Raw genomic sequence first — 45799 nt, forward strand, 5'->3', positions numbered from 1 at the left:
GGGGGGTTTCACCCCCGCGCGACTGCATTCACCCCGCCCGACGCTGAAGCGTTGGGCGCTGGCCGTAGGGGCGACGCGTGCGTCGCCCCTACGCGCATCAGATCACCCTCCCATCACGCTGGACAGGCCATTACCCTCGCAGCACGTTCATCTCGTCCACGTCCGTGGTGGGACGTTTGCGGTACAGCGCGACCAAGATCGCCAGCCCCACCACCACCTCGGCAGCGGCGATGGCCATCACGAACAACACCAGCAACTGCCCATCGGGTGCGTTCAGGTAGCGCGCGAAGGCGATCAGCGACAGGTTCACCGCGTTGAGCATCATCTCCACGCACATGAAGATGACGAAGACGTTGCGGCGCACCAGCACGCCGATGCCGCCGATAGCAAACAGAATCGCGCTAAGGATAAAGTAGTGAAGCGAAGAAAGCGACATCTCTTTCTCCTGTCCAAGTCCGATTCGCCCGCGCCTGCGTGCGGCGCTGCTAAGCCTCCCGCCGGCGTCTAGCCAGCATGACGACGGCGATCATCCCGATGAGAAACAGTACCCCCGCCATCCACAACGGCAGCAGATACTGCGAAAACAGCATCAGGCCCAATATCTGAACGTTGTCCTGCGGCGTGGCGGGCAGCGGCGCGCGCGGCATGGCCGCGTTCAGCCCCACGTACAGCAGGCCCACCGCGAGAAGCACGGCCAGCGCGATGCCCCCGTACCGCTGGACGAGCCGCCTGTCTTCGCCTTCGCCCCGCGCCACCATCAGGAACATGATGACGAACAGGAACATCACCACGATGGCGCCCGCGTACACGATGAACTGAATCAGCGCCACGAACGGGGCGTTCAGCATAATGTACAGCGCGCCCAGCGCGCAGAAGTTCACCAGCAGCCCCAACGCGCTCCACGTGGCGTTCTTGCCCAGTATCACCCAGATGGCTCCGGCGATGGCCGCAAGCGCGAAGCACGCGAAAAGGATGATCTCCAGCATGCTGTTCAATCCTCCAGTATGATCGCATGGGGTGTCGCGGGCTGAAGCAGCGTCTCCTTGCCCATAACCAGGTCGCCGCGCGACGCCCTCGCCAGTGCGAACTCGTGCCCCAGTTTCAGCGCGCCTGTGGGGCAGGCCTCCTCGCAGAACCCGCAGAAGATGCAGCGCGTGTAGTTGATCTCGTACAGCCGCGCGTAGCGTTCGGTGGCCGAGTAGCGAGCGTCGTCGGTGTTTTCGGCCGCCTCCACGTAGATGGCCCTGGCCGGACAGATGGCCGCGCACAACCCGCAGCCCACGCACAACTCCAGCCCGTCGGGGCGACGCTGCAATTCATGACGCCCGCGAAAGCGCGGGTACAGGCGGATCTTCTCTTTCGGGTACTGAACCGTGAGCGGCTTGGTGAAGAAATACTTCAGCGTAACCGCCATCGCCTTCAGGATCTCGTAGAACCCCTTGAGCACATTGACTATGGACATGCCCCACCTCTGTCAACGCAGGGCGGATTCGCCCCGCCCTTCAATCAGCGAAGGATGAGCACGACGACCGCCGTAACCAGCAGGTTGAGCGCGGCCAGCGGCGTCAGGAACTTCCAGCAGAAGTGCATGAGTTTGTCGTAACGGGCACGGGGCAGGCTCGCGCGCACCCAGATGAACACGAACAGCATGACCGCCGTCTTGATAAAGAACCAGAGCCACCCTGGGAGAATCGGCCCCTGCCAGCCGCCCAGGAACAGCGTCGCGACAAGGGCGCTCACCACGATCATGTTGATGTACTCGGCCATGAAGAACAGCGCGAACTTGATGCCCCCGTACTCGGTGTTGTAGCCGGAGATGAGTTCGTTCTCCGTCTCCGGAAAGTCAAACGGCGAGCGGTTGGTCTCGGCCAGGCCGCAGATGAAATAGATGAGGAAGCCGATGGGCTGCAGCACGATGAGGGGCAGCGCCGCCTGGTATTCCACGATGCCGCTCATCCGCAGCGTGCCGGTAACGACGACCAGCGACACCAGCGACAGGGCCATGGGGAGTTCGTAACTGATGATTTGCGCCGTGGTGCGCAGCGCGCCCAGCAGAGAGTAGTTGTTGTTGGACGACCACCCGCCCAGCACGATGCCGTAGGCGCCCAGGCCGGCCACGGCCATGGGGTACAGCAGCCCCACGTTGATGTCCGCCAGTTGCAGCGTGATGGTGCGGCCGGCGATGACGATGGGCCGCCCGACGGGAATCACCGCAAAGGCCAGGATGGCGGGCGCCATGGCCAGCACGGGGCACAGGACGTAGAGCCACTTGTCCACATGCTCCGGAATGATCTCTTCCTTGAAGATGGCCTTCAGGGCGTCGGCAATCGGCTGGAAGATGCCGAATGGCCCCGCCTGATTGGGGCCGTAGCGCAGTTGGAACCGCGCGCAAATCTTGCGCTCGGCCAGCGTCATGTAGGCGAAGCCGACCAGCAATCCCAACGTTACCACGATGGCCTTGATAGCCGGAATCAGCAGCGTGTCTATCCAGTCCATGTGCACTCCCCGAGTTCTTGCGATTCTACGAACGCGACAGTTTCACGAACGTGGCCCTGTCGGGCGTTTCCAGGACGGCCGCGACCGAATCCTGGCAGGCCCACACGCAACCTGGCACGACATCGGGCGACACCTGGGCCTTCAGTACCACGGCCCCCCTGGCCGAGGCAACGCGAACGGCATCGCCCGTCTTCACGCCGCGCGCCTCGGCATCCTGCGGGTGGATCAGCAGCGCATCGCCCCACTGGACAGGCGCGAGGGTCGCCGAGTGGCGGGCAGGCACGGCGTTCGGGAAAAGCGCCCGCCCGGCCGCCAGCCCCAACGGATAGCCTTCGGGCGCGACGGGGTACTCCACCGCGAAGGACGCGGGCTTGACCTTCTCCGCCGCCGATTCGGGTTGCCAGCCCGCGGCCCCGATGGTTTCATACGTGCACTCACGGCACACGGCGACGCCCCGCGTGATCTCGCGCCAGATTTCGGGCGCCGCCTCGTAGTCCCAGTGCGACTCAGCGCCGCGCTTCTTTTCGCGGCCCGGGGTCGCATTCGCCAGGTCGGCCACGATTTTCCACGCCGGGCGCACGCCCTTGGGCGGGTACACCGCCTGGGCCGCCCGCTGGAGCCGTCGCGTCAGGTTCAGGAATGTCCCGTCCGTTTCCGATGGCGCGGCGGACGGGAAGACCACGTCGGCCAGTTCCGCCGTGGCGGTGAGGAAGTGATCCACAACGACCAGGAACCGCAGCGTGCGCAGCGCCTCGGCCGCGCCCGGATGCTCATGCACCAGGTCGGTCTCCACCACGAGCATGGCCTGGACGGTGCCCTCGCGGCAGCCGGCCAGCATCTCGCGCAGGGCCAGCCCCTTGCGCGGCGAGAGTTTCGCATCCCAACGCTTGCCGAAACTGTCGCGGGCCTTGGCGTCTTCCACCGACGCGCCGCCCGGGTAGCGATCCGGAACGGCGCCCATGAGCAGCGCGCCCCAGGCGTTGGGCTGCGGCGCGAGGTAGCCGGCCTCGCCGCCCAAAAGCGCCACCAGATTCCGAACGGGCGGCAGGTCTGCCCCGCTACCGTACAGCACCAGCGGCGCGCCCTTTTCGGCGAGCCAGTTGGCGGCCTGTTTCATATCCTGCGCGCTCACGCCGGTGGCTTCGGCCACGCGGTCGGGCGCGTAGTCCTTCGTCCACGCGGCGATGTCGGCGTGGCTGGCGCTCTGCACGCGCTCGTCGCGGGCCAGCAGGTGCAACAGCGCGGCGAGGACTGCCGATTCGGTGCCCGGCCGGCACCCCAGCCAGATGCCGTAGCGGCTGACGACGGGGCGCTTGGGGCCGATGGCGATGACGCGGGTGCCTTTCGTGAGCGCAGCGCGGCGAATCCAGAGGTCCACCATTGGCGCGTCGCCCAGCGGGTCCACGCCCAGGAGCACGACCACGCCGGCGCGGAGGGGCGCCGTTACCGCCGACAGAGGCGCGGCCCCATCGGCAGGCCGCCCCGCGAAGTCCACGTTGTTGGTGCCCACGACGGCGCGGGCCCACTTCTGGAGCACGTAGTTGGCCTCATTGCTGGCGCGCGCCGAACCGATGGCCGCGACAACGTCCGGGTTGGCCGTCTGGGCAATCTCCTGGAGGCGACGCGCAGCAAAGGCCAGCGCCTCGTCCCATGTCGCGGGCTGGAGTTTGCCGTCCTTGCGGATCATGGGCGTCTTCAGGCGCTGGTCGCTGCGCACGTAGTCCTGCCCAAAGCGCCCGCGGTCGCACAGCCACTCGTCGTTCACATCCGGGTTCTCGCGGCCCACGGCCCGCAGAAGGCGGTTGGCCTTAGCGTGCAGCGTGAGATTGCACCCCGCGCCGCACAGCGTGCAGATGCTGGGGGTGCGCTGGAGTTCCCAACTGCGCGCCTTGAATCGGAAGGGGATGCTGGTCAGCGCACCCACCGGGCAGAGGTCAACGATGTTGCCCGAGAACGGCGACGTGAGCGGGCGGCCGTAGAACGTGTCCACGACGGTGTTGCGCCCGCGCTCAAAGGCGTCCAGTTCCACATCGCCCGGCCACTCCTCCAGGAAGCGGATGCAACGGCGGCACAGGACACACCGCTCCTCGTCCTTCATCACGAAAGGCCCCAGCGGCTTTGCCTTCGCCTTGTGGCGTTTCTCCTCCACGTAGCGGCTGACGGTTCCGCCGAACCGGAAGACCTGATCCTGCAAATCGCATTCGCCGCCCTTGTCGCAGATGGGGCAATCCAGCGGGTGGTTGGTGAGGAGGAACTCCAGCACGCCCTGGCGCGTCTTGATGACCTCCGGCGTGTTGGTGCGGACTACCATGCCCTCCTGCACTTTGGTCGTGCAGGCTGTCTGGAGGCCGCGCATTTTCTCCACTTCCACCAGGCACATGCGGCACGCGCCGATGCCCACCAGTTTGGCGTAGTAGCAGAAGGTCGGGATGGTGATGCCGAGTTGCTTCGCGGCATCCAGCACGGTTGTGCCGGCGCGGACGCTCGTCTGTTGACCGTCTATCGTTACATTCACCAGAACTTCCATGCAGCGCCTACCTCATTGGTGTAGAAACGCAGGTACTCTTGCTAATCCTGGTATGGGCAACGCTTGTCGCGAATGTGTTGCAGGTACTCGTCGCGGAAATGGGCGATGCTAGAGCGCACCGGCCCCAGAGCCGCATCGCCCAGCGGGCAGAAACTCTTGCCGCCGATGTTGCTGCAGATGTCCAGCAGGAGCGGCAAATCCTCCTCGCGGCCCGCGCCGTGCTCAATGCGGTGCAGGATTTTGTACAGCCAGTCGGTGCCCTCGCGGCAGGGGATGCACTTGCCGCAGGACTCGTGGCGGTAGAACTCGGCCAGGCGCTCCACCGTCCGCACGATGCACGTGCCCTCGCCGATGACGATGACCGCGCCCGACCCCAGCATGGTGCCGATGGCCGCCAGCGACTCGTAGTCCAGCGGCACGTCCAGGTTTTCCGGCGTGATCATCGGCGTGGACGACCCGCCCGGGATGATGGCCTTGATGGGCTTGCCCTCCAGCGGCCCGCCCGCGTAGTCGTAGATGAGGGTACGCAACGGCGTGGCCAGAGGCAGTTCGTACACGCCCGGCTTGTTCACGTGCCCGCTGATGCAGAACAGTTTGAGGCCGGGGCTTTTCTCGGTGCCCATGCTGGTGTACCATTCGGCGCCCCGCTCCACGATGAAGGGCACGTTGAACAGGGTCTCCACGTTGTTGATGACGGTGGGCTTGCGGTAGAGGCCCTCGCTGGCGGGGAAAGGCGGCTTCAGTTTGGGATGGCCCCGGTCGCCCTCCAGCGAGGTGAGGAGGCCCGTCTCCTCGCCGCAGATGTAGGCCCCGGCGCCGCGGTGCACGATGAGGTCCAGGTTGAAGCCGCTGCCCAAGATGTTCTTGCCCAAGAACCCGTGTGCGTAGGCTTCCTGGACGGCCTGCTCCAGCCGCCGCGCGCCGAATTCGTATTCCCCGCGGATGTAGATGAACGCGGTGTTGACTTCGCAGGCGTAGCATGAAATGATGATGCCCTCAATCAGGCCGTGCGGGTCGTGTTCAATGAGGACGCGGTCTTTGAACGTCCCCGGTTCGCCTTCGTCGGCGTTGCAGACGAGATAGCGCGGGTACACGCCCTTGGGGAGGAAACTCCACTTGACGCCCGCCGGGAAGCCCGCGCCGCCCCGGCCGCGCAAGCCCGAACGCTTCACCAGGTCCACCAGCGCGGCGGGCTCGTACTCCTTCAGGGCCTTGGGCAGGGCCTGATACCCCCCGCGCTGCATGTACACCTCTATCGTGTGAGAGTCCGGCACTCCCACGTTGCGCAATAGGATTGGTTCTGCCATGTGCGTCTCCTGGCTATTCAGGTACAACTATCGGCTGCGCAGTTCCGCCAGAATCTGGTCCACCTTCTCCGCCGTCAGGTTCTCGTAGTAGGTGTCGTTGATTTGCATGACCGGCGCGGTGCCGCACGACCCCAAGCATTCCACCTCCAACAGCGTGAAGCGCCCGTCGGGTGTGGTCTCGCCCACGCCGATGCCCAGTTTCTGCTTGAGGTGCTCCACAAGATGCTCGGCCCCCAGGAGGGAGCACGCCACGTTGGTGCATACCTGGATCAGGTACTTGCCAACCGGGCGGCGGTTGAACATGGTGTAGAAACTGGCGACGGACCCCACTTGCGCCGGCGATAGTTCCATGACCTCGGCTACCTCTTCCAACACCTCGGGACTGAGCCAGCCGTGCTCTTTCTGCGCCAGCGCGAGCGCGGGCAGGAGCGCCGAATTGGGGTGTGGGTAGCGCGCCTTGAGTTGCTGGATTTCCGATTTGACCTTGTCAGACAGCACGTGAACCTCCCGCCTCAATCGCTAGCGATCCACCTCGCCCAGGGTGATGTCTATGGAGCCGATGATGGCCACCATATCGGAGAACATGTGCCCTTTCGCCATCAAACTGGCGGCCTGCAGATTGGAGAACGACGGCCCGCGAATCTTCAGCCGGTAGGGCTTGGGCCCGCCGTCCGACACGATGTAGTAGCCGATCTCGCCCTTGGGGGCCTCCACGCAGGCATAGACCTCGCCTTCGGGCGGGTGGAATCCCTCGGTAACCAGTTTGAAGTGGTGGATGAGGGCCTCCATGCTGGAATCCAGTTCCTCGCGCGGTGGGAAGACGATCTTGCGGTCGTCGCACTGCACGGGGCCTTCGGGCAACTTGGCGATGGCCTGCTGGATGATGCGCACGCTCTGCCGCATCTCCTCCATGCGCACCAGGTATCGGTCGTAGCAGTCGCCGTTGGTGCCGGTGGGGATGTCAAACTCAAACTGATCGTAGGACGAGTACGGCGCGTACTTGCGCACGTCGTAGGCCACGCCCGTGGAGCGCAGCACGGGGCCGGTTACACCCAGCCCGATGGCCTGCTCGGCGGTCAGCGCGCCGATGCCCTTGACGCGCGACAGCCAGATGGGGTTCTCGTCCAGCATGCGCGCGATGTCGCGATGCCACTTGGGGAAAGTGTCCAGGAATCGCTTGACGGCGGGCACAAACCCCGGCGGCACGTCCCGCGCCACGCCGCCGATGCGGATGTAACTGGGAGTGAGGCGCGCGCCCGAGACCATCTCAAAGATGTTCAGGATGTCCTCGCGGGTGGCGAAGGCGTATTGGAGCAGGGCGTTGATGGTACCCGCCAGGTCCAGACAGTGGGTGCCCACCCACACCAGGTGCGCGGCCAGGCGCTGGAGTTCGCACATGATGACCCGCAGGTACTGGGCGCGCGGCGGAATCTCCACGCCCAGGAGTTTCTCCACGGCGATCACGTACCCCATGTTGTTAGTCATGGCCGCGACGTAGTCCATGCGGTCGGTGTAGGGGAGCACCTGCGCGTAGGTCTTGTACTCGGCGGTTTTCTCAATGCCCGAGTGCAGGTGGCCGATGTCGGGCCAGGCGTTGAGCATGGTCTCGCCGTCCAGTTCCACCACCACGCGCAGCACGCCGTGGGTGCTGGGGTGCTGGGGGCCCATGTTCAGGACCAGGGTGTGGGGCTGGGCCTCGGGCGGGCGCACCGGCGGCACCGAGACGGGGTCCAACACCTGCGTTCCCAGGCCCTCCAGCGCGGGGTCGTCCAGCGTGGGGGTAAAAGCCACCGGCTCGCCGCCCAGCGGATAGTCCTTCCGCAGCGGATGGCCCACCCAGTCGTCGGGCAGCATGATGCGGCGCAGGTCGGGATGACCCTTGAAGCGGACTCCCATGAGGTCATAGGCCTCGCGCTCGTGCCAGTTGGCGCCCGGCCAGATGTCCACAACGCTGGGAGCGGTGGGGTTGTCCCCCGCCAGCGGCACTTTGAGGCGCAGCACGCGCCGATGGGGGAGCGAGTACAACTGGTACACGGCGGCAAAGCGCGGCTCCCGCCCCAAGGCCGAATAGTCCACCGCGGTAACAAACGCCAGATGGTTGAACTGCGCGTCGGGGTCATCGCGGAGGAAGCGACAAACGGGCAGGAGATGATCTGCGCCGACCGTGAGGGTGGTCTCGTCCCGGAACTCGTAAACACCCTGGATCGCGTCGGGGAACTGCGCCTTGAGCCTCTCCAAGAGCACGTTGTTATCGGTCATAGCCATGCCTACCATCCACGTTCAGGAAATGGGGCTACGCAAAGTCCTTGAACCGCTGGGTCATGATCTTCTGCTGCAGTTGGGTCAGGGCATAGAACAGGGCTTCGGGGCGCGGCGGGCACCCGGGGATGTAGATGTCCACCGGGATGATCTTGTCCACGCCCTGGAGGATGGCGTAGTTGTGGAACATGCCGCCGGAAGACGCGCAGGCCCCCATGGCGATGACCCACTTGGGTTCGGCCATCTGGTCGTACAGGCGCTTGACCACCGGGGCCATCTTGTTGGACACGCGGCCGGCCACGATCATCAGGTCGGGCTGGCGCGGGGTGGCGCGGAAGACCTCGGCGCCGAACCGGGCAATGTCATACCGCGACATGCCGGCGGTCATCATCTCTATCGCGCAACACGCCAGACCGAATAGCAGCGGCCACACCGAATACTTGCGGCACCAGTTGACCGCAGACTCCAGCGTTGTGAGGACAACGCCATCGGGCAGTTTGGTCTCTAGTCCCATTCCAACGCTCCCTTCCGCCAGACGTAGATGTAGCCCACGAAGGCCATGAGGAGGAAAAGGAGAATCCCCAACAAGCCCGGCCATCCCAAATCCCGAACCCTGGCGGCCCACAGGTACAGGAAGACCACGACCATGTCCAGCAGGGCGAACAGCATGGCGAAGCGGTAATACCTCACCGAGAATGGGCGTTCGCGCGGGCTCTGGAACGGAATCTTGCCGGACTCATAGGGAAGGAGTTTGACGGGATTCTTGCGTTTGGGGCCTAGGACTGCGGGAACCCCAAGGGCTAATACGGACAGGATGCCTGCCACCGCAAGCAAGATGAGGATGGGGACAAAATCGCTTGGCATAACCTGAGGATTCCTCCATACATAGAGTTAGGATACCACGCTGTATCGGGAATTCTTCAATCCCCGCCAGATCCCCAGGAACGCTGTACAGTTTATCACAAATGCTGGGCGCTGTCAAACCGACGGGACGATTCGGTTTCACGCCATGTCGGCGACGCCACAGCATCCGATGTCATTCCACGTTTCGGCAGCGAAGTCATCCCGTAGGGACTTCATCACGAGCGACACGAATCTACCGAATGGAACAGAGATCCCAGGGGGCATCGGAGGCTTTCAGAGATTGTGCTTTTTTTGACAATCTCCGAGAACGGGTGTATACTTGTGCCAAGTTACACAATCACCGTTGTGGGCTACCCAGACGCTCAGCCAGGGCTTCTGGTTGCCTCCTTTGCTGATCCCCCTCTCGGAAGGTGCCGCCGAGAGGGGGCCCCCTTTTTGTGGGCCTACGACTCTTCGGCGTCTACCACTTCGCCTTCCAGGGCAGGCGGCTCGGTCTTCGCCTCGGGGGCCTTGAGCAGCGGCGGCTCCTCGGCGCCGGCCATGAGGCTTTGGCCTCGGAAGAACCCGCCCTCCTCTATGAGGAATGAGGCCACGGCGATGTCGCCCCAGACCTTGCCCGTGGACAGGATTTCCAGCCGGCCCGATGCGACGATCTTGCCCTTGACCGCGCCCGAGACCGAGACGTTGCTGGCCTTGATGTCGGCCAGGACGCGCCCCTGCTCGCCGACGATCACATTGCCCGCCGCCTGGATGGAACCTTCGCACAGGCCGTCAATGCGCAGGCCGCCGTCGGTCTCCAGTTTTCCGGAAAAGCGCGCGTTGGGGCCGATCACGGTTTCTATGCGGTCAGAACCGCGCTGCCTATCTTTGCCTAGACTCAACGTCATATCTCCTTGCGGTCCGATTTGTATGCGAAACCTTCGGGGGCGGCTGCGCGTGCGTCGGCCGAAGCGAGTACAGGAGCGCCGCGACCCGAAGGGGGTTATGGCTTGGTGTCCAGCCCGATGTATTTCATCGGATCCACCGGCTTGCCGTTGAGGAGAATCTCGTAGTGCACGTGCGGGCCGGTGCTGCGGCCGGTGGAACCGGAACGGGCGATCACATCCCCCGCCTTGACCTGCGCGCCCTTCTTCACCAGCAGGCGGGAGTTGTGGCCGTAGATGGTTACGAAGCCTTCTTCGTGTTTGATCTCCACGGTCCAACCCAGCCCGCCACGCCAGCCGGCAAACGTAACCGTCCCGTCTTTGGTTGCCTTCACGGGCGTGCCATACCAGGCGTTCAGGTCCACGCCCTCGTGGAATTCGCGCACGCCCTGCAAGACCCTGTACCCGAATTCCGAGGTAATCTCCACCTTGCCGTCCAGCGGCCACCCGTGCGGCGCTGCGGCCAGGAGGCGCAGTTCGCGCTCCAGTTGCTCTTTCGTCGTCCGCTTCTCGGGGTCAATGCGCTCCAGTCGCTTGTTGGCCTCGGCGATGAGTTCGTTGAGGTGCGCGATGCGAAGGGGCAACGAGGCCTCTAGCGTGGCGATCTCGGCCATGTTGGCATCCACAAGCCCCATGGTCGGGCGCGTGCCGCGGCTGCTGAGGGTGCGCGGCGCGGGGGTCGGGACGGGTGGCGCTGCAGCCTGCCCGCCCACCGCCCCCTGGCTTTCGGCCGGCGCGCTTTCGGACGCAGGCTCAGCCGTGGGCGTGGGCGTCGGCGTGGAAAGCCCCATCATTTGCTCCACCTGCTGCGCCAGGCGGTCCACCTCGCTCAGGCTTTCCTGGAACTCGGCGACCTGGGCGGCGAGGGATTTGGTCTCTTCCTGCTGGGCCAGAATCGTGTCGCGCATCTCCCGCTGACGCGAACTCTCCAGTTCCACCATGCGACGGTAGTGGGCCAGTTCGCGCTCCAGGTTGGCGCGGGAATCCACGAAGTAGCCCAGGGCCAGGAAAAACGCAAGCCCCAAGATGAGGAACAGGGGAAGAGTCCACCGTGGAAAGCGCAGACTGACCGGCGCGCGCTCAGGCTGCGGCGGGACGATGAGCAAAGTAATCGGTTGTTTATCTCGCTTTCGCGCCAACTCTCTGGCCTCTCCCCACAAGGTCAAAGAAGCCCGCCATGAGCGGGGTGGGACTAGCCTCTCAGACGCAGCCGGAACCATGGATATCATACCACGACTCTCGCCGGCTGTCAACTGTTTTGCGGGCCAGATCCGCTCCTTTTTCGTTGGCGAAAAAGGTGCGATGCACCCGCCCGACGCTGAAGCATCGGGCTGAACGGGCGAAGCCCTGCGGGCTGGCGTCATCCACGAATAACACGAATCTACACGAATGGGAATTGGACCCAAAGACCTTGGAAACCCTTGGGGTCTTCGGGAGGGTCAGTTTTGACGAATTCGCCGCTCTGGCATATAATACAGGTGCAACGTTGCGGGGTGGAGCAGTGGCAGCTCGTCGGGCTCATAACCCGAAGGTCGTTGGTTCAAATCCAACCCCCGCTACCTGAGACACGGCAGGTATCCCACCTGCCGTGTGTTGTGGCGGCGTAGCTCAGCAGGTAGAGCAGGGGACTCATAAGCCCTGTGTCGGGGGTTCAAAGCCCTCCGCCGCCACCACCCGGAAGCGCGCTCCCTCGCGGGGAACGCGCTTTTTGGTTTCCCCCATCGTCGCCCGCTAGAACAACGGAATCTGCGCCTCGCCCTTTTCCATGATGGGATCCAGCCCCACGGCCTGCTTCAGCGAATGGATGTCCACGCTGGGCAGTTTGAGCAGCGCCTGGATGAAGGGCTGGCGGATGAGCGTCCAGTCGCCCTGTTGAAGGATGCGCCCGTAGATGGGCGAACGGCGCAGTTTCAGCCGCAGCAGGGCAACGCGGGATTCCGGTATCACCAGATAGCGGGCCGCGTTCGCGTCGGGCGGGCCGAGCGCCGCCAGCGTGTGGATGAGAGCCGTCGGCGAGAACACGAACGCATGGGCCGCCCCGTTGGCGACCCACACCACATGGTACGGCGGCCTGTCGGCAGCCACCTGAAGCCCCATCCGCCGTCCCAATGTCTCCATGTCGGCGACGAACGCCGCCAGGGCCAGGCGGACGCGCTCGGGCTGATCCTCGTCGCGAAGCCGAACCCAGCCAGGGGATGTCTCCTGCGCGTAGGATTCCAGGCACGCCTGGACCAAATCCTGCTCGGGCGTTTGCAGGCCCGGGAATCGGCGATAGAGGGCCTCCTCGCAATCCTCGCGGCGGAGGACCAGCGTCTCCCGCAGAATCTCGGCCACGGCGGTCTCCACGCGGTCGGCCAGCGGCGGGGCAACCTCCGACGCCTCCCGCGGCCACAGCATGGGGAACAGAGCATCCGGGACGAAGCGCGCCTCCCACTCCATGGGCACCAGGGGTTCGCGGGCATCCTTGCCGAGCGCCTCTTCCACCGCCTTGTGGATGACCTCGTAGCCGGAATGGCCCTCGTCTCTGGGCAGCAGGGCGCGCTGGAGAAGGCCTCGCTGGGCCAGGCGGGCAAAGGCTCCGTGGCGCAGCCAGCCGGTCGGCAGGGGTTCGCCCCGCTGGGCGAGGGCCTCACGCGCGCCGTGCTCCGCCTCGTCTCGGATCTCGTTGCGCAGGAGGCCCGCGTCAGGCGGGCGCGCTACCCCCTCCAAAATCTCCGCGCCTTTGGCCAGGATGATGCGATAGTCGCCCCCGCCCTGCACGGCCTCGGCGACGGACCGAGGCCCGTACACGTGGGCGGCGGGGCGGAACCCGGCCAGCGCCCCCGCCATCAGGGCCGCCTCCGCCTGAGTGCTCCGCCGCGGCGACAGTAGCAGTGCGAGATGGCCGTGCAGGTGCAGTTTGGGGCGGAGCGCCTGGAACGCCGCGCCCATCGTCCGCACGTACCAGGCCCAGTCGGGTACGGGCTGACGGAGCAGGGGCTTCAGGTACGCCGCGCTCTCCTTCCCGAACAGCCAGCCCGCCCACAGAAAGCAAAGCCGCCAGTAGCGCTGGCCGATGTTGGACAGCCCTGTTACGACGAGCCGCACGCTTTGGACGGGCAGCGCCCGGGCGAGTTCGCGCACCGCGCAGTGGAGCACGGCGGCGCTGGTTTCCCTTCCGCCGGCCAGCACCCCGGCCACACCATCCGCGCCGGTCAGGGAACTCAGGCCGGCGATGGTGGGAGGGCGCGGGGTTTCTCGCCATTCTTTCCACGCCTCCTCAAAGGCAAGCCACACGTTGCGCTCCAGGCCGAGGCCGCTTGTGCGCATGGCGGGCGTGTCCGGGGTTACGGGTGGGCGATTGAACAGGCCGCACCGCACCATGCACCCCAGCAGCAGATACTTCAGCGCCTTCTCCTCGGGCGTGTTGGCGAATTCCGCTTCAGTCTTGATGACCATCTGCGTCAGGGCGTAGCGGGCGCGCGTGGTGTAGAACTTCAGGAGCGCCTCCCCTTCCTGGCGGGCCAGGTCTCCGGGCGGCGACAATCGGTCCAGGACGAAGAAGTAGGTCAGCCCCTTGCCCTCAACTTGCTCCAGCACGGCCATGTCGTCATCCTGAACCGTAGCGGAACCCTGGAACCCGCACGCGGGGCAGCGCACGTACTTCTCAACGGGCGCATTGCGCTCCAAGTCCCAGATGAAGTAATCGGCGAAGGTCTGGCGGCGGCACGAAGGGCACGCGCACCGGTACAGGCGGAGGATGTGCTCGCGCAGCAGGGTCGTGCCGCGCAGGGTCTGGCCCAGGGCCGTCGCGGCGGCGTTGAGTTGCTTCTCGGGAGGGGGCGCAAGGGTCTGCTGGACGGCGAAGGCGTCTATGGGGTTGGCGCTGCTGGCGATGATGCGCCGCCCCAGCGATGCCGCGGCCAGGACCACGGCCGGCGACTGGCAGAATGGGTCCAGCACCACGTCGCCCGGGGCGGTGAGGGCCTCTATGCAGGCGGCCACGACGTTCTCTGCCAGGGGCGGCAGATACGACTCCAGGAAACCCGCCCCCATGCGGGTTCGCGCAGGGATGAAGTGATCCATCCGTGCGGACATGCGGCCCCCTTCTGTGTCGGGAGGCACAGGGTGCGCAGCCCGAAACGTGCCCGTCTCCTACCCGCACTCATTATACCATGAGGCGGGGCAGGGCGGCAAGGGGTCTGGCAGCAACCTCGTGCAGGCCGGCTTGCAAAGCGAGCGTAGGGCAGGTTTCCGTACCTGCCCCCTGCCCACGGCGACTATGGAAAGCCGCCCTACATGTCTTCCATCCTCCATTCGTGTGGATTCGTGTTATTCGTGGATAGCGGTTACCGAGCGTAGGGCAGGTTCCCATACCTGCCCCTGCATCCGGCGGCTATGGAAAGCCGCCCTACGTGCTTACTGTGACCGCGAATGCACGCGAATCACGCGAATGGGAAACCGTAGGGCAGGTTTCCACGCCTGCCCCGGCCTACGGCGGCTATGGAAAGCCGCCCCACGTGTCTCCCGAAGGTGGGCGGCGTCAAGCGGATTGCGCCAACTTGCGCGGCTCCACCAGGCGCGCCGTCAGCCACAGCGCGGGCAGAAGTCCCAGTGCGGTGAGGGCGAACAGCGGCTCATACGACACGGCGCTCGCCAGCGCGCCCCCGAGGAGCGGGAAAGCAATGATGACGCTGGTGAGGGTGTTGCTCAACCCGACGTAGATGGGCCGCTTGCTTTCGGGCGAAATCTCCAGCAGGTAGTTCATGTGGCCCAACATGAACGAACTGTTGAGCGCGCCGAGCGAGGCGAACAGCAGGAGATAGACACCCGCGAACCACGGCGAATGGCCGGGCAGGAACACGCCCGCGATCGTGGCCAGCGCCGGCGCGAACAGGGCGATAAACGCCTCCACGCGGGTGGTCAGCCGCCCCCCGAACCGCTCCAGAAGGTACCCGCCCAGGATGGAGTACAGGAAGCCGCCCACGATCTGCGCCGACAGGAAAAGCCCGATGGTCCCTGTGGGCACCCCTTTCTGGTTGATGGCGTACACCGCGTAGAACGGCGATGAAAGCGAAGTCAGCCCCAGCAGCAGCCGAATGGCGGAGATGGTGCGAAAATTCGCGTCGCCGCGCCAGATGGCGCCGAGTTCGCGCGCGTAGTCTCGGAGAGTCAGCGCGGCGTCGTCCACCGGGCAGGGGGTCTCGCGGATGTTGGCGCAGAACAGAAGCGAAAGGGCAAGAAAGCCCGCCGCCGCAAGAAACAGCGAGGCATAATTGGCCGGATAGGCGAGCGGGCTGCCGTCGCCCAGGATGTACCCGACGAGGCCGCCCACCCCCGTGGTCAACAGGGCGCTCACGACCTGCGTTATCCCGATGAACCGCCCCCGGCGCGTGGGGGGAATGGCTCTGCTGAACAGGTCAAACCACGCGACGCTGGCGATGCCATCGCACACGTTGAAGATGCCGAACCCCGCGAGGATGATGGCCGCCACCAGCGCGGGCCGCGACTCGGCGAGCCAGAACAGGGCCAGCGCGCCGAGGATGAACATAGGCCGCCCGAAGAGGGACGGGACGATGATCGCCGGCTTCTTGCACGGCAGGCGGCTGACGTGGCCCGCGGCGAATAACTGCGGCAGCAGCCACCCGCCCGAGGCCAGCGTGCTGACCAGGCCCACGGCGATGGGCGACCCGGACAGGCGGTCCACCAGCGTGGGGAGAACCGTGCTGGCGCTGACGAACGTCATGGCCAGGCCGAAACTGATCCAGTCGCCCATCAAGGCGACGGCGTTCCATCGGTAGTTTGTGGGCAAGATTGTCGTCGTGTCGTGTGTGTTGTTCGCCATCGTGTCCTTCTCCACGGCGATTATATGCCCGCTGCCCCGGCTCTCCAAACGTTCACGGGGGCCGAGGCGTCCCCCGAGGGTGGCGAATTGCCGTGCGCGGGCACGCAGCGCGCGAAGGCCGCGCCGGCGCCACACCTCACTCCCGGCCTTCGGCTGCCCCCTCGCCGTGGGCAGAGATGTGGAGCAAATTGACAATTTGCTCCACGCGAGTAGGGGGTGAATCGCCGCATCGTCGCGCGGGGCCAAACCCTCGCGCTAGGGGCGTTTGGAGCGCGAAGGACGCGAAAGGGCGCGAAAGCCGCGTCCGGCTGGCGCGCGGGGCTAAACCCCCGCGCTGAAAGAACAAAGCCCCTTCGGGGCTTCGCCCGTTCAGCCCGATGCTTTAGCGTCGGGCGGGTTGCAGATGCACCTCACCCCCGGCCTTCGGCTGCCCCCTCGCCGTGGGCGGAGATGTGGAGCAAATTGCCAATCTGATCCACGCGAGTAGGGGGTGAATCGCCGCATGCCCGCGCGAGGCCAAAGAGGCCAAACCCTCGCGCTAGGGGCGAAGGTTGCGTATCGCGTAGGGGCGACCGGCCGGTCGCCCCTGCAGCCAGCCCGATGCTTTAGCGTCGGGCGGGTTGCAGATGCACCTCAGCCCCATGCTTCCGCGCCGGGCAACCCTCGCGACAACAGGTACCCAACAGACGCGGGAACCCAAGGAAAGCGAAACGCCGAAGGCCATGGGGCCCTCGGCGTCTCCGAAAGTGGCGATGCGAAATCGTTACGGGACGATGAGCGTGCCTGTCTCGCCGCGCAGCGCGCGCTCAATGTTCTCGGGGTTGGTGATGATGGCCTGCTTCCCGCCCGCCTCCAGGAACCAGATGATGGCCTGAATCTTGGGGAGCATGGAGCCTTTGGCGAAGTGCCCCTCGGCCATGTACTGCTTGGCCTCGGCGACGGTCATGCGGTCTATGGCCTTCTGGTTGGGTTTGCCGTAGTTCAGGTACACCTTCTCCACAGCGGTGGAGATGAGGAATAGGTCGGCCTTGATACTGCGGGCCAGCAGCGACGAAGCGTAGTCCTTGTCAATCACGGCGGCCACGCCTTCCAGTTCGCCCTTCTCGTTCTCCACCACGGGGATGCCGCCGCCGCCCACAGTGATCACCACAAACCCCTTTTGGATCAACTCCTCTACCGCGTCCTGCTCCTTGACCTTCTTGGGCAGGGGCGAAGCGACAACCCTGCGCCAGCCGCGCCCGGCGTCCTCCACTACATGCCAGCCCTCCAGGTCTCGGCGGCGCTTGGCCTCCTCTTCCGTCATGAACGAGCCGATGGGCTTGGTCGGGTTCTGGAAGGCGGGGTCGTTGCGATCCACGACGACCTGAGTAACCACGGTAACGGCCTGCTTTTTCATACCACGGCGCAGGAACTCATTCTGTAGATTTTGCTGGAGCATGTAGCCGATAGCGCCCTGGGTGTCGGCGCCGCACACGTCCAGCGGCACCTCGTGCAGTTCGTGGCGCGCCAGTTCGCTGCGGCGCAGGATGAACCCCACCTGCGGCCCGTTGCCGTGGCCGATGGCCACGTCCCAACCCTGCTCAATCATGCCCGCGATGTGGTAGCAGGTTTCCTTGGCCGCCTGGTACTGGTCGGGAACCGACTGATGATCTTTGTCCTTGATGAGCGAGTTGCCGCCGATGGCAACAACCGCGACTTTCTTCGTCATAGACCCACTCCTTTGTGTGATGTGTGTAGCCTACAGAAGGCCGGACATGGTCAGGGCCATGACGGCCTTTTGCACGTGCAGGCGATTCTCGGCCACGTCGTAGATGCAGGAGCGCGGGCCGCTGGCGACCTCGTCGGTAACTTCGTGGCCGCGGTCTATGGGCATCGGGTGGGTGAAGATCGCGTTGTCGGTCAGCCGCATCTTCTCGGCGTCGCAAATCCACTCGGTGAGTTTCAGCGCCCGCTCAATCTCCTGCTGCTTGAGGAACTCGCCGTCCTTGTACGCCTCGGGACTCATCCAGTGGCGCGAATACACCACGTGAGCGCCCACATACCCCTCGCGCACGTCGGTGGTCTCTTCAAACGCGGTGCCGTTGGCGCGGCAGTTGGCCTTCGTCCACTCAATGACCTGGGGGTCCAGCGTATACCCCTCGGGGTGGGCCAGGGTTACGTGCATGCCATAGCGCGAGCCGATGAGCAGCGCCTCCTGCACCGAGCACCACGAGCGCGCCAGCGCCCCGTGGCCCCAGGTAACGAGCAATTTCTTGCCCTTCAGCACGCTCATGTCCAGGCCCTGCCCAGGCCCCTTGCCGTACCACTCGGCCCAGCCCATGATGTCGGCCAGGCCCTGGAACGGGTGGTACTTGTCGTGCGCCATGGAGAAGACCGGCATCCTGGCCCAGTAGGCGTACTCGCGGATGAGGTCGTCGCCCTCGCCATACGCGCCGATCTTGTCCTCCAGGATGCGGATGCCCAGGCCAGCGGCGTAGCGATCCATCACCTTGGCGGCATCCTCCACCGTCTCGCCCGCGCTCGTGGCCGTCTTCAGGCGCATGGCCTTCGGCTCCAGGAACTGGGCGTGGCCGCCGAGTTCGGTGGCCGCGCACTCAAAACTCTGGCGCGTGCGCACCGACGGGTTGTAGAAGAACATGAAGAACGTCTTGTTCTGCAGCAGGCTCGTGAACCGAGGGTTGAAGCGGTCGCGCTTCATCTTGGCCGCCAGGTCCAGCACGGCGTTCAATTCGTCTTCGCTCCACTCCTGCGTCGTAATCAGGTCCTTGCCATAGAGATCCATCTTCGGCCTCCCAACAGGAAGTTTCAAGAATCGGCCCACCGCAGAAGCCACGGAGCACGCAGAGGGAGAAAAGCCTTCCTCCCTCCGCAATCTGCGCGCTCTGCGGTGAGCCTACTGTAGGCGGTGTCCGTCTTAGGCCATCACCAGGCTCATGACGGCCTTCTGGACGTGCAGGCGGTTCTCCGCCTCGTCGTAGGCCGCCGAGAGCCACGGGCGCTCCTTGGAGCGGGTCGTGTTGTCAATGACTTCGTCGGTTACCTCGTACCCGCGGTCGCAGGGCAGGCAGTGCAGGTAGATGCTCTCGGGATCCGTCAGGCGCATCTTCTCGGCGTCGCAAATCCAGTCCTTGTGGCTGTCAAAGATTTGCTGGGTCTTCTTGGGGTCGTCCTGCCCGACGGGGGGCTTGAAGATGGGCGTAGCGCACCAGGCCTTGGGATAGACGACGTGCGCGCCCTTGAACGCCTCGCGCATGTCGTGGCTGATCTTGAACGAGCCGCCGTTGTGGCGCGCGTTGGTCTCGCAGGCCGCCAGCACCTCGGGATCCAGTTCCATGCCCTCGGGATGGGCCAGGGTAACGTTCATGCCCATCATGGTGGCGGCGATGATGGCGCTCTGGGGCACGGCCCTAGGCTTGTGGATGCTGGGCGAGTAGGCCCAACTCATGACGAAGTTGACGCCATTGAATGTGCCGAACTTCTCCTTGACGGTGAGGATGTCGGCGAGGGCCTGGAAGGGATGGTACTTGTCGTCCTCCATGTTGAGCACAGGGATGTCGGCCCAGTAGGCGAAATTGCGGATCAGTTCGTTGGCGCCGCCATAGACCCAGTCCACGGGGTCGCCGTAGCAGCGGATGGCGATGGCGTCGCCCATGCGCGCCAGCACGCGGGCCACGTCCGAGACGCGCTCGGTGGAATAGGCCACCTCTTTGCCGGGGAGCGCCGGGGTGTAGATTTTGCCCGGGTCCAGGTAGTGGGCATGGCCGCCCAGTTGCGTCATGCCGGCCTCAAACGAGTTGCGGGTGCGCAGGCTCTGGTTGTAGAAGATCATGAACAACGTGCGGGCGCGCAGCAGATGGTCGTGAGGCTCGCGCATGGCGTAGCGCCGCTTCAGGTCCAGCGCCACGTCTAGGATGGTCTCTACCTCTTCGCGGGTCCAATCCAGCAGGGTAATGAAGTCTTTGCCACGGAACGTTTCGGTTTTCATAACCTTCTCCTTTCAAAATAGTGATTTCGTATCCGATTTTCTAGCGCGATGGGGCGATACGGCGAATCAGGTGGAACTTGAAGACGGTGGGCAGGAAGTAGTTCTGCGAATAGCCGACGATCTGATTCTCCTGCGTGTAACTGACCTCCTCTAGCAAGAGTAACACGGTGCTCGGTTTGACATGGAGTTTGGCGGCGACAGAGGAATCCGCGCGCGTCGCGATGATGTTGGTCCAGGCGAAACTCAAGGGAACCCCACGCTCCAGGAGGTAGTCCAGCACGGAGCCCTTGAACGAGGCCCTCAGCGTGGCGACGTCGGTAACCCAGGCGGGCAGCACGTCGTACATATAGGCAGCGATGACGCCGTTGGTTACCTTGGTGCGGCCGACGGTGATGACCTTGTCGCCTGCCGCAATTCCGAGCCGCGAGGCGAGTTCCGGTGTGGCAGGCTCCTCGCGGATTTCCAGGTCCTCAGTGGTGCAGACGAGTCCCATGCGGCGGGCCAGGGAGTCCAGGCTTTCCAACTGTTCCAGGCCGCTGTCTATGAGGGGGGCAGGCGCGTTGATGAAGGTGCCCAGGCCGCGGCGGCGGGTGATGAGTCCTTTGTCCTCAAAGGCGCGCAGGGCCTCGCGCAGCGTGGCCCGCGAGATGCCCAGGCGCTGCGCCAGTTCCGGCTCAGGCGGCAAGCGGTCGCCAACGCGATAGGTCCCGTCCTGGATGAGCCGATTCAGGGCCTCTTCGGCCTGGAGGTAGAGAGGCCGGGAGTCATATTTCAACCGCATCGGGACACCCCTTTGTCTGATGTCTGACATATTATACGCACGTGACACGCGGTCGTCAAATCGCCGGATGCGGGACTCGTCCGCAAGGGTGCTGGGGGCTTCATTGCGGTGCAAGCGGCGCCGAGCAATCTCGTATCCCTATTCGTGCCCATTCGTGTCATTCGTGGTTACAGAGCGTAGGGCAGGTTTCCATACCTGCCCACGGCCCCCGGCGGCTATGGAAAGCCGCCCTACGGGTCTATTCTACATTCGTGCCCATTCGTGTTATTCGCGGTTACGACAGCAACAGCCCCCCGCGGGCCGCACAGGCAACGCCTACACGCGGGTCAGGTACTCGCCCGTCCGTGTGTCCACGCGGATCACATCGCCCTCGGCGACGAACAGCGGCACCTTAACCACCAGGCCGGTCTCCGTAACCGCATCCTTGGTCGCGCCGGTGGCCGTGTCGCCCTTGATGGCGGCCTCGGTCTCGGTAACCCGCATGTCCACGGTTACCGGCAGTTCCACCTCAATCGGCTCGCTCTCGTAGGAGATGAGTTCCACGTTCAGGCCATCCACCAGGTACTTCGCCGCGTCGCCCAGCACGTCGGCGCTGAGGATGGGCTGCTCGTAGGTCTCCACGTCCATGAAGTGATAGAACTCGCCGTCGTTGTACAGATACTGCACGGTACGGTGATCCAGCCGCACGTCTTGCACGCGGTCGCCCGACTGGAAGGTGCGGTCTATGGTCGCGCCGGAGCGCAGGTTGCGCAGGCGGGTGCGGATGACCGCATTGCCCCGGCCTGGCTTATGGTGCTGATAGTCCAGCACCCTGTACAGTTCGCCGTCCATCTCAAAGGTTACGCCTTTGCGCAGTTCGGTTACCGAAATCATCGTCTGCTCCTTCGCAAAACGCCGAATTGCAGTCCTCGCAAAGTCAAGGCGCGCTTCCGGCCTGATCGGCAGAAAGCGCACCATGATGTGCACAAGGACAATTCTGCGCCTATTATATGCGGGGGCGGCGACCTGTCAATTTTGCGGGCGAGTCTCCGTTCCGCTTCATACCGGTACCTTCATGCCACAGATGCCGTTCGCCGTCATGGCGGGCGGCAATGCACACGGTGAACGCAGCCGGCGGACGTTGATTTGACGCGTTTTGCGACTCATGTTATACTGCGTTGCTTGTAAGGGCTTACCCGGAACGGTCTAAATCCGTTTCTGCACGTACAGGAGGAGCACAACATAAGTACCAGGAGCCAACGTGTCAACGAAGAGATCCAGGCCCGCCAGGTGCGCGTCATAGACGAAAACGGCGAGCAGGTCGGCATCATGTCCCTGCGGGACGCCCTACAGTTGGCCTACGACCGCGACCTGGATCTGGTGGAAGTCGCGCCGAATGCGGACCCGCCGGTTTGCCGCATCCTGAACGCCGGCAAGTTCTTCTACGAGCGCACGAAGAAAGAGCGGGAGGCGCGCAAGGCTCAGAAGACGGTGGACGTGAAAGAAATCCGTCTGAGCCCGAAGATCGGCGACCACGATGTCTCGTACAAGGTGCGCGACGCCCGCCGTTTCCTGGAGAGCGGCGCGAAGGTCAAGGTCCGCGTCAGGTTCCGCGGGCGCGAGGCGAGCCATCCCGAGTTGGGCGTGGAGGTGCTCCAGAAAGTCGCAGAAATGCTGGGGGACGTCTCTACCATAGAGCAGCCGCCCCAGGTGGACGGCAGAAGTCTCCTGATGGTGTTGAGTCCGGCCAAGAAGTCCTAGGCGGACACTGTGTACGCGAACGAGCGAGCAGAACCGCCGGCCATCTGTCTGGCAGGCGGTTCGCACTTGAAAAGGATAGAATGAGCGGTGGGCGAGCCTGCCAGGCCCAGAGCGGCCCGCAAGCCCATCCGGATACCAAGTATTTGGGAGGAGTTCCGTGCCGAAGATCAAAACGCACAAGGCCACAGCCAAGCGCTTCCGTTACTCCGGGAGCGGCAAACTGCTGCGCACCAAGCAGATGAAGAGCCACCTGCGCCGCAACAAGTCCGCGCGCGTGAAGGCTCAATTTGACGAGATGTTGGTGGTTGAGTCCAGGGGGCTCAAGCGCCGGGTGGCCCGGCTTGCCCCTTACCTCAAACAACAGTAGCATCTTGAACACTTTGACGGAAGGGGGTATCCATCCTTGCCAAGAGTAAAACGGGGCGTTCCCGCCCATCAGAAACATAAGAAAGTCCTCAAACTCACCAAGGGGCAGTTCGGCACTCGGAGCAAACTGTTCCGCAGGGCCAACGAGGCGATGCTCAAGTCGCTGTCGTATGCGTACCGCGACCGCCGCAACCGCAAGCGCGACATGCGCCGCCTGTGGATCGTGCGCATCAACGCGGCCGCGCGCGAGCAGGGCCTGTCCTACAGCCGCTTCATCCAGGGCCTCCAGACCGCCGGCGTGGAACTGGATCGCAAGGTCCTGGCAGACATGGCCGTAACCGACCCGAAGGCGTTCGCCGACCTGGTTGACGTGGCCCGCAACGCTTTGGCGTAGAACGTTCACGTTCGCGCAGAATCCACCGCAGCACGCTGAGGGAATGTGAGGATTGCCCCACCTTCCCTCGTTTTGTTGTATGGTAGAGTAGAGATGATCACGATTAGCAGCACGGCCAATCCGCAGGTCAAGTACGTGCGCTCCCTGCACCGGCAGAACGTCCGCAGGCGGGAGGGCTGCTTCATCGCGGAGGGGGCGCGGCTGGTGGCCGACGCCTTGGCGGCCCATGCCATCGTCCGCGAGGCGTTCTACACCAAAGAGTTCGCCGCATCTCCGCTGGGGCGCCCGCTGATTCCGCGACTCCAACAGGCCACGGACGCCTGTTTCGCCGTGTCGCCACCGGTCATGAAGGCGATGACCGACACCGTAACTCCGCAGGGCGTTCTCATCGTCGCGGAGATGCCCGCCTGGCCCATGCCCAAGACGCCGAAACGCATCGGCCTCCTGCTGGACGAATGGCGCGACCCGGGCAACCTGGGCACGGCGTTGCGCACGGCGGAAGCCGCCGGCGCCGACTGGGTTGTCCTGACGCCGGGCACGGTGGACCCGTTCTCGCCGAAAGTCGTCCGCGCGGGTATGGGGGCCCACTTTCGCCTGCCCGTTTTCCTGGATCCCAATTGGGGCGAGATACATCGGGTTCTGGGCAGCACTCGGGTGTACCTGGCCGATGCCCACGCCGACCTGCCCTACGACGCGGTGGATTGGACACGCCCGGCGGTGTTGGTGGTCGGCGGCGAGGCTCACGGAGCACCTTACGAACGCCACTTTCCGACAAAGTTGACGCCGATTGCCATCCCCATGATGGGGAAAACCGAATCGCTGAACGCGGCAGTCGCTGCCGCCGTGATCCTCATGGAAGCCATGAGGCAGCGGCGGCACGGGGGAGGATAGGGCCGTGGAGATTCGGTCGCTTACGTGCTTTGTGGACCTGACGTATCCGCTCCAAGGGTCGCAGTGGGAAACCATCGCGCGGTTCGCGTCGGCAGCGCGGCGCGCCTTCGCCGACGCGGGCTACCGCGTGCAGTCCATCCGCCTGGCGACGCAGCCGTTCCCCGAGTTCGCCGCGGGCGTGGAAGCCTTCTCCCTTGCCGATGTCGCCGTGGAGGTGGAAGCCGCAGCGCGGGAGGCGGGCGTGGACTACGTGTCCCTGGGGCCGGCGCCGGGCGTCCAGCGCGCCTTCGGCTGGCACCTCGCCGAGGAGATTCCGCAGGCCATCGCGGCCACGCAAGGCGTGTTCTTCGGCGTAACCATCGCGTCGCCCACGCTGGGCATGGACACCGAAGGTATACGCCACGCGGCGTCGCTGATCTCACAGGTCAGCAGGAGCGTGGCGCATGGGTTCGGCAACCTGCGGCTGGCGGCCCTGGCCAACTGCGCGCCCTGGTCGCCGTTCTTCCCCGTGGCGTACCATGGCGGCGGGGCGGCCCGCTTTGCCGTCGCCACGGAGGCCGCCGACCTGGCGGTGCAGGCGTTCTCCCAGGCGGGTTCGCCCGCGCAAGCCGAGGCGACCCTGCGATCCCTGGTGCAAACCCACGCCGACCGCATCGCAGAGACCGCCCGCGCGCTGGCGCAGGAACTGGAGATGGGATTCGCCGGCATAGATTTCTCGCTCGCGCCCTATCCCGTCCCAGAGCGCAGCATCGCGAAGGCGCTGGAGGCGCTCACGGGCGACAAGTTTGGCGCGCGCGGGACGCTGTTCGCCGCCGCGCTGGCGACCCGCGCCGTACAGTCCGCCGAGTTCCCCAAGACGGGCTTCTGCGGCCTGTTCCTGCCCGTGCTGGAAGATGCGGTGCTGGCCCAGCGAAGCCGGGAGCGCACCTACTCGCTGGATCACCTGTACCTCTTCTCGGCCGTCTGCGGGGCGGGTCTGGATACCGTGCCCCTGCCCGGCGACGTCAGCCGCGAGGAACTGGAGGCCATCCTGTTGGATCTGGCGGCGCTGTCCACCCGACTGAGCAAGCCACTCACCGCGCGCCTGATGCCGATTCCCGGCAAGCGGGCGGGCGACATCACCGAGTTTGATTTTGAGTATTTCGCAAACGCTGCCATCCTTGAGGTTGGGGGGACCGCCCCACGGATCGGAAGATAGACGTGCGAATTCTGGCAACGCCCGAGAACCTGGACGAGGCCCTGGAGCAAGCGGCCCGCATCCTGCGCGACGGCGGCCTGGTGGCATTTCCCACCGACACGGTGTACGGCGTCGGGGCGCTGGTGTTCATGGAGCAGGCGGTGGAGCGGCTGTTCGCGGCCAAGATTCGCGACCGCGCCAAGGCCATCCCCGTGCTCCTATCCGGTGTGCGCGACCTGAACCGCATCGCCAGGCACGTGCCGCCGGCGGCCTGGCAACTGGCCGGGGCCTTCTGGCCCGGGGCATTGAGCCTGGTCCTGGAGAAATCCGCGCTCGTCCCCGACGTGGTAACGGCAGGCGGCCCGACGGTCGCCGTGCGCGTGCCCGACCATCCGCTGGCCCTGGCGCTGATTGAGCGCGCAGGCTCGCCTCTGGCCACCACCAGCGCGAACCTGTCGGGCCAGCCCAGCGCCGTAACCGCCGACGAGGTGGAGGCATCCATCGGAGACGCCGTAGACCTTATCCTGGACGGAGGCCCCTGCCCGGGCGGAGTCGCCTCCACCGTGCTTGACCTCACCGTGCAGCCGCCGCGCATTGTCCGCCCCGGCCCCATCCGCTGGGAGGACCTGGCTCCGCTCCTCGGCGTCTAGGCCCCGCGTCTGGCGGCTACGGAAAGCCGCCCTACGTGCTTACTGTAACCGCGAATCACGCGAATGCGCGCGAATGGAAAATAGGGCAGGTTTCCATACCTGCCCCGGCCTACGGCGGCTATGGAAAGCCGCCCTACGTGCTTACTGTAACCGCGAATCACGCGAATGCGCGCGAATGGAAAATAGGGCAGGTTCCCATACCTGCCCCGGCCTACGGCGGCTATGGAAAGCCGCCCTACGTGCTCCTCGGTGTCTAGTCCCCGCGTCCGGCGGCTATGGAAAGCCGCCCTACGGACTTTGTGCGAAAATAATGTTTCACACAAAGGCACAGAGACACAAAGGGGGAAAGAGACTCGCAGAAAATCCTCTGTGTCTTCGTGTCTTTGTGTGAGCCTACGGCGGCTACGGAAAGCCGCCCTACGTGTCTTCATCTATCCTCTATTCGTGTGGATTCGCGTTATTCGCGGATAGCGAGCGTGGGGCTCACCTGTGGTATAATGGCGTTGCAGTTCACAGGGGGAGGAAACGATGAAAATCGCCATTGGAGCCGACCACGGCGGTGTGGACCTGAAGGAGGTCATCCGCCAGTACCTGGAAAGCCAGGGATACGAGGTGCAGGATTTCGGGGCGCATTCCCGCGAGTCCACCGACTATCCGGATTTCGCGCGGCCCGTCGCCGAGGCGGTGGCGGGCGGCCAGTTTGACCGCGGGATTCTCATCTGCGGCACGGGCCAGGGGATGGCCATGACCGCCAACAAAGTCCGCGGCATCCGCGCCGCCGTGTGCCTGGACACCTACTCGGCCCGCATGAGCCGCGAGCACAACAACGCCAACGTCCTCTGCCTGGGCGGGCGCGTCGTAGGGCCGGGGCTGGCCGTGGACATCGTGGACATCTGGCTGCAAACCGAGTTCAGCGACGCGCCTCGGCATCATCGCCGCGTGGAGAAAATCGCCGAGGTGGAGCGCGATTACCGTCGGTGAGCCGCCCGCCATGAACATCGGCATTGACGCCAGCCGTGCCGCGCGCCCCATCCGCACCGGCACCGAACATTACTCGCTGCACGTCATCCGCGCGCTGGTGGATTTGGGGGCCGACCACACCTTCACGCTGTACTTCAACCGGCCACCCGAACCCGGCCTTTTCCCCGCGCGCCCCAATGTACGCGTTCGGGTCATCCCGTTCCCGCGCCTGTGGACGCATGTTCGCCTGGCCGCCGAGATCGCGATGAGGCCGCCCGATGTGCTGTTCGTCCCGGCCCATGTGCTGCCGCTGGTGCCAGGGCGGGCGGTGGCCACCGTGCACGATTTGGGCTATCACTACTTCCCACAGGCGCACCCCTGGGCCGCGCGCATGTACTTGGAGTGGGGCACGCGCCACAATGCCCGCGCCAGCCGCCTGGTCATCGCCGATTCCCGCGCCACCCGCGACGACCTGGTGCGATTCTACCGCGTGCCCGCCGACAAGATTCGGGTGGCGTATCCCGGCCTGCGGCCCGACGTGAGGCCGGTGCGCGACAAGGCCGCACTGGACGCCACGCTGCGCCGCTACGGGATTGAGCCGCCGTATGTGCTGTACGTCGGCACGCTTCAGCCCCGCAAGAACCTACGCCGCCTGAGAGAGGCCTTTGCCCGCGTGCCGCCGCCCTATCGCCTCGTGCTGGCCGGGAGCAAGGGCTGGATGTACGGCGAGATTCTGCGCCGCGCCGGGGAACTCGGCATCGGCGACAGGGTCCTCTTCCCCGGCTACGTGCCCGACGAGGACCTGCCGACGCTGCTCAGCGGCGCGGCGCTCTTCGCCTTCCCATCGCTGTACGAGGGGTTCGGGTTGCCGGCGCTGGAGGCCATGGCCTGCGGCGCGCCGGTGGTGTGCAGCGACACCAGTTCCCTGCCGGAGGTGGCCGGCGACGCGGCCATTCTCGTGCCGCCCACGGATACGGACGCACTGGCCGCCGCCATGAACCGCGTCCTCGCCGACGCCGACCTGCGCGCTGACCTGTCGCGCAGGGGCATGGAGCGGGCGCGGCTCTTCACCTGGCGGCGCTGCGCCGAGGAGATTCTCAAGGCTCTGGAGGATGCCGCCGCATGACCCTGCCCGAGCGCGTGCCGAAGGTACACTTCCTGGGCGTGCCCGTCCACAACGTGGATAGCGGCGAAGCCCTGCGCATCCTGGAGGCGTTCATCCGCGAGCGGAAACCCCGCCAGGTGGTAACGGTGAACCCCGAGTTCGTCATGGCCGCCCAGCGGTTGCCCGAGTTTCGCGATGTGCTGACCCGCGCCGACCTGTCGCTGCCCGATGGCGTGGGGCTGCTCCTGGGCGCGCGGATTCAGGGGACGCCGCTCAAGGAGCGCGTTACCGGCGTGGATACCGTGGTGCGGGTGGCCGCGCTGGCCGCAGAACGGGGCTATCGGCTCTACCTGCTGGGCGCCGCCCCGGGAGTCGCCGAGGAGGCGGCGCGCCGCCTCGTGGACGCCCATCCCGGCCTGGTCATCGCGGGGACTTACGCCGGGTCGCCCGCGCCGGAAGAAAAAGACGCTATCGTCGCGCGAATCACCGCCGCGGCCCCCGACGTGCTGTTCGTGGCCTACGGCGCGCCGAAGCAAGACCTGTGGATCGCGCGGAACCTGGAGCGGTTGCGGGTGCCGGTGGTCATGGGGGTCGGCGGGGCGTTTGACTTCATCGCGGGCCGGGCCAAGCGCGCGCCGGCCTGGATGCAGCGCATGGGACTGGAGTGGCTCCACAGGCTCATCCATCAGCCGTGGCGCTGGCGGCGGATGTTGGCGCTCCCGCGGTTTCTGTTCGCCGTCGTCGCCGACCGTCTCACGAGGAGGTAGCGCATGGACTGGTCATCGCGTTTCGGTCGCGCGCCTCGCTACGCGGGGCTGCCCACCTTCGCCCACGTCGGCGCGGCCCCCGCCCCCGACGGCCTGGACGTGGCCGTTTTCGGCGTGCCCTACGACAGCGCCACGACGTTCCGCAGCGGGGCGCGCCACGCGCCGGCGGCAATCCGCGCGGTCTCGGGCATCCTGCGCGAATATCATCCCTGGTGGCGGGTCGCGCCTTTTGAGACGCTGCGGGTGGGAGATTTGGGCGACGTGCCGGTGGTTCCCGCGTATGTGGACGACACCATGCGCGCCATCCAGGACTGGATGACCGGCGTTCTGGAGGCTGGCGCGTTCCCCATGGCCATGGGCGGCGACCATTCGGTTACGCTGCCGCTGCTGCGAGCCGTCGCCGCGCGACATGGGCCGCTCTCGCTCATCCAGTTTGACTCCCACCCCGACACCTGGGACACCGAGCACGGTCGGCCCTACGGCCACGGGACATGGGTGCGGCGCGCCGTGGAGGAAGGGCTGATTGATCCCGCCGCCTCGGTGCAGGTGGGGCTGCGCGGGTCTGTGGACGCGGCGCACGACCTGGACGATGCGCGGGCGCTGGGCCTGCGCCTGATCCCCATGGACGAGGCGGCGGAGATGGGCGTGGCCGCCGTTGTATCCCGCGTGCGGGAGACGGTGCGCGGCCCCGTGTACGTTACGCTGGACATAGACGCTGCCGACCCGTCCTGCGCCCCAGGGACGGGCACGCCCGAGGTAGGCGGATTTTCGGCGCGGGAGATGCTCCAGTTGGTGCGCGGCCTGCGCGACCTGCCCATCGCGGGGTTTGACATCGTGGAGGTATGCCCGGCGTTTGACTGCGGGGGAATCACCGCGCTCCTGGCAGCCAACCTCATGTACGAGATGCTGTGCCTGCTGGCGCGCCAACGCGCCGCGTGAACTCAACGCCCGAAGTACGCCAGGGCGAGCCGTATCCGCTCTTCCAGCGGCAACTCCTCGCGGGGGAGCGACTGCACCGCCCGCTGCGCCTCTACGACGCTATAGCCCAAGGACGTGAGGGCGCTGATCACCTCGGCGTCGGCCTCGGCAAGCGCCGCCAACGACGGGCCGACAGGCGCCGTCTGAATCTTGTCGCGGAGATGAAACACCAGGTTGCGGGCGGTCTTGGGGCCAATTCCGGGCACGCGGGCCAAGGCGCCGATGTCTTCCTGGACAAGGGCCTTCTGCAAATCGTCGGGGGAAAACGCGGACAGGAGGGCCATCGCGACCTTGGGGCCGATGCCGCTCACCGTGAGCAGGAGTTCAAACAGTTCGCGCGCCTCTTCGGTGGAGAAACCGTACAGCGTCAGCCCGTCCTCGCGGACTTGCAGGTGGGTGAACAGCGTTACCTCGCGGCCCACCTCGCCGAGGCGCTCCAAGTCCGACGCGCTCAGCATCACCTGGAACCCCACGCCGTTCACATCCACCACGATAGACTGCTTGGCATGGCCGACGATCCTGCCGCGCAAGGTCGCGATCACGGCTTACCCTCCCTGTTGGGTGGCTTCCGCCAGTTTGCGGTAGAGGGCGAACGATTGCAGATGACACAAGGCGACCGCTACGGCGTCGGCGGCGTCATCGGGCTGCGGGATAGCCTCAAGCCCCAGCAGGATGCGCACCATCTCCTGCACCTGGCGCTTCTCGGCGCGCCCGTAGCCCACCACGGCCTGCTTGACCTGTAGCGGTGTGTACTCGTACAGCGGGACGCCGGCCTGGGCGGCGGCCAGCAGGACAACCCCGCGCGCCTGGCCCACGGCGATGGCCGTCCGCGCATTCTTGTTGAAGAACAGTTCCTCCACGGCGATGGCGTCGGGGCGGTGCGCGGCAAGGAGCGCCAGCAGGCGGTCGTGCAGCAGGAGCAGCCGCTGGGGCATCGGCTCATGTGCGGGCGTGAGGATGACGCCGCAATCCACCAGGCAGTATGCGCCGTGATCCTCGCTCACCAGGCCGAAGCCGGTGGTCGCCGTCCCAGGGTCTATCCCCAGCGCCAACATCTACGCAGCCTGATACTTCTCCATGACCTCATCGGGGATGTCCAGGTTGGTGAAGACCTTGGAAACGTCTTCCAGTTCCTCCAGCGCGTCAATGAGGCTCATGGCTTGAAGGGTCTCTTTCTCGCCCAGGCGCATCAGGGTCTTGGGGGTCATCCAGATGGGTTCCTGCTCATCCAGTTCCAATCCCCGCCTTTCCAGCGCCTCGCGCACCCACTGGAAGTCTTCCACCTTGGTATAGACTTCCACGATGTCCTCGGAGGGGACGACATCATCAGCGCCGGCGTCAATCGCGATCATGGCGATCTCGTCGGGATCCTGGCCATCGTTGACTTTGACGGCCAGGTAGCCCTTCGGCTCAAACATCCAGGCGACGCACCCGGTCTCGCCGAGGCTGCCGCCATGCCGCGTGAAGACGCGGCGGACTTCGGCTGCGGCGCGGTTGCGGTTGTCGGTGAGAACCTTGACCAGGACCGCCACGCCGTTGGGGCCGTAGCCCTCGTAGGTGATCTCGTACTCGGCTTCGCCCTTGAGTTCGCCCGTGCCGCGCTTGATGGCCCGCTCTATGTTCTCCTTGGGCATGTTGGCGGCCTTGGCCTTATCTATGATGAGGCGCAACTTGAAGTTCGCCGCAGGGTCGCCGCCCCCTTCGCGCGCCGCCACGGAGATTTCGCGACCCAACTTGGTGAAAAGAGCCCCCCGCCGAGCGTCGGCAACGCCCTTCTGTCGCTTGATGGTTGACCATTTGGAGTGTCCTGACATAGACTCCTCTCCCCTCAGAGACGAGCCTTCCCGCTCTTCGCAGCGCGGGAAGAACTGCTTTTCTTTATTATACCACAACCTGACCCTTTCGCGCCAAAAGACCGCCCGCGGGGTAGTGTTCATTTCGCTGGAAAGCAGTCAGACCGATGAGCGGCAGCGTGAAACGGATAGAGCGTAGGGCAGGTTCCCATACTGCCCCTCGCCTTCGGCTACGTGTCTCGGTTCTACCACCCGTTAGCGGGACCTGCATGGGCCCGATTGAATTACGCCCCCGCGCATTCCGCAACGCCGCACGGTAACGGCGCGGGCGGCACGGCACGGCGCACCTCACCCGCCGCGGGCAAAATGGTAGGGGAACCCGTGGGTCGCTCCCACGCGCCGTGCCCTTTCGCACCTCACCCCCAGCCTTCGGCTTCCCCCTCTCCGCGCGGCGGAGAGGGGGAACGAGGGGGTGAGGTCGGCAGGCCCGCGCAGGGCACAGACCAACGCCAGCCCGATGCTTCCCCGTCTGGCATAATACCCTTCGTGTGGATTCGTGTTATTCGTGGATGACGTCAGCCCGGGTCGCCCCTTCAGCCCGGCGCTTCAGCGTCGGGCAGGGTTCGCGTGGGTGTGGTTGCTGCGTCCTGCCTCGTTTGACTTGCGCGGTGAAGTCGGCTATCCTTGCGTGGCGGCTGATGAGCATCACAAGGGAGGGAGCGACATGGATGAATATCCGCCGGTGGTCGTGGTGGGCGCGGCGGCGATGGACACCAAAGGCAGGCCCGACAAGGGCTTGACGGCGGGCACGTCGTGCGAGGGCGACATCCGCATCAGCGTCGGGGGGTCGGCGCGGAACGTCGCCGAGAACCTGGCGCGGCTGGGCGTGCCCACAACCCTGCTCACGGCGGTGGGGAAGGACGGGTCGGGCCGGCGCATCCTGCACCAGGCCCAGGAAAGCGGCATCAACGTGGACCGCGTCATCGTTACGGACGAGTATCATACGGCCGCGTACATGACCATCTACGACGAGCGGGGCGAGCCCGTGTACTCCATCCACGACATGGACATCCTGTCGCTCATCACGCCGCAGTACCTGTACTACAACCGCCGCGTCATCACCGAGTCGGCCCTGATCGCGGTGGACGCCAACCTGTCGCCGCGGGCGCTTCGGTCGCTGTTTGCGCTGGCCCGCAAGCACAAGATTCGGGTGTGCGCCGACCCGACGACGGTGGGGCTTGCGGCCCGCCTGAAGCCGTACCTGGGCGAGTTGTACATGGTAACGCCGAACGCGGCGGAAGCCGAGGCACTGACGGGCGTGCCGGTTACCAACAAGGCCAGAGCGTTGCGCGCGGCCAAGGCCCTGGTGGGCATGGGCGTGCGCCTGGCCATCGTTACGTTGGCCGAGAAGGGGCTGTGCTACGCCACGAGCGAGGCCAGCGGGACGCTGCCCGCCGTGCCGTGCGAGATCGTGGACCTGACGGGGGCGGGCGATGCGCTGACGGCGGCGGTGATCTTCGGCTTGCTGAACGAGATGGACGTGGACGACGCGGTGCGGTTGGGGCTAGCCGCCGCTGCCGCTACCATCGGCTGCGAGGAGACGGTCTGCCCCGACCTGAGCGTAGATGTCTTGTATGAGAAGTTAGTTGTATGAATATTCAAATATATTCGGAAGTGCAGGCGGCGCTCCGCGCGGGCCAGCCCGTCGTGGCGCTGGAGTCCGCCGTCATCACCCACGGCCTGCCGCGCCCTCAGAACCTGGATACCGCCCGCCGCTTGGAGCGCGTGGTGCGCGAGCGCGGGGCGACGCCTGCTACCGTGGCGGTGGTGGACGGCCGCCTGTGCGTGGGTCTGGCCGACGAGGAGTTGGCGCGCCTGGCCCAAAGCCCGCGCCCGCGCAAAGTGAGCCTGCGCGATTTGGCGGCGTGCGCAGTGCAGGGCGAGGACGGCGGCACCACGGTTGCGGCGACCATGCACCTGGCGCACCAGGCCGGCATCGGCGTTTTCGCCACGGGCGGCATCGGGGGCGTTCACCGCGGGCAACCCTTTGACGTTTCGGCTGACCTGCCCATGCTAGCGCGCATGCCGATGGCCGTGGTGTGCTCGGGCGCGAAGAGCATCCTGGACCTGCCCCTGACGCTGGAGTGGCTGGAGACGCACGGCGTGCCCGTGGTGGGATACCAGACCAATCGGTTTCCGGCGTTCTACTGCCGGGACAGCGGACTTGAGGTGGACATCCGCGTGGACACGCCGGAGGCGCTGCGCGACTTCATCCGCGCTCATTGGGGCGCTGGCCTGCACACGGCGGTGCTGGTGGGGGTGCCCGTCCCCGAAGACGCCGCGCTCCCCGGCCCGCTGGTGGAGGAGGCCATTGCGCAGGCGCTGGCCGACGCGGAGCGGGACGGCATACGCGGGAAGGCCCTCACGCCGTACCTGCTGGCGCGGCTGAGCCGCATCACCGAGGGGCGGTCGCTGCGGGCGAACTTAGCGCTGCTTGAGCGCAATGCCGAGATCGCCGCCCGACTGGCCGTGTGCATGGCGGCGTAGCGGGTTGCGCGGGCCTTCCATGTTTCACGTGAAACATCGGGGGACGGTGTGGCTGACAGAAGCGAGCCGAGAATCATAGACTACGGCGAGAGCACCTACAAGCGCGACTTCTGGGGCGAGGGCCGCGAGTACGAGGACCGGGCCGAGCGGTTCGCGCTCCGGCGCCTCATCCCGCCGCAGGGCCTGCGCATCCTGGACGTGGGCTCGGGGTTCGGCAGGCTGGTCGCGCTCTACCGCCATTTCTCCGAGGTGGTCCTGCTGGACTACTCGGACGACCAACTGCGCGACGCCCGCCGCACATGGGGGGACGACCGCATCCAGTATGTGGCGGCCAACTGGTACCACATGCCCTTCGCCGACGCGACCTTTGACGCCGTGTTGAGTGTGCGCGTGCTCCACCATGCGGCGGACTTGCCCGCGCTCATGGGCGAGATCGCCCGCGTCCTGGCCCCTGGCGGCATCTACGTCCTGGAGTTCGCGAACAAGCGGAACCTCAAGGCCATCGCCCGCTTCCTGCTGCGCCGCCAGAAGTGGAACCCCTTTGACCCGGAGCCGGTGGAGTACCACCCGCTGCATTGGGATTTCCATCCCCGCTGGATGTACGACCTGCTCGTGGACAAAGGCTTCACGGTGGAGCGGCGGCTGACCGTGTCCCACTTCCGCGCGGGGCTGCTCAAGCGCCTGGTGCCCGCGGGCATCCTGGCGCGCGCCGACGCCGCGCTCCAGTGGACCGGGCGGTACTTCCAGTTGACCCCCAGCGTGTTCATGCGGGCGCGCGCGGCGGGCCTGCCCACGCCCCCGACGGAGCGCCTGGTGTACCGCTGCCCGGCGTGCGGCGGCGCGCTGACAGAGGACGCGATGGGGCTGCGCTGCGCGGCTTGCGGCGCGCTGTACCCGCTGCACGACGGGATTTGGATGTTCAAGGCGTAGGATGCGCCCCCATACGCGAACCGGAATCCACGAATCACACGAATCCGCACGAATGAGATAACCGGAATCCGCGAATAACACGAATCTACACGAATGGGGGAACATACTGCGTCGCATCTTGGTCGCCGGACACGTAGGGCGGCTTTCCATAGCCGCCGGAGCCTGCTAACCGCGAATCGCGCGAATCCACGCGAATGGGTAACCGGAATCCGCGAATAACACGAATCTACACGAATGGGTAGCATACCCGACGCCGAAGACGGGGGTTTAGCCCCGCGCGGGCATACCGACCTCACCCCCCTCATTCCCTCTCTCCACGGGCGGAGGCCGAAGGCTGGGGGTGAGGTGCGCCGGCGCGAACCCCGCCCGACGCTGAAGGAGCAATCGGATGCCCGTCTCGGTTCCAAATCTTGTTGGTCGCGCCATGGACACAGATGCGACGCACTTCTGAAAGTGCGTCGCATCTTGGTTGCCACACCTTGGTCGCCAACGCAAGACGGAGCCGAATCGGACGTCGCGCGGTTTTGACAACGCCATCCGCCCCGCGTATAATCAGCGCAAGTTGAATATCCAGGAGCCTTCGGGGCAGGGTGCGGCCTGCGAGTCAGGCCAATTCCCGATCGGCGGTAAGGCCTCGCTGAGGAGGCCAAGCCCGCGAGCGCAAGCAGATCCGGTGCAAAGCCGGGGCCGACGGTACAGTCCGGAAGGGAGAAGGTTCCGCAATGGGCAGTGCGCATGCCTGGAATTTCCATGCGCCCTGTCGGTTGAATTCCTGCCCCGCTGGCCCCAAGCCTGTGGGGTTTTTGTATGGCCGGAATCTGCCAACCTCAAACCAAGCCGGACCTGGCGAAGCGGCTGCGGCAGGCGGCAGGCCGCGCGGCGGGTGCGATCCTAGGTGTGCTGGGCTTCCTCGCAGTGTGGGGCGGCCTGGTCGCGCTGCTGAAGTATCCGCCGTTTATCCTCCCTGGGCCTGGGCGCGTCTGGTCGCGCTTCCTCGTCGCGGTCGCCGATGGCTCGCTGTGGTACCACACATCGCTCACGCTGTTTGAAATCTTCGCGGGCCTCCTGCTGGGCGTGAGCGTTGCCACCCTGCTGGGATACATCATCGCCAAGTCGCCCACGCTGGACCGCCTGCTGTCGCCCTACATCGTCGCGGCCCAGGCAGTTCCCATCGTTGCCCTGGCGCCGTTGCTGGTCATCTGGTTCGGCTTCGGGAGCGTCTCCAAGATTCTGGTCTGCGCGCTGACGCTGTTCTTGCCCGTGCTCATCAATACTGCCGTCGGCATCCGCTCGGTGGATCGCAACCTGCGCGAACTGATGCGGTCGCTGGGCGCGTCGCGATGGCAGACGTTTCGGATGCTGGAAGTGCCCGCCGCGCTGCCCGTGCTGTTCGGGGGGCTGAAAATCGGCGCGACGCTGTCGGTCATCGGCGCGGTCGTGGGCGAATTCGTCGGCGCCGACAGGGGACTGGGGTTTCTGATCAACCTGGCGCGGGGGCTGTTTGACACGCCCCTGCTCTTCGTCGCGCTGTTCACCCTTGTGGCGATCGCGCTGTCGCTCTACGGCGCGATCTCGCTCGTTGAGGCCGCTCTGCTGCGGCATCGGTAACATATTACAGTCCAGGAGGACGCCATGAAGACATTGCGGTTGGCTTTGATTCTGCTGGCGCTCGTCGCGTCGGTCGCTGCGGTCGGGTGCAAGCCCACTCCCCGCCCCACCCAGGAAGTTACGCTGGCGATGGGCTATATCCCCAACGTGCAGTTCGCGCCCTTGTACGTGGCGGTGAAGAAAGGCTACTTCGCCGAGGAAGGCATCCAGGTGAAGTTTGACTACGGCTGGGAGACCGACCTGCTGAAACTGGTGGGCACGGGCGAGTTGAAGTTCGCCGTCGCCAGCGGGGATCAGGTCATCCTGGCCCGCTCGCAGGGGCTGCCCGTCGTGTACGTGATGAACTGGTACCGCCGCTATCCGGTCTCGGTTACCGCCCTGGCGGACAGGGGCATCCGCACGCCGCAGGATTTGGTCGGCAAGACCGTGGGCATTCCCGCGACCTACGGGGCCAGTTACATCGGGTGGCGGGCGCTGCTGTACGCCACCGGCATCAGTCCCGATTCGGTTACGCTTCAGACCATCGGCTACGCGCAAGTCCCCGCGCTGGTAGAAAAGCAGGTGGACGCCGCCGTCTGCTACGTGATGAACGAGCCGGTTCAACTGGCGCAGGCGGGGTATGCCGTCGTGGATATGCCCGTGAGCGACTACATAGACCTGGTGTCCAACGGCTTCATCACCAACGAGCAGACGATCCAGAAGGAGCCGGCGCTGGTGCAGGGTATGGTGAGGGCGGCGCTGCGGGGCCTGCGGTACACGCTGGATCACCCCGACGAGGCGTTTGAGATTTCGCTGGAGTTCATCCCCGAGATGAAGAGCACCGATGTCCCGCTCCAGAAGGCCGTCTTGTACAAGAGCCTGGAAGTTTGGAGAAGCGATCGCCTCGGCGAGAGCAGTCAGGCGGCGTGGCAGGCCTCGGTGGACTTCATGAAGTCCGTGGGGTTGATTCAGGAGGCCCCTGCGATCAACACGCTGTTCACGAATCGGTTTGTGGAGGGCGCGAGGAAATAGCGATGGCTGGCAGTCCGCCAGATTCCGAGAATACCACCGCGCCCCCTGCGCTGGAGGCGATTGACCTGACCAAGACCTACTGCACGTCCCAGGGCGAGGTGGCGGCCGTGGCGGGGGTAACGATGCAGGCCGCCCAGGGCGAGTTCGTGTGCATCGTGGGGCCTTCGGGGTGCGGCAAGACCACGCTCCTGCACCTGTTCGCGGGGCTGCTGGAGCCGACATCGGGCCTCGTGCGCGCCAACGGCATCCAGATCAAGGGGCCCGTGCGTGAGATCGGGCTAGTGTTCCAGAACGGGAACCTGATGCCCTGGCGCAGCGTGTTGCGCAACGTTACCCTGCCGCTGGAGATCCAGGGCGTGCCCCTTCGGGAGGCCGAGGAGGCGGCGCGTAGCGTGCTGGATTTGGTGGGCCTGAGGGGGTTTGAGCACGCGCGACCGCGGGAACTTTCGGGCGGGATGCAGCAGCGGGTCGCCATTGCCCGCGCCCTGGTGTACGACCCGAAGATCTTGCTACTGGATGAGCCTTTCGGCGCGCTGGACGCCCTGACCCGCGAGCGGATGAACCTGGAATTGCAGCGTATCTGGCAGGCGCGGCAGAAGACCGTCATCATGGTAACCCACAACATTCACGAGGCGGTGTTCCTGGGAGACCGCGTGCTGGTGATGACCCCGCGGCCAGGGCAGATTTCCTCCGAGACGCGCATTCCCCTGCCGCGCCCGCGCGACCTGGCGGTGATGGCCTCGCCGCAATTCGGCCTGCTGGCCCAGTCCATCCGCGAATCTATCTATGAGTGAAAATTGGACAATCTGTCTCACCATCGCGTGATGGGCACGCGGACAACGCGCGGTTTGGGCGTCAGGGCCAGGCGCAGCCGCCGCCACCGATACGCCAGGATGTGCCGTCGGAGGGAAGCCCAGGAGCGACGAATGGCGTCCCTGTCCACCGGCGCGGCCTTGCGGGCGCTGAAGCGTTCCTGATAGTACAGGTCGGCGAAGAACAGGGCTTCGGGTTCGCACCCGCCGATGGTGCGCGCCAGGCGCACGGCGAACTCGCGCGGCGTTTCGCTGTCGCCTTTCCGCACGCCCGCCAGCCGCGCCAGCCATACGAGGAGCGCGAACAGCCTCTCGGCCGGCTTCATCCTTCGGACGGCGAGGGCCCCCCAGAGCGCCGCGCCCAGGCCCGCGAGGAGCGCCAGCACGCCAGCGCCCAGGGCCACGGCGCGCCACCCACGTAGGGCCGTCTCGGACGCGGAGGGCGTTGTCGCGCCTGTTTCGTCTGTGCCTGCCAACTCGTCCGCGCCGAACTTCGCCTCTTCCTCGTCCTCGCGCAGGGTCGGAGGCACGATGCCGATGCCGGCGAGGCCCTGCGGTTCATCCGACGGGCGGACGATGAGGGGTTCCGAGGCCGTGGGTTCAAAGGGAATCCACCCGTAGTTGGGGAAGAACACTTCGGGCCAGGAATGCGCGTCCGAGTACAGGACCACATAGCCCCGACGGTTGGGATCCCATCCGCCGCTGGTGTAGCCCGCCGCAATGCGGGCGGGGATGCCGATGGTGCGAAGCATCACGACCATGGCCGAGGCGTAGTAGTCGCAATAGCCTGCCTTGCTCACGAACAGGAAATGATCCACCGCGTCGGCGCCCGGTGGCGGGGCTTCCACCGACTGGTCGTATCGGTACTCGCGCCGCAGGTAGCGTTCTATGGCCACGCACGCCTCGTAGGGCGTGTTGGCGCTCGCCGTGATCTCGCGGGCCAGGTCCGCCACTCGCGAGGGCAGCGTCGCGGGCAGGTCCAGGTACCGCTCCAGCACGTAGGTGGGGTAATTCGTACCGGCGTCGCGGAGCCGCCGCTCGCTGACGGTGGGCACGGACGAGATGACCGTGTAGCCCGCGCTCGGGGACACGGCGCGGAGCGCGCGGATGCTAGAGGGTTCCGCCAGGCCCGTGATCATGCCCCCGCCGCGGCTCATGCCCACATACGTTACGTCGGCCGCCACGGGGATGTCGGCCCAGATGGGCTGGCCCGCCGCATACACGCGGAACTCGCCCGACTGCAACGGCTTCACCGTCTGCGTGATCTCCTGGGCCGAGTCAAAGGTCGGCACGGGCCAGTACTCGCGGGCGGGCCAGGTGGCCGAGAAGCGGTCCGAGTTGACCCAGCCGCGCCCCGTGTACTCGTCGTACACGGCGGCGCGCCAGTACAGCGGCCGAGGGGATTCCACCACCATGAACGGCGTGTCGCTCAGCCGCACCGGTCCGCCCAGGGCCAGCGCCCGACCGAAGGATATGCCTTCCTGCGCCTGCTGCGACCGCAGGCTGGAGTACAGGCGCGCCCATTCGTCCTGCACCCGCTGCCAGGGGCGTGAGAACGTGTCCCAGATGTCGCTCCACCTCGGGCTGGCCAACGCGTTGGGCAGGAACAACGCCGACAGGACGATCACCAGGGACAGGATCATGCCGTCACGCAGGAAATCCCAGGCGATGTCGGGCGAGAAGGCGATGCGGTTCGCCTGCCAGCGCGTCTGCTCGGCCAGCACGTGCACCCGCACGATGAGCAGGAGCGCGCAGAACAGGTACAAGACGAAGTAGATGCCCACGCCGCTGGGCGCGTACAATGAGTTGATGAGGATGACCAGGCCCACGGGGATGATGGCGGCCCACACCTGATGCCTGCGGAAGGTGAACCACGTGCCCAGGTACGCGGCCAGCCACAGGAGAACGCCCAGTTGGAGCACGAAGATCACGCCGTCGCCGCTCACGCCTTGCCCCAGCGCCACGTCCAGCCACGCCATGAACCGGTACACCAGGGCCAGCATGCGCTCTTTCACGGGCATCGCGCCGGGCAGGATGTGGCTCACGAGGAAAACCGTCCATGCCAGGCCGACGACGGTGGCGAAGATGTGTGAGACGACGCCGGGTAGCCAGCGCTGCTTGGCCAGGAGCATGCCCAGGGTTACCGCCACGAGCACGACCCAAATGAGGAGTCCGAGGCCGTCGGCCCATTCGGCCGCGCTCAGCGCCCAGACGGCGAGCATGTGTATGATCAGGAGCAGGAAATAGGTGCTCCAGCCTTCCTTGAGCCGAAACCGTGATCTCACTGCGCTCCTCGGCGGCGATTCGCGCCGCTCACCCCAGAGACGGCGGCCGCGGGCGCGGGGTTCCGCCCAACGCGCGCCAACGGGCTTCTGTTCACCGCCCTCTGATGGGTGTACACGCCTGCCTTACCGCAGGTTCAACGTGCCCGAAAATATGGAAAGAGACAATGACACAATTAGTATAAGCCAACACGCCCGGCTGGTCAAAAGGGCGCGACAGCATCCGAACAGTCCCGTCCCCAGAACCCGATTTGCGCGGATTCGCGGTTAGCGGTTACCTCATTCGTGTTATTCGTGGATTGCGTTTACCCCAATTCGCGTGGATTCGCGGTTCCCACAGCCGCCGGGGGCAGAGGGGCCGGGGCAGGTATGGGAACCTGCCCTACGTGCTTACGAGATTCTCACCGCAGAGACCGGCGAGAACGCGGAGATTTCGGGGTAAATCTCTGTGGTCTCCGCTTGCCCCGCTGGGGGCACGTTTCATTTTGGCCTCCTTTGAGAGGAAACAAGGCGCTTCCCCCGCCGCGTTTATAGCGCACCTGGCGCAGTTTGCCAAACGGTTCCTTCTGATAACATAACGCAGGGCGCGTGGGCGCTGTGCGGGCGCGAACAGGCCGCTCGCAGCGCCTTCCCCTGTTTGCCGCGCCGCCGAAGATGTCTATACTTGTTTGCATGCAAGAGATGTACGACGTGATCGTGGTCGGGGCAGGACATGCCGGCTGCGAGGCGGCGCTGGCGGCGGCGCGCATGGGCTGCCGCACGCTCCTGCTCACCATGAACCTGGACCTCATCGCGCAGATGCCGTGCAATCCCAGCGTGGGCGGCCCCGCCAAGGGCCACCTGGTGCGCGAGGTTGACGCGCTGGGCGGCGAGATGGGCCGCAACACCGACCGTACCTTCATCCAGATTCGCCTGCTCAACTCGTCCAAAGGGCCGGCGGTGCAGGCCCTGCGCGCCCAGACCGACAAGCGCCTCTACTCACTGGCGATGAAACTGACGCTGGAGGCCACGCCCCACCTGCACCTCAAGCAGGCCGTCGCCGAGCGCCTGCTGGTGGAAAAGGGGCGCGTGCGCGGCGTGGCGACGGCCACCGGCCAATTGTACTACGGGCGCGCGGTGGTGCTGACCACCGGCACGTTCCTGGCAGGGCGCATCCTCAGCGGCGAGTGGAGCCACCCCGCGGGGCGCGCGGGCGAATTCCCCGCCGTGGGCCTGTCGGCCAGCCTGCGCGACCTGGGCTTCCGCCTGAAGCGATTGCAGACCAACACCCCGCCCCGCGTGGACGCCCGCACGATTGACTTCGCCCAGACCACGCCGCAGATCGGCTCCGAAGCCCCGCTCTACTTCAGCCGCCGCCGCGACCCCAATCCGGTGGAGATTCCCCTGCCGCCGCCGAACCCCGTCTATCCCATCCCGCGGCAGACGGAGTGGCGGACGCAGTTGCCGTGCTATCTCGTGTACACCAACGCCGAGACGCACCGCATCGTGCGCGAGAACCTGCACCGCTCGCCCATCGCGGCGGGGTTCATAGAGGGCGCAGGCCCGCGCTACTGCCCGTCTATTGAGGAGAAGATCGTCCGCTTCGCGCATAAGGAGGCGCATCAGATCTTCCTGGAGCCCGAGGGGTTCCTCACGGCCGAGGTGTACGTGCAGGGGTTCTTCACGTCCATGCCCGAGGACGTGCAGCGGGCCATGCTCCACTCCATCCCCGCGCTGCGCAACGCCGAAATCATGCGCGCGGGCTACGCCATAGAGTACGACCACGTGCCCCCCGACCAGATTTTGCCGTCGCTGGAGACGAAACTCGTGGAGGGGCTGTTCCTGGCGGGACAGATCAACGGCACGTCGGGGTACGAGGAGGCCGCGGGGCAGGGCATCATCGCAGGCATCAACGCGGCGCGCAAGGTGCAGGGCAAGCCGCCCATCATCCTGCGCCGCGACGAGGCGTACATCGGCGTGATGATAGACGACCTCATCACCAAAGAGATTGACGAGCCGTATCGCCTGATGACCTCACGGGCCGAATATCGCCTGCTGTTGCGGCAGGACAACGCCGAATTGCGCCTGGCCGACGTGGCCTACGAGTGCGGCCTCATCTCACGGGAGGAGTACGACCGCCGCCTGGCGCAGAAGGCGGCCATCCGCGACGAACTGGCGCGCCTGCGGGCCACCTACCTTCGCCCCGACGCCGAGACCAACGCCATCCTGGCGCGCCACGGTCTGGAGCCGCTGACGGATGGCGTCAACGCGCTCCTGTTCTTGAGCAGGCCCGAGGTGCGGTACGACGTGGTGGCCGAAGTCTGCCCGCCGCCCGCGCCGCTGGACATGCACACGCGCGAGCAGGTGGAGATTGAGGCGAAGTACGCGGGGTACATAGAGCGGCAGCGGGAGCAGGTGGAGCGCGCCCGCCGCCTGGAGGAGATGCGCATCCCCGCCGACCTGGACTACGCGGCGCTAATGGGCCTGCGCAACGAGGCGAAGGAGAAACTGGCGCGGGCGCGGCCTGCGACGGTGGGGCAGGCGTCGCGCCTGTCGGGGGTCAACCCCGCCGACATCGCCGCGCTGCTGGTGCACCTTCAGCGGGGGAGGGGGTAGGAGCATCTCTGGGCAACACTCGGGATGCCGCAGCCCGATGGGGCGCGATCGGTTCCCCCTATGATGCGTGTAGGTGCGGGCAGAGGCGTTGAGGGCGCCAAGTGAGAGGATGTTAGGCGCAGGGTTCATGCAAGGCGAGCGTCGCCGCGTGCTCCAGAATGGCGCCTGCGACTGCTCCACATGCCCGAGTGCCGGAGGGTGCTAGTAGCCAGTCCGTCCGCGTTATGCGTCACGTGTACCGTGCTAATTGTACTCCTGCAGCGCCGAAAGGGCATCAAGGAGCAGGAAAGCCTTGAGCGAATGAACCGGCCTGTCGTATCTCACCGCTATGCCATGCAAAACGGTGTGCCGCGTCACCTGCCTTCGGCAAGCTGATTTCTTCAATTCCCGCTTGAAGTCCGTAAAGACGTAGGTACTGGTTTGAAGTTGGTATAGAACGGTAGTAGCAATCGCCCATCTAGCCAAGTCATAGGCGTCTGGGTCACCTACCGCTGCTCTGTACACTTCCTCAATCTTGCCAATCCTTGCGACGAGCTGGTTGGCTGTCACGTAGTCATTTAGCACACCCTCTATCTGTGGCAACAGCGTAGGGACCGAGAGCGTGTACTTGCGCTGGCGATGCGCGGCCAGAGCGTCCCGCAGTATGTGCATTCGTGAAGCGAACAGCGGGTGGTCCTCCCAGGACTCCACTGCCTCAGTGAGCTTCTCGTACTTGCTTCGGTGGTAGTATGCGATTATTGTTCTGCTCACATAGCGCGTCTTGCCGTTCCTGTGTAATCTAGCTACTTGATCTCTCAGTGCGATAGGCATTGAGGGCGCAATAGGCCAGCCGGCTGCGTTGAAAGCCTCCGCTGCATCCCGATTACTCTCAAGCCAAGAAAGCAGGTTCCTAGAAATGATCAGCGGGATGGTTTGCTGGAACGCGATGGCAACGGCAGCCAGGTCCGCAAATGTGCGGCGAGTGCGAGCATCAAACTCGCGAGTTAGGTCTTGGATCTGTTTGCTCAGCGCTTCTTGTGTTACGAGCGCAGACTCTGCGAGACCAACCAGCTTTTCTATGATGTCCTGAGATGCAATCAGGGCGGCAGTGGACAAGGACAGGTAGCCAACTGTGGCCAAAGGGACGACGGGTTTGGACAGAGCAGCAACGATTTGCTCCCGCAGCGGGGCCATTGGCTCCATCGAGCGGAGCGAAGCGGCAAGCGACTCCCACGATGCTTTGAAAGTTTGGACCTGTCGGTCCACTGTATCCTTTAGTTGCTCGGTCATCTCCTTCTCATGTGCGGAGAGGGCTCTAAAGAACCTCTCGCGTATCGGAAGATCTGCCGGAGTCTCGTTGAAATGATCGCGAATCTGCAGATACTCAACAGCCCACTCGATCAAAACCGACAGAGACTCGGTAGGCAGTCTATCTATGTCCTCTGGGGTCGTATGGGGCTCGTGGAGCATGCTAGAGAGCACAGAGTTGGCAAAGACATCGGCTGCCTGAGCTGCTTGGGCATCCTCGGCTAACTCATAAGCCTTGATAACTGCCCCGAACGTTATGGGACGCAATTTAACCTGACCGAGTCCAGGTATGTGCTTGTGCTCCATGCCCACTCTATGCCTTCGCTACGTATCGCACCCCCGCTATGCCCGCGAAGGGCGCGTCCTCCGTCCACAACTCCGCGCCGTGGGCCCGCGCCGTGGCCAGCATCACGCTGTTCGCCATCGGCAGGCCCGTGTCGGCCGATATCCGCGCCGCCTCCAACGCGACCTCCGCGGTGAGTTCCACGACCTGCCCTTCCATCATCACCGCGGCCGCCTGTAGCGCCTCTCCCTCCCCGCGTTGTTGCAGCACCCGCTTGAACACCTCATACAAACTCAGCGTCGGCACGATCAGTTCGGATACCGCCTCTATGGCGGGCGCGAAGAAATCGGCGTTCGGCCCGTCCGCGAAGTACTCCAACCACCCGCTTGAGTCCACGATGTTCATAGGCGGTCTGGCTCCCGCTCCACGCTCGTGTCTATCCCCTTCAGGAAGCCGCGAGCCGTCTCCATAGGTCTTATCGGCACCATCTCCACCCGATTGTCGTAGAGGATCATCCGCATCCGCTGCCCGGGCCGAATGGCAAGCCGCTCACGGATCTTGCTGGGAATCACGATCTGATATTTGGGCGAAACTCTTACCGTGTCCATACTCCCCTCTGAGAATCCATCAGTTGTATTACAATTCGCCATTATGCCA

General features: G+C 65.4%; 43 protein-coding genes, 2 tRNA genes and 1 riboswitch. Of the genes, 19 read left to right on the top strand and 26 right to left on the bottom strand.

All coding sequences use genetic code 11. The features are described from left to right. Positions 1 to 130: 130 nt before the first annotated feature. The 12 genes from nuoK to H5T65_04320 form a co-directional block, all read right to left on the bottom strand. Entirely contained in the window at positions 131 to 436 is a 306-nt protein-coding gene (nuoK, locus tag H5T65_04265) for an NADH-quinone oxidoreductase subunit NuoK (protein MBC7258440.1), read from the bottom strand. 49 nt (positions 437 to 485) lie between these two features. Then, the gene (locus H5T65_04270; protein ID MBC7258441.1) at positions 486 to 986 is read right to left on the bottom strand and encodes an NADH-quinone oxidoreductase subunit J; all 501 of its coding nucleotides are present in this window, start codon (positions 984 to 986) and stop codon (positions 486 to 488) included. Between the two features lie 5 nt (positions 987 to 991). Then, entirely contained in the window at positions 992 to 1462 is a 471-nt protein-coding gene (nuoI, locus tag H5T65_04275; GenBank protein MBC7258442.1) for an NADH-quinone oxidoreductase subunit NuoI, read from the bottom strand. A gap of 44 nt (positions 1463 to 1506) precedes the next feature. Continuing rightward, on the bottom strand, positions 1507 to 2496 hold the full coding sequence (gene nuoH, locus H5T65_04280; protein ID MBC7258443.1) for an NADH-quinone oxidoreductase subunit NuoH: 990 nt from the start codon (positions 2494 to 2496) through the stop codon (positions 1507 to 1509). Positions 2497 to 2521: 25 nt separating this feature from the next. Then, complete coding sequence (gene nuoG, locus H5T65_04285; protein ID MBC7258444.1) at positions 2522 to 5023, bottom strand: NADH-quinone oxidoreductase subunit NuoG; 2502 nt, start codon at positions 5021 to 5023, stop codon at positions 2522 to 2524. A gap of 41 nt (positions 5024 to 5064) precedes the next feature. Next, positions 5065 to 6330, bottom strand: coding sequence for an NADH-quinone oxidoreductase subunit NuoF (gene nuoF, locus H5T65_04290; protein ID MBC7258445.1), 1266 nt, complete (start codon positions 6328 to 6330; stop codon positions 5065 to 5067). A 27-nt stretch (positions 6331 to 6357) separates the two neighbouring features. After that, the gene (gene nuoE / locus H5T65_04295; protein ID MBC7258446.1) at positions 6358 to 6846 is read right to left on the bottom strand and encodes an NADH-quinone oxidoreductase subunit NuoE; all 489 of its coding nucleotides are present in this window, start codon (positions 6844 to 6846) and stop codon (positions 6358 to 6360) included. A 3-nt stretch (positions 6847 to 6849) separates the two neighbouring features. Further along, positions 6850 to 8589 (bottom strand): NADH dehydrogenase (quinone) subunit D, encoded by a 1740-nt coding sequence (gene nuoD / locus H5T65_04300; GenBank protein ID MBC7258447.1) that lies wholly within the window; start codon positions 8587 to 8589, stop codon positions 6850 to 6852. Positions 8590 to 8623: 34 nt separating this feature from the next. Then, positions 8624 to 9103 carry an NADH-quinone oxidoreductase subunit B gene (locus tag H5T65_04305; GenBank protein ID MBC7258448.1) on the bottom strand — a complete coding sequence of 160 codons (480 nt, stop codon included), beginning with the start codon at positions 9101 to 9103 and terminating at the stop codon, positions 8624 to 8626. Then, positions 9094 to 9453, bottom strand: coding sequence for an NADH-quinone oxidoreductase subunit A (ndhC, locus tag H5T65_04310; protein MBC7258449.1), 360 nt, complete (start codon positions 9451 to 9453; stop codon positions 9094 to 9096). The genes H5T65_04305 and ndhC overlap by 10 nt, the downstream gene beginning before the upstream one ends. 443 nt (positions 9454 to 9896) lie before the next feature. Next, positions 9897 to 10340, bottom strand: a complete 444-nt coding sequence (locus tag H5T65_04315) for a polymer-forming cytoskeletal protein (protein MBC7258450.1) — start codon at positions 10338 to 10340, stop codon at positions 9897 to 9899. 95 nt (positions 10341 to 10435) lie between these two features. After that, positions 10436 to 11317: a peptidoglycan DD-metalloendopeptidase family protein gene (locus H5T65_04320; protein MBC7258451.1), complete on the bottom strand. Its 882-nt coding sequence runs from the start codon at positions 11315 to 11317 to the stop codon at positions 10436 to 10438. Between the two features lie 546 nt (positions 11318 to 11863). On the opposite strand from H5T65_04320, the gene H5T65_04325 reads away from it, so the two are divergent. Together H5T65_04325 and H5T65_04330 are read left to right on the top strand one after the other, a co-directional pair. Beyond that, positions 11864 to 11935: transfer RNA gene (locus H5T65_04325), tRNA-Met, on the top strand. 38 nt (positions 11936 to 11973) lie between these two features. Beyond that, positions 11974 to 12049, top strand: a tRNA-Met gene (locus tag H5T65_04330). Positions 12050 to 12107: 58 nt separating this feature from the next. Here the strand turns inward: H5T65_04330 and H5T65_04335 are convergent. From H5T65_04335 to efp, 7 genes are all read right to left on the bottom strand, one after another. Continuing rightward, on the bottom strand, positions 12108 to 14453 hold the full coding sequence (locus H5T65_04335) for a hypothetical protein (GenBank protein ID MBC7258452.1): 2346 nt from the start codon (positions 14451 to 14453) through the stop codon (positions 12108 to 12110). A gap of 445 nt (positions 14454 to 14898) precedes the next feature. Continuing rightward, positions 14899 to 16200, bottom strand: coding sequence for an MFS transporter (locus H5T65_04340; protein MBC7258453.1), 1302 nt, complete (start codon positions 16198 to 16200; stop codon positions 14899 to 14901). A 763-nt stretch (positions 16201 to 16963) separates the two neighbouring features. Further along, positions 16964 to 17908 carry a carbamate kinase gene (gene arcC, locus H5T65_04345; protein MBC7258454.1) on the bottom strand — a complete coding sequence of 315 codons (945 nt, stop codon included), beginning with the start codon at positions 17906 to 17908 and terminating at the stop codon, positions 16964 to 16966. A 30-nt stretch (positions 17909 to 17938) separates the two neighbouring features. After that, positions 17939 to 18982, bottom strand: a complete 1044-nt coding sequence (locus H5T65_04350; GenBank protein MBC7258455.1) for an ornithine carbamoyltransferase — start codon at positions 18980 to 18982, stop codon at positions 17939 to 17941. Positions 18983 to 19114: 132 nt separating this feature from the next. Beyond that, entirely contained in the window at positions 19115 to 20185 is a 1071-nt protein-coding gene (locus H5T65_04355) for an ornithine carbamoyltransferase (GenBank protein ID MBC7258456.1), read from the bottom strand. Between the two features lie 40 nt (positions 20186 to 20225). Next, positions 20226 to 20966, bottom strand: coding sequence for a GntR family transcriptional regulator (locus H5T65_04360; GenBank protein ID MBC7258457.1), 741 nt, complete (start codon positions 20964 to 20966; stop codon positions 20226 to 20228). 315 nt (positions 20967 to 21281) lie between these two features. After that, the gene (efp, locus tag H5T65_04365) at positions 21282 to 21839 is read right to left on the bottom strand and encodes an elongation factor P (GenBank protein MBC7258458.1); all 558 of its coding nucleotides are present in this window, start codon (positions 21837 to 21839) and stop codon (positions 21282 to 21284) included. A gap of 324 nt (positions 21840 to 22163) precedes the next feature. On the opposite strand from efp, the gene H5T65_04370 reads away from it, so the two are divergent. The 10 genes from H5T65_04370 to speB all read left to right on the top strand — a co-directional run bounded on the left by H5T65_04370 (position 22164) and on the right by speB (position 29955). Continuing rightward, positions 22164 to 22706, top strand: coding sequence for a translation initiation factor IF-3 (locus tag H5T65_04370; protein ID MBC7258459.1), 543 nt, complete (start codon positions 22164 to 22166; stop codon positions 22704 to 22706). A 157-nt stretch (positions 22707 to 22863) separates the two neighbouring features. After that, positions 22864 to 23073, top strand: a complete 210-nt coding sequence (rpmI, locus tag H5T65_04375; protein MBC7258460.1) for a 50S ribosomal protein L35 — start codon at positions 22864 to 22866, stop codon at positions 23071 to 23073. A 36-nt stretch (positions 23074 to 23109) separates the two neighbouring features. Further along, on the top strand, positions 23110 to 23466 hold the full coding sequence (rplT, locus tag H5T65_04380) for a 50S ribosomal protein L20 (protein ID MBC7258461.1): 357 nt from the start codon (positions 23110 to 23112) through the stop codon (positions 23464 to 23466). A 93-nt stretch (positions 23467 to 23559) separates the two neighbouring features. Continuing rightward, positions 23560 to 24357, top strand: a complete 798-nt coding sequence (locus tag H5T65_04385; protein ID MBC7258462.1) for an RNA methyltransferase — start codon at positions 23560 to 23562, stop codon at positions 24355 to 24357. A gap of 4 nt (positions 24358 to 24361) precedes the next feature. After that, the gene (locus tag H5T65_04390) at positions 24362 to 25555 is read left to right on the top strand and encodes a DUF711 family protein (GenBank protein MBC7258463.1); all 1194 of its coding nucleotides are present in this window, start codon (positions 24362 to 24364) and stop codon (positions 25553 to 25555) included. Positions 25556 to 25557: 2 nt separating this feature from the next. Then, complete coding sequence (locus tag H5T65_04395) at positions 25558 to 26184, top strand: threonylcarbamoyl-AMP synthase (protein MBC7258464.1); 627 nt, start codon at positions 25558 to 25560, stop codon at positions 26182 to 26184. Positions 26185 to 26712: 528 nt separating this feature from the next. Next, positions 26713 to 27165 carry a ribose 5-phosphate isomerase B gene (gene rpiB, locus H5T65_04400; GenBank protein ID MBC7258465.1) on the top strand — a complete coding sequence of 151 codons (453 nt, stop codon included), beginning with the start codon at positions 26713 to 26715 and terminating at the stop codon, positions 27163 to 27165. 10 nt (positions 27166 to 27175) lie between these two features. After that, a complete protein-coding gene (locus H5T65_04405; GenBank protein MBC7258466.1) occupies positions 27176 to 28270 on the top strand; it encodes a glycosyltransferase family 4 protein in 1095 nt (364 codons plus the stop codon). Next, positions 28267 to 29016: a WecB/TagA/CpsF family glycosyltransferase gene (locus H5T65_04410; protein ID MBC7258467.1), complete on the top strand. Its 750-nt coding sequence runs from the start codon at positions 28267 to 28269 to the stop codon at positions 29014 to 29016. The genes H5T65_04405 and H5T65_04410 overlap by 4 nt, the downstream gene beginning before the upstream one ends. 3 nt (positions 29017 to 29019) lie before the next feature. After that, positions 29020 to 29955 (top strand): agmatinase, encoded by a 936-nt coding sequence (gene speB, locus H5T65_04415; GenBank protein ID MBC7258468.1) that lies wholly within the window; start codon positions 29020 to 29022, stop codon positions 29953 to 29955. A 2-nt stretch (positions 29956 to 29957) separates the two neighbouring features. On the opposite strand, the gene ruvA is transcribed toward speB, so the two are convergent. Genes ruvA through H5T65_04430 form a run of 3 tightly spaced genes read right to left on the bottom strand, consistent with a single transcriptional unit; the run spans position 29958 to position 31808 of the window. Further along, the gene (gene ruvA / locus H5T65_04420) at positions 29958 to 30536 is read right to left on the bottom strand and encodes a Holliday junction branch migration protein RuvA (GenBank protein MBC7258469.1); all 579 of its coding nucleotides are present in this window, start codon (positions 30534 to 30536) and stop codon (positions 29958 to 29960) included. A gap of 3 nt (positions 30537 to 30539) precedes the next feature. Then, on the bottom strand, positions 30540 to 31049 hold the full coding sequence (gene ruvC, locus H5T65_04425) for a crossover junction endodeoxyribonuclease RuvC (GenBank protein MBC7258470.1): 510 nt from the start codon (positions 31047 to 31049) through the stop codon (positions 30540 to 30542). Beyond that, the gene (locus H5T65_04430; GenBank protein MBC7258471.1) at positions 31050 to 31808 is read right to left on the bottom strand and encodes a YebC/PmpR family DNA-binding transcriptional regulator; all 759 of its coding nucleotides are present in this window, start codon (positions 31806 to 31808) and stop codon (positions 31050 to 31052) included. Positions 31809 to 32511: 703 nt separating this feature from the next. Here H5T65_04430 and H5T65_04435 point away from each other — a divergent pair. From H5T65_04435 to H5T65_04460, 6 genes are all read left to right on the top strand, one after another. After that, positions 32512 to 33441: a carbohydrate kinase family protein gene (locus tag H5T65_04435; protein ID MBC7258472.1), complete on the top strand. Its 930-nt coding sequence runs from the start codon at positions 32512 to 32514 to the stop codon at positions 33439 to 33441. Continuing rightward, positions 33438 to 34334, top strand: a complete 897-nt coding sequence (locus tag H5T65_04440) for a pseudouridine-5'-phosphate glycosidase (GenBank protein ID MBC7258473.1) — start codon at positions 33438 to 33440, stop codon at positions 34332 to 34334. The genes H5T65_04435 and H5T65_04440 overlap by 4 nt, the downstream gene beginning before the upstream one ends. A gap of 48 nt (positions 34335 to 34382) precedes the next feature. Next, positions 34383 to 35264: a class I SAM-dependent methyltransferase gene (locus H5T65_04445; protein ID MBC7258474.1), complete on the top strand. Its 882-nt coding sequence runs from the start codon at positions 34383 to 34385 to the stop codon at positions 35262 to 35264. 572 nt (positions 35265 to 35836) lie between these two features. Further along, positions 35837 to 35984: riboswitch (FMN riboswitch) on the top strand. 87 nt (positions 35985 to 36071) lie between these two features. Beyond that, positions 36072 to 36872 (top strand): ABC transporter permease, encoded by an 801-nt coding sequence (locus H5T65_04450; protein MBC7258475.1) that lies wholly within the window; start codon positions 36072 to 36074, stop codon positions 36870 to 36872. A gap of 24 nt (positions 36873 to 36896) precedes the next feature. Beyond that, positions 36897 to 37883, top strand: coding sequence for an ABC transporter substrate-binding protein (locus H5T65_04455; protein ID MBC7258476.1), 987 nt, complete (start codon positions 36897 to 36899; stop codon positions 37881 to 37883). A 2-nt stretch (positions 37884 to 37885) separates the two neighbouring features. Further along, on the top strand, positions 37886 to 38677 hold the full coding sequence (locus H5T65_04460; protein ID MBC7258477.1) for an ABC transporter ATP-binding protein: 792 nt from the start codon (positions 37886 to 37888) through the stop codon (positions 38675 to 38677). Positions 38678 to 38694: 17 nt separating this feature from the next. On the opposite strand, the gene H5T65_04465 is transcribed toward H5T65_04460, so the two are convergent. Next, positions 38695 to 40980 carry a transglutaminase domain-containing protein gene (locus H5T65_04465; protein ID MBC7258478.1) on the bottom strand — a complete coding sequence of 762 codons (2286 nt, stop codon included), beginning with the start codon at positions 40978 to 40980 and terminating at the stop codon, positions 38695 to 38697. Positions 40981 to 41649: 669 nt separating this feature from the next. Here H5T65_04465 and mnmG point away from each other — a divergent pair. Beyond that, the gene (gene mnmG / locus H5T65_04470; GenBank protein MBC7258479.1) at positions 41650 to 43572 is read left to right on the top strand and encodes a tRNA uridine-5-carboxymethylaminomethyl(34) synthesis enzyme MnmG; all 1923 of its coding nucleotides are present in this window, start codon (positions 41650 to 41652) and stop codon (positions 43570 to 43572) included. Positions 43573 to 43815: 243 nt separating this feature from the next. Here mnmG and H5T65_04475 read toward each other — a convergent pair whose 3' ends face one another. Genes H5T65_04475 through H5T65_04485 form a run of 3 tightly spaced genes read right to left on the bottom strand, consistent with a single transcriptional unit; the run spans position 43816 to position 45750 of the window. Further along, positions 43816 to 45165 carry a hypothetical protein gene (locus H5T65_04475; protein MBC7258480.1) on the bottom strand — a complete coding sequence of 450 codons (1350 nt, stop codon included), beginning with the start codon at positions 45163 to 45165 and terminating at the stop codon, positions 43816 to 43818. A 7-nt stretch (positions 45166 to 45172) separates the two neighbouring features. Continuing rightward, the gene (locus H5T65_04480) at positions 45173 to 45547 is read right to left on the bottom strand and encodes a type II toxin-antitoxin system VapC family toxin (protein MBC7258481.1); all 375 of its coding nucleotides are present in this window, start codon (positions 45545 to 45547) and stop codon (positions 45173 to 45175) included. Beyond that, a complete protein-coding gene (locus tag H5T65_04485; GenBank protein ID MBC7258482.1) occupies positions 45544 to 45750 on the bottom strand; it encodes an AbrB/MazE/SpoVT family DNA-binding domain-containing protein in 207 nt (68 codons plus the stop codon). Before H5T65_04485 ends, H5T65_04480 begins: the two co-directional genes overlap by 4 nt. Positions 45751 to 45799 lie beyond the last annotated feature (49 nt).

The organism is Chloroflexota bacterium (assembly GCA_014360805.1).
GTDB lineage: Bacteria > Chloroflexota > Anaerolineae > DTLA01 > DTLA01 > DTLA01.

Excerpts from the sequence above, each read along its gene's own strand:
- nuoK (MBC7258440.1), bottom strand. The coding sequence starts at position 436 with ATGTCGCTTTCTTCGCTTCACTACTTTATCCTTAGCGCGATTCTGTTT.
- H5T65_04270 (MBC7258441.1), bottom strand. The coding sequence starts at position 986 with ATGCTGGAGATCATCCTTTTCGCGTGCTTCGCGCTTGCGGCCATCGCC.
- nuoI (MBC7258442.1), bottom strand. The coding sequence starts at position 1,462 with ATGTCCATAGTCAATGTGCTCAAGGGGTTCTACGAGATCCTGAAGGCG.
- nuoH (MBC7258443.1), bottom strand. The coding sequence starts at position 2,496 with ATGGACTGGATAGACACGCTGCTGATTCCGGCTATCAAGGCCATCGTG.
- nuoG (MBC7258444.1), bottom strand. The coding sequence starts at position 5,023 with ATGGAAGTTCTGGTGAATGTAACGATAGACGGTCAACAGACGAGCGTC.
- nuoF (MBC7258445.1), bottom strand. The coding sequence starts at position 6,330 with ATGGCAGAACCAATCCTATTGCGCAACGTGGGAGTGCCGGACTCTCAC.
- nuoD (MBC7258447.1), bottom strand. The coding sequence starts at position 8,589 with ATGACCGATAACAACGTGCTCTTGGAGAGGCTCAAGGCGCAGTTCCCC.
- H5T65_04305 (MBC7258448.1), bottom strand. The coding sequence starts at position 9,103 with ATGGGACTAGAGACCAAACTGCCCGATGGCGTTGTCCTCACAACGCTG.
- ndhC (MBC7258449.1), bottom strand. The coding sequence starts at position 9,453 with ATGCCAAGCGATTTTGTCCCCATCCTCATCTTGCTTGCGGTGGCAGGC.
- H5T65_04315 (MBC7258450.1), bottom strand. The coding sequence starts at position 10,340 with ATGACGTTGAGTCTAGGCAAAGATAGGCAGCGCGGTTCTGACCGCATA.
- H5T65_04320 (MBC7258451.1), bottom strand. The coding sequence starts at position 11,317 with ATGGTGGAACTGGAGAGTTCGCGTCAGCGGGAGATGCGCGACACGATT.
- H5T65_04335 (MBC7258452.1), bottom strand. The coding sequence starts at position 14,453 with ATGTCCGCACGGATGGATCACTTCATCCCTGCGCGAACCCGCATGGGG.
- H5T65_04340 (MBC7258453.1), bottom strand. The coding sequence starts at position 16,200 with ATGGCGAACAACACACACGACACGACGACAATCTTGCCCACAAACTAC.
- arcC (MBC7258454.1), bottom strand. The coding sequence starts at position 17,908 with ATGACGAAGAAAGTCGCGGTTGTTGCCATCGGCGGCAACTCGCTCATC.
- H5T65_04350 (MBC7258455.1), bottom strand. The coding sequence starts at position 18,982 with ATGGATCTCTATGGCAAGGACCTGATTACGACGCAGGAGTGGAGCGAA.
- H5T65_04355 (MBC7258456.1), bottom strand. The coding sequence starts at position 20,185 with ATGAAAACCGAAACGTTCCGTGGCAAAGACTTCATTACCCTGCTGGAT.
- H5T65_04360 (MBC7258457.1), bottom strand. The coding sequence starts at position 20,966 with ATGCGGTTGAAATATGACTCCCGGCCTCTCTACCTCCAGGCCGAAGAG.
- efp (MBC7258458.1), bottom strand. The coding sequence starts at position 21,839 with ATGATTTCGGTAACCGAACTGCGCAAAGGCGTAACCTTTGAGATGGAC.
- H5T65_04385 (MBC7258462.1), top strand. The coding sequence starts at position 23,560 with ATGATCACGATTAGCAGCACGGCCAATCCGCAGGTCAAGTACGTGCGC.
- rpiB (MBC7258465.1), top strand. The coding sequence starts at position 26,713 with ATGAAAATCGCCATTGGAGCCGACCACGGCGGTGTGGACCTGAAGGAG.
- H5T65_04405 (MBC7258466.1), top strand. The coding sequence starts at position 27,176 with ATGAACATCGGCATTGACGCCAGCCGTGCCGCGCGCCCCATCCGCACC.
- H5T65_04410 (MBC7258467.1), top strand. The coding sequence starts at position 28,267 with ATGACCCTGCCCGAGCGCGTGCCGAAGGTACACTTCCTGGGCGTGCCC.
- speB (MBC7258468.1), top strand. The coding sequence starts at position 29,020 with ATGGACTGGTCATCGCGTTTCGGTCGCGCGCCTCGCTACGCGGGGCTG.
- ruvC (MBC7258470.1), bottom strand. The coding sequence starts at position 31,049 with ATGTTGGCGCTGGGGATAGACCCTGGGACGGCGACCACCGGCTTCGGC.
- H5T65_04430 (MBC7258471.1), bottom strand. The coding sequence starts at position 31,808 with ATGTCAGGACACTCCAAATGGTCAACCATCAAGCGACAGAAGGGCGTT.
- H5T65_04435 (MBC7258472.1), top strand. The coding sequence starts at position 32,512 with ATGGATGAATATCCGCCGGTGGTCGTGGTGGGCGCGGCGGCGATGGAC.
- H5T65_04440 (MBC7258473.1), top strand. The coding sequence starts at position 33,438 with ATGAATATTCAAATATATTCGGAAGTGCAGGCGGCGCTCCGCGCGGGC.
- H5T65_04450 (MBC7258475.1), top strand. The coding sequence starts at position 36,072 with ATGGCCGGAATCTGCCAACCTCAAACCAAGCCGGACCTGGCGAAGCGG.
- H5T65_04455 (MBC7258476.1), top strand. The coding sequence starts at position 36,897 with ATGAAGACATTGCGGTTGGCTTTGATTCTGCTGGCGCTCGTCGCGTCG.
- H5T65_04460 (MBC7258477.1), top strand. The coding sequence starts at position 37,886 with ATGGCTGGCAGTCCGCCAGATTCCGAGAATACCACCGCGCCCCCTGCG.
- mnmG (MBC7258479.1), top strand. The coding sequence starts at position 41,650 with ATGCAAGAGATGTACGACGTGATCGTGGTCGGGGCAGGACATGCCGGC.
- H5T65_04475 (MBC7258480.1), bottom strand. The coding sequence starts at position 45,165 with ATGGAGCACAAGCACATACCTGGACTCGGTCAGGTTAAATTGCGTCCC.
- H5T65_04480 (MBC7258481.1), bottom strand. The coding sequence starts at position 45,547 with ATGAACATCGTGGACTCAAGCGGGTGGTTGGAGTACTTCGCGGACGGG.
- H5T65_04485 (MBC7258482.1), bottom strand. The coding sequence starts at position 45,750 with ATGGACACGGTAAGAGTTTCGCCCAAATATCAGATCGTGATTCCCAGC.